The sequence below is a fragment of the Actinocrinis puniceicyclus genome (assembly GCF_018283645.1).
Taxonomy (GTDB): Bacteria; Actinomycetota; Actinomycetes; order Streptomycetales; family Catenulisporaceae; genus Actinocrinis; species Actinocrinis puniceicyclus.
This window is the reverse complement of the sequence record NZ_JAGSXH010000029.1, coordinates 1-57,671: the sequence shown is the minus strand read 5'-3', so window position 1 is coordinate 57,671 and position 57,671 is coordinate 1. Positions and strand designations below refer to the sequence as shown.

The following is a 57,671-nucleotide window of genomic DNA, read 5'->3' as shown; positions in this document are numbered from 1 at the left end:
TTCGGCACCCCGCCACACGGCGGCCTGGGCATGGGCCTCTCCCGTGTGTTGATGGTGTCGCTCGGCCTGCCCAGCATCCGCGAGGCCAGCTTCCTGTTCCGCGTGTCCCAACCGCCTCGAACCGTAGATGTGGTCCCCGACGCCTTCACAGGCGCTGAACTCGACACTCCAGTCGCATTGCTGCGGCCCGTCCGTCGCGTTGACCATGCGACTGTAACGGGAGGACCCGCCCGTGGTCGAACGCGTGCGTGCCGTTCTCGTGACTCCGGCTGACACGATGCTCCTGGTCAAGCGCATCCGGCCGGGCATCGCGCCCTACTGGGTGCTGCCGGGGGCGGCGTCGAACCAGGCGACGCAAGTTGGGAGGCGGCGCTTCTGCGCGAGATCCGCGAGGAGATCGCCGGCACGGCCGAGATCGTCAGCCTCTTGCACGTCCTCGACCGGCCAGGCGAACGCCACTTCTTCTTTCTGGTCCGTGTTGCGTGCTGGTCCTTCGAGGACCGCTGCGGCCCTGAGTTCACGGCGCCCGGTCGCGGCGAGTACGTGCTCGAACAGATCCCGCCAACCGTCGACGGACTGGAGGGCGTCGATCTCAAACCGGATGAGATCGCCGGGTTACTGTGCCACGCGCTGCGACGTGACGGCGGCCTGTTCGCCCTGCCCGATCTGCGGTCGGTCACCGCCTTGAGCGCGGGTCAGGCGGCTGGCGGGTAGGTCGCGAGCATTCGCTGCAGGTCGTGTACAAGCATCAGCCGGTAGCGCCCGGTGGCGGCCAGCGCGTCGAATACTTCTTGCGCGGCGTGCTGCTGGCGTTCCTGGTCGCGTTCCCGGTCGCGGATGGTGACCAGGAAGGGGTACTGGTCGAAGGGCATGTCGCGGTCGGGGTCGAAGTCGTGGTGAAGCTCGACGTCGATGAACGCGGTGGGGGTGTGCGAGGCATAGTCCACCGGCCCGTCGTCGATCCTTTTCAGTGGCGCGTCGCAGAGCTCGGTCAGATCGGCCAGCAGGGTCTCGGGCGGCTCGGCCGTGCGGACGAAGATCTGGTGATAGGCGCTCATCGTCGTCTCCTACGGCCAGTTGATCTCGTACTCGTCGCCGATGATACGGATCGACGACATCCGGCCGGGCGGATTATTGCGCAGGAACCGCACCAGACCCTCCTGCGCGCCACTCGCGGTCAAACCGCTGCCGCGCGCGTCCAGCACCGCGTCCCCGGCCTGTCCCTTCGCTGAGTTCAGGGCGTTCTTTACCGCGTTCGGAGCGGCACCGGGCGAGAGTGACTTGAACTCGGTGGGAGCCCCGTCGACCATGGCGTCGGCGGTGCGCACCCCGTCTACAGCAGACTCGGTTTGTGCGGTCACCCGCCGGCCCTCGCCCGCCAACAGGTCGGCGATGCACCGTTCGGCCGGGTTGAACGTCTTCGCGCCCTCGTCCACGCCCCCGGTGCCAAGCGGCCCGAGCGCGTGCTCGAACTGTTTTCGCAGCACCGCGCGTTCGGTGTTCAGTGCCGCGCCCTGCTCGATGTCCCGCGTCGCGGCCAGGGCTGTGTCCTTGGCCCCGATCTGGTCGGCGATCTGCAGCAGCTTACGTGCATGCTCGGCGTCGGCTTCGGTGACCCGCTTGACCACTCCCTCGGTACGTCGTCCCGCGTCGCGATACATCTTCTCGATCGCCCGGCCGGCGTCCTCGCTTAGCGCCTTGCCAACTCGCTCGGCAGCCTGCCGCAGCGCCGCGACGACCGGATTATTCACCGAAGTCCACCCCTGCCAGCGCCGTCCCAAACGCGCGCGCGTGACCGGCGACCTCGTCCGCATGTCCGGCCAGCCGCTGGGCATAGCCGAGCAGGTCGCCGGGCACGATCCCGAACCCGGAACCGACCGCCCCGCCCCGCTGAGGCCACGCCCTCGAACACCAGGCCGCCGACCGCCCGCTGCACGACCGACTCCAGCGGCGCGACCGCCTTACCGGTCACCTCGCCGAGAATGTGCTGCTCCAGCTGATTAACCAGAGCGTTAATGAGCTTCTTTGCGCCCTCGACGATCAGCGCCTCGGCAGCCTCCGCCGCGCCGAACGTGACCACCGCCGCGGCCTGGTCCGTCACGAACGAGGAGGCCCACCGCCATTTCGGGCGCGCCGCCGCCGAACTGCAGGTCGCCCAGCCGTCGCTGAGTCGCCGATCCGCCACCTGGAGCGGGAACTCGGCGTGCGCCTGCTCGACCGCACCCCGCAGGGTGCCGTGCACACCGCGGCGGGGGAGGTCTTCCTGCCCCGCGCCAAGGCCCTGCTGAAGTCCGCCGCCCAGGCGGCCGCGTCGGCGACGGCGGCCGACTACCGAACCTCTGCCACTTGAAGGGGCGATCCAGCGCCGAGTCAGACGGCGCACGATCTCTCCCCACGCACGCGGCCAGCCTGGCCCATTCGAGAGCCGCGTCCTCGTCTGCGGCGCTGATGATCCAGAGGCCAGCGAGAGTCTCCTTGTCCGCGCTGTACGAGCCGTCGATGATCTGTAGTCGTCGCTGGACTTGCACACCGCGGTTGCCGTCTCCACGCCATGCAGGTGGGCGCGGAACACGAACGCGCCGGAGTTCTCGCTCTGGTGTCGAACGCCTCCATGTCGGCGATCGACTGCTGAAGCTCTTCCGGCGGAGCGTTCGGGCCGGTGCCGTCGTGGCGGACGGCGAGCAGAACCTGCGTCATGACAAACCTTTCCTGTTTCTTCATCGGGAATGGGGCGAGTGCGTTGTGAAGTGTCGACCGAGCGACTCACGCTCGGTGATCAGCGTTCTTCGTGGTCGAGCCGAGAGGGGCCCGCAACGGATCGCTCCCGGGCCGATGTCGGCTTCTGCGATCCGATGCGTGCGGAGGGTCGCGGACTGCTCCCGTGTCCATCTAAAGGAGCACCCATTGTGGATTTGATGCATGGAACGGCTGTCCGGAGCTTTGGCGATCCGGCACAATCCCTTCATGGCATTATCCGGCGGAGCCATCAAGGCGTGGATTACCGGTCTGGCAGACGCCGAGCTTCGGAAGCTGATTCTTCTGCCTGGACCGCTGCCCTACTGGGCGCGGGTTGCGGGAGCTCGCCGGAACGGGCCGCTACGGATCGGGCAGCGGGAACTTCTGACCGTCCGAGTCTGGCTGAACCGCGCTACCGCCAAGGAACTCAAAGAGGTCGCCGACGCCGCGACACAGTTCGCAATGTTTCAGCTCGATCACTGCGGTGGCTACTCGGCGGAGACGTGCGCCGACCCCGATGTCGAGGAACTGGAGGCGATGATCGGGTTCCTGGAGCCGGTACTCGCCCACCTCACACTCCACACACTGCAGTCCGAGGACGGTGCAACAGCTGACCTGGTCTCAGGGAACTGGGAGCGCCTGCTCGAGGCTGCGGCCCGATCCGGGGGGCCGTGCCGCTGTGACCAGGGCGAGGCTGGCTGCCATGACGCTGCCCTCGGCGAATCCGACGCGATGGGACCGGCTGAGTCGGACGTGGGTGGCAAGGTAGACGAAAACAGTTACTTGAACGAGGGGGAGGAACAGGTGGCAGAGGGCGAATCCGTGAACCCTGACTGGGGCGCCCTCGCCGATCGGGCGCGCTCGGTGCGCGAGCGTGCGAGTTTGATCGCCGATCACCTCAGCGAGACCGCCGACCGGGTCCGCACAGGGCTCCGGCCGGGCGAGGGCGCCTTGGAGGAGGTGGCCGCCTGGTCGGCCGAGCGGACCGCGTTGGCGGATCGAATCGCAACGGCCGGCGGAGCCTGGAGCGCGGACGACGATTTCACGAGACTGGACGCCCTGATCGAGGCTCTCAGAGCCAGGGACCAAGAAGCGGCCGCCCGAGCCACGCAGCTCAATTCGCTGAAGGCTCAGCGGGAGGCGCTGCTGAAACTCGTCGAGCAGGCCAGTCAGGACGGCGGCGGGGCCTCCTACACCGAGCAGCTGAGAGGCGCGTTACGGCAACTCGACGATCAGATCGCCCTGCTGGATGGAACCGCGCTGCAGCGACCGCTGACAGCCGCGCCCGCCGAGGAGTCGGCTGCCGACCATGGACGCACCGTCGCGGGGCCGCCGGCGGTCGACGAGCCGCGGATCGAAGAACTCGAAGAGGCGCCCACCGAGGAGGTCTGTCCACCCACTCGGGCCGTTTACGAGATTGCGCCCGCTCTGTCGACTGCACTGCCCGAGGAGGAGCAGCCAGCCTCCACGGTCACCGTATCGCAGGCCGCCAACGACCCCGCCCCGGCTGTGCTCATCGAGCCCGCTGCGGACACCCGCGCACCGGACACCCTCACGGCTCAGCCGGAGGAAGAACAGGCTCGCGTGAAGCCTGCTTACCTGGCCTGGCAGAGCTCTGACGGTGCGACTGAGGCCTCGCCCGTCGAGCGGCTGATAGCCGTCGGCCGTTTCCAGGAGGCGTACTGGCTGACCCTGGCCTCGGCTGAGCCGGCGCACCGGGCCGAGTGCCTCGCGTTCGCTGACGCAGCATTTTCCTGTGACCTCGTCGAAGAGGCCACCACGGTGATGACGCGGTTCGTGCCCGACCCGGAGGTCCTGCACGGCGACCGCGCGGCGCTGGTACTGGCTATGGTCGCGTCGCTGCGGGCCGGCCTGGTCGCGGGTTGGCCGAATGACCTGCTGTTGCAGGCGGACCCGGCGGCCTCGGTGCCTGCCCCCTGGGGTCATCTGCTCAAATGCGCGGTCGATGTGCTGAGCCGCTACCAGCGCTTCGATCCGGCGATTCTCAACCCGAGCCGTGACGCGGAGCCGATTCTCAGCAAGGCCGGGCTCGTCCAGGCGGCGGATGAACTGCAGAAGAGCCTGGAACTGAAGAAGACGAGCTACGCTCGCGCCACACAGGTGCAGAAGCGGTTGATCGTCGCGGACCAGCCGCTCGGCAGGGCTCTGGCAGCCGTGCGCGCGTGGGCGAGCGGCAGGGCGGACGCTTCAGTGCTCGATGAAGCGTGGGGGATCTTCGCCAAGCGGGACGCCGCCGAACGCATCATCGAGGAGGCCGACGCGGCGATCCGGACGCCCAAGCAGGCCAAGGAGCCAATCGAGGCCAAGGCCAAGCGGTCCCTGCTTCACCGGATCGAAGAGGTCGCCACTCTTGTCTCCCAGGCGCGCGCGCTGACCGTGCCGGGCGCGGAGGAACTCGGCGATACCGCGACCGCCCTGCGCCACGCCGTTCAGCAGGTCCGGGACGAGCCCGCGCCGCTGGGGCCCGAGGGCGCGACGCTGCTCCGGCTGCGGGCTTGGCTCCAGGGCGAGGACAGCGCGCCATTTCCCCGGCGGGTGCTGGAGGTCGCCGAAGGGGACGGCCAACTGGACACCGCACCGGGCGCGGAGGCGCTGCTGGCAGCGCTCGATCTGCCGCGTTCGCCCGACGGTTCGCCGCGGCCGAACGAACCCGGCTTCGTCGAGGCCGTCGCCTCGCTGCTTGAGCCGGTCGACATCCGTTCCGTCGTCACCCGTTATGCCGCCCGCGGCGACCTCCACCTCGCCGACCGTCTGGTGGAAGCCTTGGAGCAGGCTCTGGTGCCCGCGGCTCACGCAGGCATCCGGGCGCTGTCCGCCGACTGGCGCGCCTCGCGCGACGCGGAATGGGCGCGCTGGTCCGGTCTGCATCGGGACGCCCACCGGGCGACCGCCGGCCTGCTCGCGGAACTTCGCACCCAGGGCCTCGACGACCAGACCGAGCGCGAACTGGTCGGCAGGCTGGAGCACCTCGAACAGCCCACGCCCGACGGCGCGTTCCGCGACGTGGTCGAGGAGATCCACCGGTTTGAGATCGAGCTGAATCTGAGGCTCGAGTCGTATGTGAAGCGACTGCGCGAGCGGCTGGAGTCGCTGGTGGTATCCGAGCATGACCGCAGGCGGATTACCGAGCTGCTCGAGGCCGGTGACACGGTCAGCGCCGAGGAGTGCCTCGCGCTGTTGCGGGAGGGCAGCAGCCTGCCCGACTGGACTGGCCTGGACTGGGGCGACGAGTTGGCGCGGTTCATGGCCGATCTGGAAGCGGCGCCCCTGACGAAGGCCGGACAGCACGGTTATTCGGCCCGGCCGTGGGCGGAGCGGTACGCCGACGGGCAGCCGCTGACTGAGGGCTCGCGAAGCGGACTCGACGCATGGGACGCGCTCTGCGTGCCGACCAGACGTGGGTCGGAGTGGCAGAAGCATGTCCCCACCGTCCTGCGCATCCTGGGCTTGGAGGGGCGCGCGCCCGTCCGCGACAACCACCAGCAGGTGCGCGGTGTCCTCCGTTTGACCGCCCAGCTGACGGCCAGTGAGGCCGCTCCCGGCTACGTCGCCGCCCTCGGGTCCGGAGCGACGACCTACACGGTCCTCGTGGTCGCCGACGAGCAGCGCGGACGCAGCCCACTGGAACTGCTGCCCAACGAGTCCGACGCCTGCATCATCCTTTACCTGTATCCGATGGGTTTGGCCGGGCGGCGGGCGATGGCCGCGCACGCGCAGACCTCGCCGCAGCAGGCCCTGGTCGTAGACCCGGCCGTGTTCGGTTGGATAGCGGCCCGTTCGCCCCGCTCGTTCCGCGCGACCCAGCGGGTGACGCTGCCGTGGACCGCCTTCACGCCGTACACCCCGTTCGTGGCCGGCCTGGTGCCGCCCGAGGTCTTCTACGGCCGCAACGAGGAGATGGCGACCGTCGTCGACCCGCTCGGCGCGCTGTTCCTCTATGGGGGACGCCAGCTCGGCAAATCCGCCCTGCTGCGCAAGGTCGAGGCCAGCTTCCCGGTGACACCGGACCGTAAGGCGGTCTACCTCGACCTGAAGGCACGAGGAGTAGGGGAGGCCGAACCGGCCGACCGCATTTGGTCCGTGCTCGGTTCCGAGCTCAAGCGGGTCGGCGTCCTCAACCCGCGCGTGTCCTCCAAGCTGGGCGCCGACGTCCTGTTGGAGCAGGTGCGGCAGTGGCTCGAGCAGAACCGCGAGCGCCGCGTCCTTGTCTTGGCCGATGAGGCGGACGCCTTCCTGATGGCCGACTCGAAAGCGGTCCGCGGCCCGGGCGGCGCGGTCACCTTCGCCAACGTCGCTCGCCTTAAGGGGCTGATGGACGCCACCGATCGACGGTTCAAGATCGTCTTCGCCGGTCTGCACCAGGTGCAGCGGTTCAGCCACCTTTCCAACGTGCCGCTCGCCCACGGCGCAGAGATGCGCATAGGCCCGCTCAAGCCCATCGAGGCCCAGCGGCTCGTGGTGGCGCCCATGGCCGCGTTCGGCTACCGCTTCGAGCACCCCAGCCTGGTGTGGCGGGTGCTGGCCGCGACCAACTACCAGGCGTGCCTGGTGCAGATCTTCTGTGATCGACTGATCGCGGCGTTGCGTGAGAAGCCGCTCGGTTCGGCGCAGTGGCCGATCGTGGTCACCGAGGAGGACATCCGGGCAGTCGCCGACTCGGCACAGGTCCACCGCAGCATCGCCGACCGCCTGCGCATTACGATCAATCTGGAGGACCGATACCGGGTGCTCGCGCTGGTGATCGCGCTGCGCAGCCGCGCCGACCGCTTCCAGCACGGTTACGACGCCGACGACCTGCTGACCGAGGCGAAGCGGCACTGGCCCGACGGATTCAACAAGCTCACCGCCAGTGATGTGAAGATCTACCTGGACGAGATGGTGGGCCTCGGTCTGCTGGTGGAGACCGACCGCCGCAACTACGCGGTGCGTAGCCCCAACGTGGTGCGCATGCTCGGCACCCGCGAGGATCTTGAACTGGAGCTCCGGCAGACCGAGTTCAGCCTTCCGTATGACTACAACCCGCGCTTCTCCAGGCGGTTGGTTGGCAACAACCAGTCCAACGGCGTCGCGCTATACAGCCCGCTGACCGAGCAGCAACTGTACGAGGCAACCAGCCCGGGCGTGACCGTGGTGTGCCTGACCAAGGCGCACGGTCCGGAACTGCTGCGCCTCGCCATCACGTCGTACGCCGAAGCCCGCGGTCTGACCGTGCGCGCCACCGGGTCGGACGATGTCGTTCGTGTGCTGACACAGGACACGCGCAGCAGGCAGCCCAGCGTCGTTATCGCCGAACTTCGCATGTGCGGCATCCAGTTGCTCCGGGAGTGCGTCGAGAAGCTGCACGTCCACACGTCTCACAACCCGGGCGCAGTGCACCGCGCCGCGGTCCTCGTCATTGACCCGATGACTTGGCGGGGCTTCGAGGACGAACGGGTCACGCGCGTGCTGCGGCCCGAGCGATGGAACGCCGACAGCCTGAACGCCTGGCCGGAATGCCCGTTCGACACTTTGGACAAGCGGCGCAGGCTGGCGCACGCCACGGGAGGCTGGCCGAACGTGGTGGAGCGCACGATCCATTCCGTCACCCGCGGCGGCGCCGCGCTGGAGGCCGCGCTGGAGCAGGTCGCCTCCTTCTTCCAGCAACCGGGCAACGCCGCCGACCACCTCGCCCGGGTGGAGCTCGATCAGGACGTGATCGAGCTGTTGTCCGCCTGGACCGAGTACGTCGAGCCGGGTGAGGGCTGCAGCTACGCCGACATCGCCTCCGTCACCGGCCTGGAACTGGACGAGGTGCGTCGGCTCATGGACAGGCTCGCCGACCACGGGGTTCTCGACGACAGCGAGGGCGGCTACGCCCTGGACTCGATCACCTTCCGGGCGCTCACCGTCGGGCGAAGCACCCGGGGATGACCACCAGCGTCCCGCTGACCACGCTTCCTGGGGTCCGAGGGTGGCTCCGGCGGATTCACGAGGACCTGCGAGCAGGGCGCAGTTGCTATTTGCTGCTGCCGCGAGCGCAGACCCTGGGACCGGACTGTGTCGCCGACGCGCTGCTCTCCGAGCTCTTGCACGAGGTCGGCGACTTCATTCTGCTGTCTGCCGACGCCCCGGTCCGTGACGGTGTCCCCGCCTGTGCGGTGACGGCGCGGCCGGCCGCCCCACACTGGTCTGGCCTGGCGCCTCTGCTCGACTACGACGACGGCATGTCAGGCTTTGGAGTCGTCAACGGCACTGCGGTACGCGCTCCGGCACCCGCACGCCCCGTCACGCCCGCCGAATCCCTTGCGGAACTATTGGACCGCCTTGCCGGACAGCTCACAGGACCGGCCGGGGCGCTGGTCCCACCCGGCCACGGAACCCGGGCTGCCGGTTCTTCGACAGACGGAGTGCTCGCCTGGCTCGCCGGAGGGGCAGGCGGCCGCACCGAGACGCGTCCGATCGTCATCGAGGCATGGCGGGAGAAGACTCCCTCCGCAACTGTCAGCTTCCTGCGGCAATTGGTGGCCACGGCCAAGGAAGCAGGTCTCCCGCCGCTGCGCCGGCCACGCGCCCTCATCGTCGCAGCCGCGGAGGATCTACCCGCCGACCTGCCGGACCAGCTCGCCCGCGACGAAATCGCCGTGCATTGGTGGTGGGGTGCCGTCGGCAGACTCGACACAGCCACGGTCGTCGCCGTCAACCGGCCGCCCACGACGGGGATGGTGGGCCGTCAGCAACTGCTGGAGGCAGTGGTTCAGGCGACTGTCACCGAGCTCAGCGGCCCCTTCCTGGAGGTGGCCGCCGAGTTGGCCGGTTGGGACGGAAATCCCGAGACGCTGCTTGAAGCGCTGAGGCGCGCCGTGTCCAAAACCGCCGAGGGCGACGCCGTTCTACCGGACCGGGGCGACTGCCCCGCGGGCGGGAACCGGCCAGCCCAACTCGCTCTGCTTGCTTGGAGCGGCGGACTCATCGACAGCTGGGATGGGCGCGTGCGCTGGCACCCCGCTTACGACCTGGCGGACCCGCGCACCATCAGCACCAGGGTCTGGCTCGCTCAGCACCACGCGCTGCTTCCCCGGCTGGACGAAGTCCGAGAGGACTTCACCGACGTCGTCCGCCGGCGCGCCCGGATCCCCCTCGCGCGGTTGGACGAGAAGTATGGGCCGCGCTCTTTCGGCGCTCCAACCGATCCTGCCACGGGGAGCGGCACCGGCCGAACGCTGACCGCCATGGAGCTCGGCTCTATGTGGGGAGCAAACCTCAACGGCCACATCGCCCTTAACGAGGTTGAGCGTAGGAGGCTGCGTGTCCTCTGGCAGTCGCGCAACCGCCTCGCCCACCGGATCCCGCTCGACGCGGCCCAACTTCACCAGCTCATCACCGAGCTCAACGCCTGAGGCTGGCGGGTGCTGCACCGAGTTGCCGATGATCAGGTACAGGTTCGAATACTGAGCCTCGGGGAAGTGGTGCCGAGTCCTTCAGTGAGGAAGAGAAGGTCGAACACCATCAACAACGCGCCTTCGCCCCCGTACATGCTCATGCGCCGCAGCATGTTGTTGAGCTTGACGCTCAGATGGTCGCGGATCTGCTCACGGGACGGGGGCTGCGTGGGGTCGGTCACCCAGGCGATGCAAGGCCACCGATGCGCGCACGTCAACAGCGCGTGTCTTTCCGGGGGTGCTCCAGGCGACGGAAGCGCTTGCTCTAGACGACACTGCGCGAAACACCTCAATGATGGAGCTACGTACGCGACCGGCTGACGGGCCGTGATGGGCGGGGCTCAATGCCCCGGGGGGCGAGAAGTGGGCGGCCAGGTTCTCGTTGAGGGGGACGATCCGCGGCAGCGGTACCGCGTCGGCCTGCTCCGTCTTGTGCTTGCGCAGCAATGCCGCCGCGACCGACACGATCGGGCACTGTCGCCAGTATCCCAACTCGTCGGCCGACACGAAGCAGCAGCGCCGAACGATCAAGCGCCGTGATGGCGGGCAGAACCCACGACTGAGGCACTGTGAGAGACAAGCGGGCCCAGCTGGGTTGTGGGTTCGAATCCCACGCGCACCACTCGCACATGCGCGGCGTGACGCCGCTTGGAGCATGCTCGCCTCATCCGGCGACGTTCAGGCCCCTGTCTCCTTCGGCGGATGCCAATACCCGTCGATCGCGCACGCATACTGGGCGCTGTCGGCGGCGCACAGGAACGATCACGGCCGAATCCGGGACACCCCCACGGCAAACGACGCCCGCAATCCGGGGTAATCGGTCGAGCGCCGAGCCGGTTGGCCGACGATGCGCGTCGGAGTCATGACGGCGCTGCTGCGGGCCAAGTTCGCTCAACACCACGATGCCGCCGCGATTCTTGCGGCCACTGGCGACGCCCGTATCTCCTACACCGGCCCTGACTCCCCGTTCTGGATCGACCGGGGCCCGGCCGAGGGACGCAACTGGATGGGCCGCCTGCCCGAGTTCGTCCGGTCCGAGATCGCCGCAGGCCAGCTCATCACCGACTGATCCTTCCCGGCGGGCTTGGACCGCTCGAGCCGGGCGGCTCATCGGGCAACCGCGCGCAGCGCTCCGGAGAGTGCGCGGCAGGTCTGTGGCACAGGTGGGCGCACGAGACCCGAGAAGGCGAAATCCCGGGCTGTTTTGGTCATGGCCCGAGTTCGGCATCCAGCCGCTGTGGCCAATCGGGGCCGGCAAGGCCCGAGGCCTTGAGTAGGTCATGCCGATCGGTGCGGGCGAGGGCGAGGCAGCGGTGCAGTTCCTTGATGTCTCCGGCGGCCGGCAGCACGACGGCGGCGAGAATCCGTTCGCTGCCCAGCGCTGGGTCGACTGATCCCGCGGGCAGCGCGGCGAGCAGGCGCAGGACCTCGGGCGCGGCGCCGGATCGACGGAAGTCCCTGCGTACCCGGCGGGCCAGGCGGGTCCCCGGCGAGGCCGGCCGGCCTTCGATGGTCAGGTCCACGCCCATCGCCTCAAGCCCTGCGGCGAGTTCCCCGCCGTCGCCGTAGCGGAACGCGAGGCGCTGCGCCCAAGCGGGATGGTTCACGACGAGGCGCCGCGCGTCATCCAGGCTGACATCGTCGCGACCGAGAAGTTCCCGGGTGATCACGATGGCGGACAACGGTGGGATGCGGGCCGCGGCCATCTCCTCTTGGATCGCGTTCATGTCCCGCTCGATGAGGCGGTGCCGGTATCTCTCGACATGCGGTCCGAGCCACGCGGTGTGCGCCTCGTACTCGGTGACCGGACGTCCGTCGAACATTGCGAAGGTGGGTTCGAGGGCTGCCGCCAGTCGCCGGACGTACTCGCTGTCGCTGTCGGGCTGGCCTGGGTGCTCGTCGTGGAAGTGCTGCCATTCCGTTCTTAGGGTACTGATGTGCCAGGGGCGTAGCGCACGGGCCTGGAAGTAGCCGTCATTCGCGTCCCGGAATACGTCGCGCAGCACTTCGTAGCGCACACCGGTGTTCTCGGCGAGCAGGACGGCGTCATAAAGGTCCTTGCCCTGTGGGTGCATGTCGGTGGTCAGCCACAGCAGCTTCCAGGCCAGCGAAAGCTCCGGAGTCGCGCTCAAAACCAGCGCGCCGTCTCGGCCTGAGCCGGCCGTTACGCAGACCGGCTCCGGGGCGATCGGCAGCTTCTCGTTGAACACGAAGTCGAGCTGGACCCAGCCTCCTGGCACGCCGTCAGCGTCCCAGGGCAGCAGCAGTCGGCGTCCGGGAACCCGGTCGTAGGTCCAGATCTCGTCGCTGACCGCGTCGGCCGCCGAGATCCTCACCCCGCCGCCGGTACCCGCCAGCTCGGCGTCATGCGCGATCGCTTCGAGCATCGCGTCGGTGCGCGGCTCCTCGATCCGCCAACTCTCGGGCAGTACGACGAAATCCAGATCGCCCGGTTCGCGTGCGGCCCGGCCGTACCACGTGCGCAGTAGAACGCTGCCGCGCAGGACCAGATGATCGGCCCACTGCGAGTCGGCGATCGCCTCGAGCACGTGATCGAGGGCGCGCGTGCGTGCCTGGCGCCAACGTGTCGCCGATTGCTCGTCGGCGAACTGCGGGTCACCGGCCCGGTAGGCGTTCGGGAACTGTTTGAGTGCGGGGTCGAACACCGGCCGCTGCACCAGGTCCGTGCCCGAGATCGTCCGCAGCGTGCGCGGCACGCCCAGCGCCGTGCGCTGATGGTCGGGCAACGCAGTGCCCGGTACGCGTGCGCTGCGCCAACCGAACCGGTCCCACGCCCCGTCGCTCACGCCCTGATCGCGTTCCGCTCGATCCACCCGGCGTCCAGGCTCGCGTCGCTGTCGAAGACCACGAATTCTCGCTCCACCGACACGATCTCGTAGCCACACTCGTACAGCATCGTGCACAATTCCTCCAGGCTCTTGCCCGCTGCCGCCAGCCCGAGCCCATGGCAGCGCTGGGTCACGAACCGCTCGTGCCGCCCGGGGTCGAGCACGCGCCGCGCGTTCCACGACACGTGCGCACCGTGCGGGACCACCAACCGCGTCAACGCCGCCACGTCGCACCCGGCGTCGAGCAGGAGCTTGACGTGGTGCTCGAAGTAGCATCCGGCGCCCAGACGCAGTGCGGCCTCATCGTCGCCAGGCACGCCGCGCGTGCACGGGGACGCCTCGATCTTCACCCGCGCTACCTCGAACCCCGCGGTCTCGAGGCGCCCAACCACGACCCCGGCCGCCGTGTACTGCGCGCCGAGCGTTCCGGAACCGCGCAGCGTGATCATCGGCTGCACCGGTACCCGGCCGCGTCCAAGGGTGATGAGCGTCAGCTTCAGCTCAGCGCCAGCCGCCCACCGCTCCAGATGGTCGACATCCGTGCGGTCGCCGCGCACCGTCACATGAGTCTCGAAGTCGCCCTCGAACGCCAACGGGTCCCCGGCAAGCGTTATGTGCACCCACCGATCATCTCGGATACCCGGCGCCGGGCAAACCGATTTGCGTCGGCGGCAGGGAACCGTGGGTACGCTCGGCGGCCGACGCGTCCGGCTGTCATGGCGATCATGGAGCAGCACGGTCGGATTGAAGGTGTGGCGGCACGTCCGCGCGCGGCGCGTGTTGGCCGCCGGTTCCGCTGGTTTGACGGTCGCTGAGCGGCTGTCTGTATCTTCGCCTACGGTCGAGGGCGTGATAACCACGCTCGCTGTGGAGAACTACCGCTCCCTGCGCAACCTTTGCATCCCGGTCGGGCGGCTGACCGTCGTCACCGGCGCCAACGGCAGCGGCAAGTCGAGCCTGTACCGGGCCGTGCGGCTGTTGGCCGATGTCTCGCGCAACGGGGCGGTGGCGGCGCTGGCGCGCGAGGGCGGGCTGCGCTCCACGCTGTGGGCCGGACCGGAGCAGGGCACCAAGCCGGACCGCAAGACCCAGGGCACGGTGCGCACCGCCCCGATCGGGCTGCGGCTCGGCTTCGGCGGTGACGAGTTCGGCTACGCGGTCGACCTGGGGTTGCCCATTCCGAGCGGGGACGCGGAAGCGGCCAAGTTCAACCTGGATCCGGCGATCAAGACCGAAGCGGTCTGGAGCGGTGCGGTCCTTCGCCCGGCCAGTTCGCTCGTCGAGCGGCACAATAACGCCGTCAAGATCCGCGCAGCCGACGGGAAGTGGTCCCCGAAGCCCTATCCGATCGAGCCGTTCGACAGCATGCTGAGTGAGTTCGGCGACCCGCAAGCCGCCCCGGAGTTGTTCCGAATCCGGGACCGGATCCGGTCCTGGCGTTTCTACGACCACTTCCGCACCGACGCGGACGCTGCGGCCCGGGCTCCGCAGATCGGCACGCGCACGCCGGTGCTGGCGCACGACGGCGCCGATCTGGCCGCCGCGCTCCAGACCATCGTCGCGACCGGCCGGAGGGCGCAACTGGAAGAGGCGGTCGACGGCGCGTTCCCGGGCAGCCGTCTGCAGATCGAGGTGGAGGCGGACGGCCGGTTCTCGCTCCAGTTGTGGCAGCGCGGCCTGCTACGGCCGCTCGGCGCTGCCGAATTGTCCGACGGCACACTTCGCTACCTGCTGCTCGTCGCCGCGCTACTATCCCCGCGGCCGGCTGACCTGCTGGTCTTCAACGAGCCGGAGACCAGCCTGCATCCAGACCTGCTCGGGCCGCTGGGCGCGCTCATCGCGGCGGTGTCGGAGCGCAGCCAGATCATCGTGGTCTCGCACGCCGGCGGCCTGATCGAGGCCATCGGCCGCGCGGCGGCGCAACTGCGCAGGGATGTGGAGATGGTCGAGTTGCGGAAGGTGAACGGGGAGACGGTGCTGCCCGGGCAGAGCCTGCTCGACTCACCGCTCTGGTTCTGGCCGAAACGCTGAGGCTCCGCTGAGCGCGCCATCACCACTGAGCAGGGGCCGCTTCCAGGAACCCAGCGCGCGGCCCTCAGCCAGGAGGTCGCGCACCGCTTTATCGAGGTAAACAGGTACATCCTTGGCGCGGCAGACCTCCAGCATGCGGCGGCGCACCGCGTCGTGGACGACGGCAGCGCCCCCCCTCGAAGGTAGGCGGCTTGCCGCCCGAGGAGCGCGCGACGTCGCTTCGCTTCGGCTGCGCAGCTCGAACCTGCGCCCGGCTAGACGCCGGCTAGACGGCGGCTAGACGGCGGCTAGACGGCGGCCGGGGTGATGTCGTGGACGTGGATCCGGCCCACCGGCAGTGCGTCCTTGGCGAGGTGTCCGATGTGGTCGTGGTGGGTGAACACGATGACCTGGAACCGGTCGGCCATCTCGTCGAGGATCTCCAGGCCGGCGCCGGTGCGCCCGTCGTCGAAGGTCATCAGCACGTCGTCGAGCAGCAGCGGCATGGCGCGCCCCTCGTCGGCGAAGCGCTCAAGGGAGGCGAGGCGCAATGCGAGGTAGAGCTGATCGCAGGTGCCCTCGCTCATCTCCTCGACATCGACGAGGTGGCCGGAGTCCCGGCGTGCGCGCAGGACGGGTCGACCGTCGCGGTTGACGTCGGCGACCAGTTCCGGGAAGCGGCCGTGGGTGATGCGGGCGAAGACGTGCTCGGCTCGGCGCAGGACCGGTGTCTGGTTCTCCCGCCGGTAGGCTTCGATGTTGGCCAGCAGGATCTGTTCGGCGAGCCGAAGGCGCAGATAGTCCTGGGAGCGGTGCACGATCGTGGCCAGTTCCTGCTCGACGGTGTCCGCCGCGAAGGACGCGGCGGGCGAACCGTTCATCCGGTTCAGGTCCTGCTCTACCAGCGCGAGCCTGGCGTCCTTCTCGCTGCGCTGACTCTCCAGCCGGCTGATCGTCGTGTCGAGATCCGCGATCTGCGCCGCGAGCTGGTCGGGGTCCTGCTCCGCCACCTCCTGTTCGAGTTGGCTGAGGCTGACTCCGCTGCTGCCCAGCGTACGTTCGACGCTGCCCAGGTGCTTGTCGAGCTCGCGCAGCGCGGCGCCGCGTTCGATGGCGTCGGCCAGGTCCTGCTCATCGCTGACCGCGTTCTGCGTGAGTAGCGCGGCCAGGACGGTGTCGTGTTCGACCCGGCTCTCCCGCGAGTGCTCGAGTTCCCGGTTGAGCTCCTCGATCTGCTGGATCAGGCTGTTGCGTTCGGCTTCGGCCGCGGCCTGCCGATCCAGGTAGCGCTTGAGGGACTTGGCCTCAAGGTGGCGGCGGGCGGGATCGGCCAGTGGAGGTTGTCCCGCGGCTTCCAGCGCGGTTCGCAGACGCTCGGTGAATGCGTCCACCTGTGCTCGGGCTTGCGCGGCCTGCCCATCTTCACGCGCAGCGTCCTTGTGGAGCCGGGCGATCTCGTCGATTTCGGTGAGGACCGCGGCGACCTGTGCGGGTGTACCGGACAGCTCGTGCTCGGCGAGCAGGTCCGACCATTGCCGCTCCCAGTGCGCGAGCGAGGCTTCGCAATCCGTGACTTCCTGTTTCGCGTCGATCGTCTCGCCGCGCAGGGTGTCGCTGTTCGCCGTCGCGTTCGCCCTCTTCTTGAGGGCGTCGCGCAGCGCCGCATGGTATTCGAGGGCTGATTCGAGAAGTTCGGCGAGGGACGCGCACTGGTCGGGCACCGGTGCGCCGGCGTCGCCCAGTGCCGCGCGCAGCCGGGCCATGTGGCCGGCGGCCTGTGACCGGTCGGCCTCCAGGTCGAGTCGGATCCGGTCGTGGTCGTCGCTCTGCTCTCGCAGGGTTCGTAGCGCGGTCAGCAGTTCTGTCGTGATCTCCAGCGCGGGAGCCGCCAGAGCGCTGGGCGCCCACAGGTCGCGCCAGCGCTCGTCGAGCGAGCGCAGGGTCTCGTGTGAGAGGTCGCACTGCCGCCGCGCTTCGGAAAGCTTCTGTTCGGTGCGTTCGACCGAGCTTTCCAGGCTCTTGCGCTCGGCGAGCCGATCGGCCTCTCGGCGCATCCGGTCGGCGGTGTCGTCGCTCGCGTCGACTGCTTCCTCGTACGCGGCCACCGGTGGCCGGGACTGAGCGGGCGAGTCGCCGGTGAGCCCCGGGCGCAGTTGATCCCAGAGCCGTTGGCGTAGCGAGCGAGAGCTCTCAAGGTCGGCCTCGCTCGGTGGTGGATCGTGGCGCAGGAACTTCTCCAGCGCGCGGCGCTGCTCGCCGAGTTCCGCCTCCAACTCTTCCCGTCGGGCGTTGTTGCCGCTGTTGGTCTTCTCCGCCGTGTCCACGAGCTTGCGGTGCTTGGAGATCTCCTCGTCGGCGGGCAGCGCGAGATCGGCGGTGTGCTCGGGGAGTGCGAATCGCGCGTAGCGCCTGCGGGACTTGCGCAGTTTCGCTTCGGCGGCGGCGCACTGCTTCTCCAAGGCGGTGATCTCACTGGCCAGCGTCGCGGGCACGGCCTTGATCACAGCGTTCAACGGCCCGGGATCCACGTTCGACGAGTCGATCGATTCGAGCTTCGCCAGCTCCTTGGCCAGTGCTCTCTCGCGGGCGTTGGCGTGTTTGCGCGCGGCGCGCAGCTCAGTGTCGAGGCTCACTTGCTGTGCGAGAAGCTCATCCACGCGCGTGCGCAGTACGGGCGCGATCGGCTCGATCGGAACCGCGCTGTCGTGGCCGGGTCGTGCCTTGGCCAGCCGGTTGGCAGCCTCTTGACGTAGCTCTGCGGCCGTCTGCTGCGCCTGCGCACAGCGCTTCTGTGCGCTCGCGATCGCGTTGGACTCATCGTTGAGATACGTGATCTCATCAGCCTGGTTCAGCGCGGCCTGGTCGGGCGCCAGCTGGTCGAGCTTGGCCTGGGCCTGCGCGATGCTTTCCTGCAAGCCGCGCGATGTGATCTGCGCCTCTTGGCGATCTTCCCGCAGCCTCTCGTACCGGCGGGCTGCTTCCTGGTCGGCCCGCGGCCCGGCCTGAACCAGTTCCGCGCGTTCGTTCAGAAGACGGGCCCGCTCCGCCATACCCGCGTAGGCCTGCTTGATCCGCAGCAGGCGTGCGGCCTCGACGCGCGCATAGCCGAGCTGCTCGACGATCGCGTCCCGCTCCTTGCGCTCCTCGTCGACCGCGCGCACGGCCTCGCGATACATCTCGGGACGCAGGAGATTATCGGCAAGGTCCCGACGGGCCGTGTTGTACGGGCCGTCGGCGGCCAGGGCGGCATTGAGCTCAGGGTTCTTGCCACGCTGCACGAACAGCTTCTCGTGCTCGACGCGCAACTGATCGAGAACGGCGATCAGCTGCGCGCTCGAGCGGCTCTCGAACAGCGCCTTGGCCAGGTCCCCCTTCCCGGCCAGCAAGGCGGCGCCGCCCTGGCGCAACTCATCGTGATCGATGGCGAACACCTTCACGAAGTCGTCCTTCGCGACCCCGGCCAGTACCGCGTCCAGTTCCCGCTGATCCAGTACGGCGCCGTCGGCGTCCCGCAAGGAGTCGCGGTCCTTCTTCAGGCGCACGACTTCCAGCGACCGGTCGTCCTGACCTCGCAGCAGTGCGCTGATCCGAAGGTCGCGCATGTCGTGCAGGTAGCCGTAGGCCGTCTGTCGCGCGATGCCGTACAGCAGGTCGGTGATCGCGTCGCGCATGGTCGACTTGCCGGCCTCGTTCGGGCCGATGACCAGGTGCACGCCGTGGGCGGAGAAGTCGATCGTGCGGTCGCTGAACCGGCCGTACTTGACCAGGTCGAGGCGGTCGATTCTCACCGGACACGCTCCTGCAGCATCGAGACCAGCAGATCCGAGGCTTCTTCGAGCAGCCGTTCACGCCACTGCGGATCACCGGAACCGATGTGGTTCTCCTCGCGCGCCTCACGGGGCAGCTTGCTCCACAACGGATCCTTCTCGATCAGCGCGCGCAGAGCGTCAGCGTCTGCGCCGAGTTCCCGAGCCGTGCGCATCAAGCCGTCGATCAACTCCGCACCGTCTTCGACGCCGGCCGCTGCGTCCTCGATAGGCGGCCGGGTCGAAGGCCGTACCTTCTCCACCCAGACGTCGCTCAGGTCGAAGGCGATAGTCCGCACCTCGTGGGTCAGCCGCTCGTGGTCACGCCAGACCTCGGTGTGCGCGGCAGAGCGTCCGACCACGCTGACGCGTGCGGCGAGCAGTCGTCCATCTGCTCGGTCGCGTTCCTCGGTGAGCTGTCGTCGCACAAGCTCGCACGCGTCGTCCAAGTCGTTGGCCGATGAGGCGTCGACCTGCAGATGAGCCCAGCGCACCACGTCGAGGTGGCGTTCCTCAACGCTCACGGTGCCGGACTCGACGGTGACCAGGGTGCAGCCCTTCGGACCGGCTTCCCGTGCGTGACGGCCCTGGATGTTGCCGGAGAACACGATGTGCGGCTGGTCGGAGACGACCTCGCGCTTGTGGATGTGGCCGAGCGCCCAGTATCCGTAACCCAGCGCGGCCAACTGCTCCACGCTGCACGGCGCATACGGCGCGTGTCCTTCGCGTCGGCCATCGAGCGCGGTGTGCAGCAAGCCGATGTTGAAGAGCCCTGGCAGAGCGCGCGGGTATTGCGCGGCGAGGTTGTCGGTCACCGCGCGGCTCGCGTAGCCCTGTCCGTGCACTGCGATCCCGGCCTTCTCGTCAACCGCGTACTCGGCCTGATGGGTCGTGAACTGGTGCACGTTGCGCGGCAGGGTGAGGTTCCTGCTGATCTGGCTCTCCGCGTCGTGGTTCCCGGAAACCAGGTAGACGGGGATCTGCGCCTCCGCGAGCAGCCCCAGTTGACGCTGGAAGAACAGGCCGGTGTCGTAGCCTCGCCAATCGCCGTCGTAGATGTCGCCGGCGAGCAGTACCGCGTCGACCGCCTCGGCCAGTGCGAGCTGGACCAGATTCTCCATGGCGCGACGCGTGGCGGTGCGGATCGCCGCGACCGGGGCGTCCGGATACCTCTCCAGGCCTCGCAAGGGGCTGTCGATGTGCAGATCGGCGGCGTGCAGAAGCTTCACAGCGATCAATCCCCCCAGCCGGTACGGTCGAACGGCGCCTTACGATAGTCCTGCGCCGCGCAAACCGCAGGTGAACCGTTCACTACGGTCGATTTCCCCGGGGCGCACAGCGCGAGACGGGGTTGAACTGGATCGCGGCATGCGCCCCATGGCGATGGATCAAGATCATGCCCAGGGAGCAGTTTGCCGCGCATGTCGCCGGTCCTCTTGGTCCGCGGTCCCGCGGGCGCGGGCTGCGCCCGCGGCGCCGGTCTACAGCATCATCTGTATTTGCCTGTGTACGGGTACTGTGCGTCCAGGGCGAGGTTCAGCTGCAGGACGTTGACGCCGCTCTCGCCGAGCAAGCCGAGGTCGCGCCCGCCGGTGTTCGCCTTGACCAGTGCTTCGACCTGGGCCGCCGTGATGCCGCGGGTGGCGGCGATGCGGTGCTCCTGTTGCGCGGCGTTGAGCGGGGAGATGTCGGGATCCAGACCCGAGGCCGAGGCGGTGACCGCGTCCACGGCGACCTGGCCCGGGGTGACGCTGTGGCCGGGGACCGAGTCGAAGGCCGCCATCGTCTTCTGCCGGTCGGCTACCTGCTGCTTGAGCTTGTCACTGTTCGTGCCCAGGTTGCTGCCGCCGGACTGGGCCGGGTCGCAGCCGTGGTCGTTGGTCGAACCTGCGAGGATGGCGTTGGAGGGGCGGGGCTGGAAGTACTGCGGCAGCGGGTTGCCCTTGGCGTCGACGAACTCCTGGCACAGCAACGCGGAGCCAACGCTCTGTCCCTTGGCGTCCTTGATCAGCGAGCCGTCGGCCTTGTCCTTGAACGCGGCCTGTGCGATGCCCGTGACCAGCAGCGGGTAGGCGATGCCGCAGATCACCGTGAGCACCAGCAGCGCGCGCAGTGCGGCGAGGTGTCGCAGGATCGGGGCGGGAAGTCGGTTCATGGTCAGTGTCCCATTCCGGGCAGGTACTGGATCACCAGGTCGAGCAGCTTGATCCCGGCGAACGGGATGACCAGGCCACCGAAGCCGTAGATCCACAGGTTGCGGCGCAGCAGGGCACTGGCCGACGAGGGGGTGTAGCGCACGCCCCGCAGAGCCAGCGGGATCAGCGCGATGATGATCAGGGCGTTGAAGATGATCGCCGAGGTGATCGCGGAGGCCGGGCTGTGCAGGTGCAGGATGTTGAGTTTGCCCAGCCCGGGGAAGACGCCCGCGAACATGGCCGGCACCATCGCGAAGTACTTCGCCACGTCGTTGGCGATGGAGAAGGTGGTCAGCGCGCCGCGGGTGATCAGCAGCTGCTTGCCGATCTGCACGATCTCGATCAGCTTGGTGGGGTTGGAGTCCAGGTCCACCATGTTCCCGGCCTCCTTGGCGGCCGAGGTGCCGGTGTTCATCGCCACGCCGACGTCGGCCTGCGCGAGGGCCGGGGCGTCGTTGGTGCCGTCGCCGGTCATCGCGACCAGCTTGCCGCCCTCCTGCTCCTTCTTGATCAGTGCCATCTTGTCTTCCGGGCCGGCCTCGGCCAGGAAGTCGTCGACCCCTGCTTCGTCTGCGATCGCCTTGGCGGTCAGCGGGTTGTCGCCCGTGATCATGACGGTCTTGATGCCCATCTCGCGCAGTTCGGCGAAGCGCTCCTTGATGCCGTCCTTGACGATGTCCTTGAGGTGGATCACGCCGAGGACCTGGGCCTGGCCCGACCGGACCTGGGCGACCACCAGCGGCGTGCCGCCGGAGGCGGAGATCGCGTCCACGACCTGTCCGACCTGCTCGGTCGGATGCCCGCCGTGCTCGCGCACCCATTTCATCACCGCGGTCGCGGCGCCCTTGCGGATTACGGTCCCGTCGGACAGATCGACGCCGGACATGCGTGTCCGCGCGGTGAACTCCACGAAGGTCGCGTCGTGCAGCTCGCGCCCGCGCAGCCGGTATTCCTCCTTGGCCAGCACCACGATCGAGCGGCCCTCGGGCGTCTCGTCGGCGAGTGAGGAGAGCTGCGCAGCATCGGCGAGCGCCGCGATCTCGACGCCGGGTACGGGTACGAACTCGCTCGCCCGCCGGTTGCCCAGGGTGATGGTGCCGGTCTTGTCGAGCAGCAGGGTATTGACGTCCCCGGCGGCCTCGACCGCGCGGCCGGACATGGCCAGCACGTTGCGCTGCACGAGGCGGTCCATGCCGGCGATGCCGATCGCGGAGAGCAGCGCGCCGATCGTGGTCGGGATGAGCGCGACTACGAGGGCGACCAGGATGACCAACGACTGCGGGGCGTCGGAGTAGAAGGCGAGGGGCTGGAGCGTGACCACGGCGAGCAGGAACACGATGGTGAGGGAGGCCAGCAGGATGTTGAGGGCGATCTCGTTCGGGGTCTTCTGCCGCGCCGCGCCCTCCACCAGCGCGATCATCCGGTCGATGAAGGTCTCGCCGGGCCTGGTGGTGACGCGCACCACGATCCGGTCGGACAGCACGCGGGTGCCGCCGGTGACGGCCGAGCGGTCGCCGCCGGACTCGCGGATGACGGGGGCTGATTCGCCGGTGATCGCGGATTCGTCGACCGAGGCCACGCCCTCCACCACGTCGCCGTCGCCGGGGATGATCTGCCCGGCCTCGACCACGACGTGGTCGCCGAGCTTGAGCTCGGTGGCTGCGATCTCGGTCTCGGACCCTGCGCTGCCCGGCGCCCAGGAGGTCAGCCGGCGCGCGACGGTCTGCGTCCTGGTCTTGCGCAGCGTGGCCGCCTGCGCCTTGCCACGGCCCTGCGCGACGGCCTCGGCCAGGTTCGCGAACACCACCGTCAGCCAAAGCCACCCGGTGATCGTCCAAGCAAAGATCGAGGGGTGCGCGAGCGCGGAATACGTGGTCAGCAACGAGCCGATTTCGACCACGAACATGACCGGGTTGCGCAGCTGCACCCGTGGGTCCAGCTTCTTCAGGGCGTCGGGCAGGGACGTCCACAGCATCTTCGGGTCGAGGAATCCGCCGCCGATGCGCCGCGGTGCCACCGGGTGCCGGCCGCTCTGCGGTGCGGTGGGTGTGGTGACGGCCATTAGGAGAGTCCTTCAGCGAGCGGGCCCAGCGCGAGCGCGGGGAAGTAGGTCAGTCCCACGACGATGAGCGTGACGCCGAGCAGCATGCCGACGAACAGCGGCTTGTGCGTCGCCAGCGTGCCGGCGGAAGCCGGGGTCTGCTTCTGCTTTGCCAGGGAGCCGGCCAGCGCCCCCACGAAGATCATCGGCAGGAAGCGGCCGAGCGTCATGGCGAGGCCGCCGGTCAGGTTCCAGAACTGCGTGTCGCCGTTCAGCCCGGCGAAGGCCGAACCGTTGTTGTTGCCCATCGAGCCGAAGGCGTAGAGCACCTCGGTCAGGCCGTGCGGTCCGGTGTTGTTCATGGAACTGCGCGCGCTCGGGGCGGCCATGGCGATACCGGTGAAGGTCAGCACGACCGCCGGGGTGGCCAGGATGTAGAGCGCCGCGTACTTCATCTCGGCCGGGCGGATCTTCTTGCCCAGATACTCGGGGGTGCGCCCGACCATCAATCCCGCGACGAACACCGTGACGATGGCCAGGATCAGCATGCCGTAGAGCCCTGATCCGGTGCCGCCGGGCGCGACCTCGCCGAGCAGGATGTTGAACAGCGCCATCCCGCCACCGAGCGGGGTGTACGAGTCGTGCGTGGAGTTGACCGCGCCGGTGGAGGTGAGCGTGGTGGAGGTGGCGAACAGCGAGGAGGCGGGGATGCCGAAGCGCACCTCCTTGCCCTCCATCGCGCCGCCGGCCAGGCGTGCGGCGGCGCCCCAGCCGCGCGCCTCCAGCCAGGTGTTGATCGCCGTTGAGCCCGCCCACAGCAGGGCCATGACCGAGACGATCGCGTAGCCCTGCTTTTGCGAGCCGACCATCCGCCCGAAGGTGCGCGGCAGCGAGAAGCCGATGACAAGCAGCAGGTAGATCTCGAGCCAGTCGGTCCACGCGTTCGGGTTCTCGAACGGGTGGGAGGAGTTGGCGTTGAAGATCCCGCCGCCGTTCGTCCCGAGTTCCTTGATCGCCTCCTGCGACGCGGTCGCCCCTGTGTAAAGCGTCTGATGGCCGCCGGTGACCGTGGTGACGGTGTGCGGGTCGGCCAGGGACTGCACCACGCCGGAGGCGACCAGGACGATCGCCAGCACGAAGGAGAACGGCAGCAGCAGCCGCAGGTTCAGCCGCATCAGGTCGACCCAGAAGTTGCCGACCCGGTCGCTCTGCCTGCGCACGAAGCCGCGGATCAGGGTGGCGGCGACGCAGATGCCCACGGCCGCGGAGATGAAGTTCTGCACCGCCAGCCCGGCGAACTGGGCGGTGTACCCGAGGGTGTTCTCACCCGAGTAGTTCTGCCAGTTCGTGTTCGTCACGAACGAGGACGCGGTGTTGTACGCCAGGTTCGCCCGCATCCCGGGCATGCCGAGGGCCAGCATCAGGTGGTCCTGGACGCGCAGGATCGAGTACAGCAGCAGCACGCCCACGACGGAGATCGCCAGCACCGAGCGGATGTACACCGACCAGGTCTGGTCGGCCTCGCTGTCCACCCCGATCAGCCGGTAGAGGAACTTCTCGATCCGCCAGTGCTTCGGCGAGGTCAGGATGTGCGCCAGGTAGTCGCCCAGCGGTCGATAGGAGATCGCGAGTGCGAGCACGAGCAGACCGGCCTGCAGCCAGCCGGCGATTGCGACGGACACTAGAACTTCTCCGGTTTCACGAGCGCGGCCACCAGGTAGACGGTCAGCGCGACGGCGACGACCAGGCCGATGACGTTGTCAGCGCTCAAGGCGCTCGACCCCCTTGACCACCAGGGCGAGCACCGCGAACACCGCGACGATCAACACCACGGACACCACATCGGCCACAGCGGGGCTCCTCGAATGAACGACGTTTTGCGAGCGGCTCCTGTCCAGGGCCGAAATCGATGTAAGCGCCGGTCGAGCCGGTCGAGCCGGTCGCTCACGCGTTTCAAACGGCTGCCCGCGCAAACTCCACGCCGATCTGACGCCGCCCGCCGCCCGCGACATCAAGGCGTCACCTCTGCGTGATCTCGCGGGGTCGCCTGTCTGCGTCATCCCATGTCAGAAAGTCGTCAGATCCGCGCGCCCGGGCGTTAGAGCGCCGTCAGAATCCGCCTGTGGCGAGCTGCCGCGTGCTGGAGTGAAACCGGCTGCGGGCTGAGCGAAGGAGCGGCCGGTGTCCCACCTGTTCGGACGAGTCATCGTGGGCGTGCACGGCACGCCGGGCAGCCTGCAGGCGCTGCGCTTCGCCGTCGGCCACGCCCGAGCCTTCGGCGAGACCCTGGTTCCGGTCATCGCGTGGGAACCGCCGGGCGGCGACGGCGCCGGCCGCCGCTACCCGCCGCTGCTCACGCGGGAGTGGGCCGACGCCGCCGAGCGGCGGTTGCTGGACGCGTTCGACCAGGGACTGGGCGGCCCGCCGGAGAACCTGCCCACCAGGCCCCAGGTCGTTCGCGGACGCGCCGGACAGGTCCTGGTCACGCTCGCCGACCGGGAGAGCGACGTGCTCGTCGTCGGTGAAAACCGTCGCGGCCAACTGCACCGCGCCTGGTACGGCTGCGCGCCGCAATACTGCCTGAGGCACGCCGGATGCGCCGTGATCGTGGTCCCGTCCAGCACGCTGGCGCGGGACGTCGGGCGGCTGCATCACCGCGCGCGCCTTTGGCGACCCTCGACCGGCGGCCAGGTGTCCCCGCCGGGCAGCCGCCGTGCGGGCGACACCGTGTCAGACCGCGTCCCGCGCTTTCGCGCAGACGGCACCGACCTGCTGTGGCGCGGGTTCCGCGTTCGGGCCGGCGTTCTTGCGCGCTGATCACCGATACTCGCGCAGCCGCAGATACAGCGCCGTGCCGATCAGCGCTGGCACCGCCGCACCGGCCGTATACGCCGGCCAGGTCACAACTCTGGCACCAGGTTGGGCCGGCATACCTGATCCACGGTAAGACCTCTGGCATGGAGTGGACCCGGGGCGGGCCACGGTGCCGCTGTAGCAAGACCGCATCACACTGAACTTTTGCCATGTGATCCATGCCAGTAAGGTGGGGTGGCTTGCCTAGAGCTTGACTCGTTTCCTGGGGGGATGCGGTGCGGACGCGCCGGGTCGCGGCGATCGCCGCCCTAATCACGGTTACCGCTTCACTCGCCGCCACGACCACGGCGCGCGCCGCCGCGGTAGCGACGCTGTACGTCGACAACACGTCGGCCGCGTGCTCGGACACCGGATCGGGCAGCCAATCCATGCCGTTTTGCACGATCCAGGCCGCTGCGAACGTCGTGAACCCCGGCCAAACTGTGCGGATCGGGGCGGGCACCTACGACAACGAGGTGGACATCACCAGGTCGGGGACCGCTGACGCGCCGATCACCTTCGCCGGCGTCCCGTTCAGCCCCTCGACCTACAGCTGGCCGACCAAGATCGACTTCAACGGTTCCAGCCCGATCGGCGCGCACGACATCGCCGTCACCGGCGCGAGTTACGTCAATATCGACAGCATCGAGACCGGGCGGCCATCGTCGAGCAGCGTTGCCGTCACGGACAGCTCGCACGTCTCCATAACCAACTCCTCCATCGACGGCGCCTACCCCTCGGCGCTTCCCGCCATCGAGATCGCCGGTGCGTCATCAGATGACACGTTGCGTGGCAACTACATCGTCGCGGTAGGTGCGGGCGTCCAGATCGACTCCACGGTTTCGGGCACCATCGTCGCCTCGAACAAGTTGGGCGCAACCGCGAACGAGGTAGTGGTCTCCGGGGCGAGCGGCACCGACATCGTCGGTAACACCGGAATGGGCAGTTGCGGGCCCGAGCTCGACATCCAGGGCGCCGCCGCCGCGACGGTCATCGAGAACAACATCCTGATGGGCGACTCGGGCTGCCCGGACAACTCGAGCAACGTCGGCATCTCGGTCGCCGCCACGGCGACGGCTTCGACGCACTCCGACTACAACGACCTCGGCGGAATGTCGCTGGGCAGCAGCGGTTCCTACGTGTGGGCCGGAACCACCTACGCGTCCGGTCAGGCGGCCGCCTTCCGCGCGCAGACCGGGCAGGGCGCCCACGACGACTTCGCGGCCTACGACAACAACAACGAGAACCAGCCGTTCATCGACTCAGCCGACTCCGCCGCGCCGGGAGAGACCTGGGACGACCCGCACAACCTGCCGGTGGACGACCCGCTGGTGCCGAACAAGGGCTCCGGCAGCCATACCTACTACGACAGGGGCGCCAGCGAGTATCAGGACTCGATAACGTCGGTCAAGGTAACGGCATCGCCGCAGAGCATCTCGCCGGGCGGTACCGTCACCGCGGTGTTCAGCGCGAAGGACGCTTGGTCTCAGATCTCGGGCTACACCTACTCCGTCGATTTCGGCGACGGGACCGTGATCACCGGAACTTCCGCCACGGTGAGCCACACCTATCAGTCCTCAGGGACCTACCACGTCACCGGGAGCGCATCGAAGGGATCGGCCTTCCGCGCGGACATGACCGGCAGCACGGTCGTCGTCGGCTCAGGGGCCTTCTCCACTCCGGGCCTGACGTCGACGGCCTATGGCGCCCTGAGCTTCGACATGAACGCGACGAACGTATCCGAGCCCTGGACGGTCGCTCAGTACCGCTTCGACTACGGCGACTCGACGACTGCCGAGGTGAATTCGACCGGCACGACCAGTCACACGTACTCAAGGCCGGGCACGTATGTGGTATCGGTCACGCTTTCCGACGGCGGCTCGAACTCGGCCATGGCCAAGATGAGCGTCACGACGCTTGGCACCGATTACGTCGCGTACGGACCGGTACGTGTCCTCGATACGCGCAAGGGGACAGGAACCGGCGGATCCACGTCGGCCGTCGCCGCGGGCGGAACGTTGAAGCTACGCATCGGCGGCGCGGTCGGCATGCCTGCACACGTGAGCGCGGTCGCGTTGAATCTCACGGTGACCGGGCCCAAGGCGGGCGGATACCTGACGGCGTACCCCTCCGGTATGCCTCGGCCAGCCACGTCGAGCCTGAACTTCTCGGCCGGTCAAACCGTCGCGAATCTGGCGGTCGTCCCGGTCGGGCCGGACGGCACGATCGAGCTTTACAACGGCAGCGGTGGGACGGTGGCGCTGATCGCTGACGTGAGCGGGTACTTCACCGCCGCCGCCGCGCAAGAGTACCGCGGCACGAGCCCGGACCGGATGCTTGATACCCGCGACGGCACCGGAGGCTATCCGTATTCGACCGTGCGGCAGGGAACGCCGGTGCGGCTGAAGGTCGCCGGCGTCGGCAACATTCCGGCCAACGTGACGGCGGTGGCATTGAACCTGACCGTCGCGGGGCCCTCCTTGGGCGGGTACGTGTCTGCGTATCCTGACGGTCAGTCGCAGCCCACGGTTTCGAACGTGAACTTCGGGCCCGGACAGACGGTCGCGAACGCGGCGATCGTGCCCGTAGGCCAGGACGGCTACATCGATCTGTCCATAGCCGGAGGTCCGGCACGGCTGATCGCGGACCTCTACGGCTACTTCAGCTCCACGCCCGCATCGTCGTATGTGCCGGTAACGCCGTTCCGCCGCCTGGACAGCCGCAAGATTGCCGCAGGCGCCGTGCCCTCCGGCAACGCGTACATCGTCCAGATGAACCAAGGGCTGGGGCGTCTCGACCCCAGTGCCGTACTCACCGGCCTGGTTCTCAACACGACCGTCACCGACACGAACGCCGGCGGATACCTGACTGTGTTCCCGGACAACAGCGACCTGGGCAACCAGCCGCTGATCGTGCCCAACACGTCGACGCTCAACTTCGCGCCGCACGAAACGGCCGCGAACCTCGCACTTCCGCTCGTTCCGTCCGACGACGCGGTTGACTTCTACAACGGCAGCGGCGGCAGCCTGCAACTGATCGTCGACGTGTACGGGTACTTCGTCGCCATCGGTCCGTAGGCGCCGATCCAAGGGAATCGCCCCGGCGTCCGTCGACAGTCGTCGTCGCCTGATCGGTGAGAGCGCGCGGTTTGTCCACCGGTCCTGACGGTCGGATCGCTAGCGCTGATCGTGCGGTGATTCGATCGCACCTCCGGCAACCGGTGGTGAGCACCCCACCGCCGCCGGCGCGGTGCTCACGAGTTCAGCCTGGCCGGCAGACAGGCAGACAGGCAGACAGGCAGACCGTGTCTGTCACGGGAAGGGGATGTAGGGCACGGTGAAGGAGACGGGTCCGTCCAGGGTCGACTCGTTGCCCGCCGCGTCCACGGACACGGCGTATACCTCGTGGGTCGGGCCTGACGGCAGGGTCAGGGTCACGCCGGTCGTGGTCGTGGCGGCGAGCACGGTCGCACCGTCGTAGATCCGGTATCCGGTGACCGGGTCGCTGCCGGCCGGCTGGCTCCAGGCGAGCGTGACAGTGCCGGTTTCGGGACTGGTGGGACTGCTGCTCTGGCCGGTGACCGCGAGCATCGTCGGGGCGGCGGGCCGCGCGGCCGAGCCGGGTAGCGTGGTCGCGGCCACCGGGCTGCTCGGCGCCGAGGCGGGGCACGCGCCCCCGCGGGAGACGGCCTGGACCGCGACCGAGTACTGCGCGGTGCTCGCCGAAGGCAGCCCGGTGACCACCGCCGACGCTGCCTCGACGGTCGCGACCGGGTTTCCGGAGTGGTAGACGATGAAGCCGGCGGACTGCACCGTGGACACCCAGGTCAGCGCGACCGTGGACGCCGAGCGGGGCGTGACCGCGAGCGCGACCGGCGCGGGCGTGACGGTGTCGCAGGGCGTCGTCGAGGCGACGGCCGGGGCGCTTTGCGCCGACTCCGCGCCGGCGGCGTCCAGTGCGGAGACGGTGAACCGGTGCGCGGTATCCCGCCACAGGCCGGTGACGGTCGCCGCGGTGCCCGTCGTGGTCGCGACGCGGGCGCCGCCGTCGTAGACCGCGTAGCCGGCGGCGGCCCCCGACGCGCTCCAGGACAGTGACACCGTGGTGTTGGTGGTGCCGGTCACGGTCAGGCCGCTAGGCGCGGGCGACTGCGGGGACGCGCCGGACAGGGTGGTGACGGTCAGCGGCGCGCTGGAGTGCAGGGTGCCGGTGCAGTCCCGGCGCGCGACCGCGACGCTGTGGGTCGAGGACGGCGCGAGTCCGCTGATCCGGGCACTGTCCAGGCTGGTCTGCGCCACGGCCGTCCCGTCGAGCAGCACCACGAGTGTGCCCGCCTGATCGTAGGAGGGCAGGGCGTTGGACCAGGACAACGAGAAGGCGGACCCAGTGACGTCGCTCGCGACCAAGCCGCTCGGCGCGGTGATTCCGCACGCGTACGCGCCGCCCTCGAACGCGGTGCGGGAGACGGCCGCGCTGGGAGCGGACTCCCGCCCGGCCGGGTCGACGGCGGTCACCGTGTAGGTGTGCGTGCTGTCGAACACCAGGTTTCGGATGGTCACGTATGTGGTGGTGTTGCGGGCCACCACCACGCCGCCCTCGTAGACGTTGAAGTAAGCGGGCCGGTCGTCGGCGGTCGGCTCGGTCCAGGACAGGGTGATCGAGGTGGCGTCGTTCGTGGCGTAAAGCCGCTGAGGCGTGGCCACCGTGGACGAACTCGACGCGGAGGACGACGCGGACGGCGAAGCCGAGGCCGACGGGCTCGCCGAGTCGCTGCTGACGGCGCCGGTGCAGGTGACGCCGTTCAGCGCGAAGCTGCCGGGAACGGGGTTACTGCCGCGCCACGCCCCGTTGAACCCGAAGCTCGTACTGCCGCCGGTCGCCAGCGAACCGTTGTAGGACAGGCTGCTGACCGTGACGTTCGAGCCGGACTGGGTGAAGCTCCCGTTCCACAACTGTGTGATCGTCTGACCGGCCGTGAAGGACCAGGACAGCTGCCAGCCGGTGATCGGACCGCCGAGGTTGGTGATGCTCACGCTCGCGCCGAACCCGCCCTGCCACTGGCTGGCGACGCTGTAGGAGACCTGACAGCCGGTGGCTGCTTGCGCCGAGCTCATCACGGTCAACCCGCCGCCGACGACCGCGACGGCGACCGCGCCGACCGCCCACGATCGGTGATGGTTCCGCTTCATCGAAAACCTCCGCGCCGGATGGAGACCGCTGACCCGCTGTGCTCGAAGCCCACGCCACCGGCGCCGCCGACAGCGTGTGGCGGGCGGCTGCCGGGGCCGCAGTACACGCATTCCAGACTCCCGGTCGACGCCCGCAGATCGCGCCGCCACTCGGTGCCCGGCAGGCGATGGCCGCCGCCGCGCGCACCGGCGAGCGCACGGCCGGTTCCACGGCGCGGCTGGCGGCGACGGTGGAGACACGCGAAGTGTCCAGCGGGTCACGCGCAGGGACAAGAGCCGCTCTCCCCGCGCGGCGGCGCGCCACAGCGCTCCCGCCGAGTCGGCGCGTCCGTCCTCGCCCCGTGACGTGGTCGGCCCGCTCCGTCGAGCGCCTCGACGTGCGCTGCGAACCGGACGGACAGGCGTTGTGGCTCGGCGAAAGTTTCCCACGTACACGCCCGAGCGACCCCGGTGACGCTCACAGCAATCTGATGCGCGCACCAGCTGCCCACTCAGTGTGACCGCCTCAGGAAAGTCGCACGCCAGGATCGCGTCGGCCTAGTGTCCCGCGCCGGAAATCCGTCGCATGACTCTGCTCGACCTGGCTGCGCGCGTCCGGTCATCCGCGCCCGGCTGGCAAGGCGCCGGAACACCCTCGCGGTGCTCAATCAACGCAGTGGGTCGTCTGTGGGCGTTTCGGCAACGCGGCAAGGCGGGATGAGGGGGCCGAGCGCCGGGTGAGCAAGAATCCGGGTTCCGTGAGCACTCGACCTTCGCTGTCATGTGGCGATGACGGCGTCGCGTCCCACCGCTAAAACCCTTGGACTACATTGCCGCCGTGACGGGACACTAAGCGCTCTGATGGCGGCCTACCGCTTCATCCTGCGACAACGGTGAGGGGGCGGCGTGATGGGCGTTTCGCCCCAGGACGAGGACGAGGAGAAACCGGACAAGGGTTCGGTGATGCTCGCGGCGCGCTATTACCGGCGCGAGGTGACCCGGCTGTGGCGGCTGGCGCTGCCGGCTGTGCTGGGGCCGGCTTTGGGCAACATCGGTATCCTTTACATCGCGCCGCTGCTCGTCGCGCGGCTTGTCACACGAATCAGCGACAACGCTCACCTCGTTCTCGGTTCGGCGTTTCCCTATGTGCTCGGTTTCGCCGGCGTCATGCTGCTCTCCGAGGTGCTCTGGCGCATCGGCATCCACTTCCTCAACCGCGTCGACGCCCTGGGCATCGAGCACCTGTATGTGGTGGGCCTGGACGAGCTGTTCGCCAAGGACTGCGCGTTCTTCCACGACAACTTCGCCGGCTCGCTGACCAAGCGGGTCCTGAGCTTCGCCTCCCGGTTCGAGCAGACCGCCGACACCCTGGTGTTCGACGTCGCGGGCAACTTCGTCCCGCTGGCCTTCGGCTCGGTCGTGCTGTGGCACTACGACCCGTGGCTCGTGGTCGCGCTCCTGGGGATGATCGCGGTCACGGCCCTGGCGGTAGTCCCGATCATTCGCCGCCGCCAGGCGTTGGTCGATCAGCGCGAAGCGGCCATCGCCCGCGTCGCGGGCCATGTCGCCGACAGCCTGACGAACATGGACACGGTGCGGGCCTTCGCCGCCGAACGCAGGGAGGCCGCCGAACACCGCTCACGGGTCGCGCAGGCCAGGCGGCTCTCGCTGCGCTCCTGGGACTACAGCAACCTGCGCGTCGACACGCTGATCGCGCCGATGTCGGTGCTGACCAACGGCCTCGGCCTGCTGCTGGCGGTCACGCTCGCCACACATGGTGCGGGGGTGGCGGCGATCGTGATCGTCTTCTCCTACTATGCGAACGCGACGCGGATCATGTTCGATTTCAACCGGATCTACCGCAACCTGGAAAGCGCGATGACCGAGGCCGCGCAGTTCACCGCCCTGCTGCGCACGCCGGCGAGCGTACTCGACCCGGTGGCGCCGGCACCGCTTCGCTCCCGGCCCGCCGAGATCCGCTTCGAGCGGGTGACCTTCGGCTACAGCAGCGGCGAGCCGCTTTTCGACGAGCTTGACCTGGTCGTGCCCGCCGGCGCCAGAATCGGGCTGGTGGGCAGGTCCGGCGGTGGCAAGAGCACGCTGACCAGGCTGCTGCTGCGGATGACCGACATCGATGGAGGCAGGATCCTGATCGGCGGCCAGGACATCCGCGACCTGCGCCAAGCCGACCTGCGCAGTCTGATCGCCTACGTGCCCCAGGACCCGGCGATGTTCCACCGCTCGCTGCGCGAGAACATCGCGTTCGCCCGACCCGGCGCCACCGAGGCCGAGATCCACCGCGCGGCCCAGGCCGCGCACGTCGCAGAGTTCGTCGACGCGCTGCCCGACGGTTACGACACGATGGTGGGCGAACGCGGGGTGAAACTCTCCGGCGGACAACGCCAGCGCGTCGCCCTGGCCCGGGCCATCCTGCGCGACGCCCCGATCCTGCTGCTCGACGAGGCGACCAGCGCCCTGGACTCCGAAAGCGAGATCCTCGTCCAGGAGGCACTCTGGCGGCTGATGCAAGGACGTACCGCGCTGGTGGTGGCGCACCGCCTCAGCACGGTCGCCGGCATGGACCGACTCGTCGTGCTCGACCGCGGCCGGATCATCGAGCAGGGCACCCACCACGAACTGCTCGCCTGCGAGGGCGCCTATGCGAAGCTCTGGCAACACCAGTCAGGCGGTTTCCTCACCGACACTTCCGCGCAGGCAGGCGCCACCGCCTGATCGTGCCGACAGCCCATGGCGAACGGACATCCTGCCGGCGCTGCCAGTCGTCCTTCTTCGTCCCCTGCTGGACAGGCGCTGCTTCAACGCCGGTCAGCGTTTCACCGGGTCGATGGCGATCTCGACGAGGTGGCCGTCGTGCGACATGTGTACTGAGGCCTTCCAGCGGTCGGCCACGGACAGCTGCACCGTCCAGGTGACGTCGTCGCCCTTGACCGACTCCAACTGCGGCTCGGCCCAGTCGGGCCGGCTGCTCAGGACCCTGCGCACCAGCGCCACGGCGCGGGCGACCGGGTCGAAATCAGGGTCCGGATTCTCAGTGCCGCCGAGGACGGGCGCCGGGGTGAGCGCGCCGGCCGGTTCGCTCGCGGCGCTGCCGGCCGCGCGGCGGGCACGGATCGTGCGCTCGAGCCAGCGGCCCGCGGCGGGGAAGGGTGCCCACACCGCTGGGCTGATCACGCCGTTGACCACGGCGGCGACCACCGATTCGACGAGGAAGACCTCATCGACGCCCATGCCGAGGACCGGAGCGCGCATCTGCTTGCGCGCGTGGTAACGCAGATCGCCGAGTTCGTCCCGGTCGGGTAGATCGACGTCGTCCGCATCGACGATCACGAGGAATCGGCTGCCCGGTAGCACTTCGACCACACGCACCGCGAGTTCGGATCGCGATTCCATCATTTCCCCCTTCGCGTCCGGTCGACCTGAGCATACTGAAACGCGATGCGACTCGGAGGGGGAGTCTTGAACTCGCAGCCAGTAGCGCCGCAGGTCTCGACGCCGGCCCGCCCGCGCCTGTTCGGGACGCGGCTCGTGCGCCCGGTGTGGATGTTCCGCCTGGTCAACATGACCCGCCATTTCGGCTTCGACGCCCTGGTGTTGGTCCCCGTGCTCGCAGCCGGGTGGTGGTGGGCCACCGGACCGGGCGGGATCATCCTGACCGCATACGCGAACGAGTCCAGCGACAGCCTGCAGCAGTGGATCATCAGGCAGCACATATCCGAGTACTATCCGACCGCCGTCGCGTTGTTTCCGTGCATCGTCCTGCTGCGTACGGCACGCCGCGCGCAGAGTACGCGCACCCGTGCCGAACTGAGCCAGAAGCCGGCGGCGGTCGCCGGGACTCTCAGCGTCGCGTACAGCGCCGTGGTCACCGGGCTCGCGCTCATCGTGCTGATCTTCGCGCCGGGGCCGGCGTTCGGCAGGTTCGCGCCGAGCATCGCGGCGGCAGTCTGGGTCTGGCTCCTGCGCTACCTGTTGTTCTCGGTGACCGACGAGCGCGTGCAAACCGGCGCGGGCTACCGGCCTCCGCTACGGGCGGCCCTGCGGCGCGGTGTGCGGCGGCATGTACGGCGCTGCGTCACCGTTCCGGTCGGCGCGGTAGAGAACACGGCCCGCGCGCGGCAGACCTTCGCGGAGGCGGAGCAGTACTTCCGCCGACGTGGCGACGAGGCGATGCTCGCCTGGGCCGGGGCGACCGCCGTCGACTATGAGCTGAAGATCAACGCCCTCGATCACGCCGAGCGGCTGGTGAACCGGCACGCGGCCGACCCCGGGCTCGCAGGCCGGCCCGAAGTCCTCGCCGCCGAGGCGCTGTTCCGCCGCGCGGTAGGCGAGTACGACCTGGCTGTCGCGCAACTGGCGGCCGCCGCTGCGGCCAAGGATGCTGGGAGGCGCGCTCCACGGCTGGTTGGCGTGCTGATCGACGACTGTCGCGCCCTCGATCGCCTGGCAGGCGGCGAGGCGCAGCCGGGTGATGTGCCGCTGCCGCGCGGAACCTGGCGCCTGGCCTGGACCCGGCGGCATTCCGCGGCGCTGGGGCAGTCGCTCAACTCGATCAGGGACCTGGCATGGCGCGACGAGCGCGCCGCACTGGTCGAGGCGTTGTGCCTGCGCGATGTGGTCGTCGCGATGCAGTCCCCTTACGGCTTCGCCGATCTGTCCCCGGCCGAGGCCCGGCAGCTCGACGTCGTGAAGGCGCAGACCGAGGAGCTGATCGCCGACCGGCTCGCCGGCCTCGGTGCCTTCGCCGACGCCGCAGCCGCCTACCTCTCGACCGGGCAGCGCCTCACCGACACCGGCTGGCGGTCGCGCAGGGCGCTGATTCAAGCGAAGGCGGCGGTCTGCGCGCTGCGCGCCGGAACCCTCACCGCGCAGCGGGAGTCGCTCACCCTGTCCGTACTCCAGCTCTCGCTGCGCGGCATGGAGTACGCCCGCGGGCGTCTCACCGGCGGCGCGAGCCGCTTCTCGCTGATCGAGGCCAATGCGGCCTTTTACACTGAGGTCTTCGAGGTGCTCGCCACCTGCGTGCGCTTCCAGCGCGATCGCGCCGCGGAGCTGGCGCTGTGGCTGATGGAGGAGACCCACCGCAACGCGCTCGCCGACGCGCTGCGTGCCGCGTCGGCCGGCACCGAGGACGATGAGCTGCAGGCACTGGTCCGCAGTCACCGGGATGCGGAGGCCGAACGCCGTGTGTCATTGGAGGATGGGGGGCTCAGCACCGGTGACCTTCAGGATGACCCGGAGCGCGTGGCCGCCGCGGCCGCGTTGACCGCGCAGCTCGAGGACCGGTATTCCCGCGCCTTCGCCAAGACCCTGATTCCCGAGCTGGTCGACCTCGGTTCGGTGCTCGATCGGCTCGGTGGCCGGGTCGCTGTCTACTACCACTGCGCGGCCGGCGATGGCGGCTGGGACATCACGACGGTCACCGTGACCCGGGAACGGATCAGCCTGCACCGAGCGAGGATCGCAGACCTCGCCCACGACGAGCGCCAGGTGGCTGCCATCCGCAAGCCCGGTGGTGTTCTCGCCGCCCTCGACAGCGGTGAAGCCGAGCAGATCGCCGAGGTGCACCGGTACAGCGACGTGTCCGACCCGGTCTGGCGTGAGCTGGCCGCGGCGCTGCTGCCGCCCGATCTCGACGCGTTGCTGCGTGGGCGCCCGAGTGATGATCCGGTCGTGTTGTTGGTCGTGCCGGACGGTCCGATCTCGCTGATCCCGTTCGCCGGGCTGCCGCTGAGTGACGGCAGCCTGTTGGTGGACCACGCCGCCGCGGTGGTGATGCCGAACCTCAATCTGCTGCCCGCGCCCGACGCCGCGCCGGCGCCGGTGCGTGCTCGGCCCAGGCTCGCGCTGCTCAACTGCGGCCCCACGCGATACGAGGGCGAATTCCGCAGTGCGCTGCGCGAACTGGCGACGGCCTGGCCGGACGGTGTCGAAACAGTGGTGACCAGTGATGGCGAGCAGATGCGCGCGCAGCTGACGTGCGGGCGCGAGTACGACCTGGCCGCGATCTCCAATCACGGCGTGACGGCACGGCGCGCCGCCACGCGCGGCATTCTGCTCAACGGTGGCGGGATCATCACCGTGCAGGCCGCGTACGGCATCGCATGGCCGCGCGACGTGGTGCTGCACGCCTGCTGGGCCGCGCACGTGACCGTCAGCACGCGCGACGAGCCGATCGGTCTGCCGACCGCTTGTCTGATCGGCGGGGCGCAGAGCGTGCTCGGCGGGCAGGCTCCGGTGGACAACGCGGTCGTCGACCCCGGGGCGCGGGTCTTCGCCCGTGCCTCAGCCGCGGCGCTCGGCGGAACGCACCTCGCGCTCGCGGTGCGCGACGCGATCCTGGCGAGGCGGGCCGAGCTGGGCCATGATTCCGCAGCGCCCTGCGAATGGGCCAATCTGACGGTGTGGACGACTCGTCCGCCCGATACCGATACCGATACCGATACCGGTCCCGCTCCTGTCGCCTCCGATGGCCGGAAGGGCGCAGCGCGGCCCGAGCTGTGGACTACACAGAAGGTCGCGTCCGCCGAAACCGAGGCGTTCGTCAACCTGCGGCGGGTCAAGGTCGAGGAGCTGCTCGGCGTCTTGGAGCGCAAGCCGGTCGAACTGCGCTGCAGCCTGCCGTGGACCGCGGCGGTGACCTTCGCCGTTTCGGCAGCGCTGCAGGACGCGCCGCGAGCCGTCCTGTGCTCGCTCGACCTTGCCGGCACGGTGCACACGTCGGCCGGTGGAACGTTCGCCCCCATCCGCGTGATGGGCGACCGCGATCACGCGGGAACCGGTCTTCTCCTGCGGGATGCCGAAGAGTCGGAAGGCATCGCGGAGCTGATGTTGCGCGACGGGCGCTCGCTGCGCACGACGCGCTTGACAGCCGAGGCGTTCAGGTCGGCGGAGAAGATCGCCGCCGGCCTTGGCGAACGTGAGGTCCGTGTCGAGCACCTCGCCTACGGGCTGCTCGGCGATTCGAAGACCGCGCTGAGCCGCGCGCTGCGTGAGACTGGCCGGCCGGCGGCGTTCCACGACTACTGCGAGAAGGTGTTCGGTCGCCGGCTGCGCACGCCCGACAAGCTGGATCCGGTTCCGTCGAGGGTCCTGGCCGCGGTGCCGGCTGTGGCGTCGGCCAAGCGCACGAACACTGTGGCCAGGATGCCGAGTTGCGCAGAAGCGTTGGAGAACGCGACCCGGTCGGGTCTCGCGATGACGCGCAGCCGCGCGCTCGGGACCTTCGACCTGCTCGTGGGCATTGATCGAGACGTGTTCTTCGATCTGCCCGGCCAGTGCGCGGGCTCGCCCCCAGCATCAGACCCCGAGTACTCGCGCGGCGCGGTGGCCAGGACGATCGGCCGGATGCCCGGGGTGGCGGTGACGCGGGACCTCGATCGGGCCTTCGAGTCCGCCCAGCGGCTCGCCGCGCAGCGCGGCTCGACGGTCATCGAACCGGCCGACCTGGTCGCCGGCATCCGCGGGGAGAAGGAGAGCATCGGCGCGCGGCTGCTCGCCGCACAGAACGACTCGACGCGACAAACCGGCTCGCCCATTGCGCTCGGCCGGCTCGCACCCGTGCGCAAACGATTCTCCTCCGACTCGGCACTGGTGCTCATCGGCGCAGGCGCGCTGCTGCTCGCGGGCCTGGGACTGCGGAAACTCGCCCGGTTCTCCGCGGGCATCACGCTCCTGCTGATGCTGGCCGTCGTGATCGGCCTGCACGACGACGGGGACGCTCCCCCGAACGACCAGACGCTGCTGCACGACGCGTCCGCCGTCCTGACCACCGTGCATCTCGGCGGCGGGCGCACGCTGCCGGGCACGCTGCTCGGCTCCATGGGCACCTTTTACGTGACGCCACGGATCCAGGGCACCGGGAACATCGTCCACCAGGTGCTGTCCAAGAACGGACCGCCGAGTTCGCTGAACGACTGGTACCTGTACGCGGTGATGCCGCCGCAGAACCCGACCCCGGAGATGTCGGTGACCCTCGAGTACGGAACCTCGGTCTATCCGGCGAGCCTCCTGTGCCCGGCCTCGACCACGGCGTTCTGCTTCGCCGCCGCGCGCATCCCGCACGGACCGAGGCCTGCGGGCCTGCCCTGGCAGTCGGAGATCGCGACGCAGGGCTCGGACAAGAGCGCCGTGGTGCGCCTGCAGGCGATCGCCTTTTCGCAGCACCCTGACGGGGTTCTGATGGACCAGGTGAGCCTCAGCTCCGCCCAGCCGCCGATGGCCACGCCGGACTGGGGCGTCGTGCTCGACGCGCTCGACGCGCACCCCGACACGCTGCTACGCCCGATGACGCCGGTCGTGCCGGTCGGCAACAGTCACCAACTGCCCCTCTTCGGCCTCGCCCGGGCCGCCGGCGCCGGCCGCCCGGCCCGGGTCCTGCCTACGGGCCTGCTCGACATCTACGCCACCTACCTCACGATGGGCTACGCCGGGGCCCCGTCCGGCAGCACCACGCTCGCGGGCATCGCCGTGCACGACACGACCCCGTCCGGCATCGGCGCGCCCACCGTCGAGGTCTCCGAGGTCAAACTCGGCGAGCCGGCCGACCTCGGCGGGCTCGCCGAGGGCGACCTGATCGTCTCGATCGGCGCGAGCAAGCCGGCTTCGGCCGAGGACGCCGTCAAGGCGATCCAGTCGCACCGGCCCGGCGAAGTCGTCCTGTTCACCGTGCTGCGCGACGGCAAGCGCCTCACACTGCACATCCGCCTCGGCTACGAGTAGCCGCCGAGCCTGGCGTGACGTTCAAAACACGCGGCGGTCGGCGGATCCTCGTCGTCGACTATCCGCAGGTGCCCGGAGCGATGACCGAGGCCGGTCGATCGACCCGGCGCAGGACCCCGGCCTGCCGGAGGCGACGGCTGAACTCCGGCAGAGTCTTCGGCTCCCGCCGGGCCGAGGCGAGTAGCGGCTCGGCCCGACCGGTGAGCCCTTGCAGGGTCCGTGCTGTGCGCGGGGTCCGCTACGGTCTGTTCAGCGCGGCCAAGGCGTCTTCCACGGCGCGGTGGAAGGTCGGGTAGGCGTAGATCATGTGCCGCAGTTGCGCGGTCGGCACCTGCGCGTGAACGGCGACCGCGAGTCCGTAGAGCACCTCGCCGCCGGCGGGTCCTGCCGAGGTCGCGCCGACCAGGACGCCGCGCTCGGCGTCCTCGACGAGTTTGATGAATCCCGCGTTGCCGGCCTTGTGGATCCAGCCGCGTGCCGAGGAAGGAATCTGCGATACGCCGGTGCGCACCGTCAGCCCGCGGGCCCGGGCGGCCTGCTCGCTCAGGCCGACCGCGCCGATCTCCGGGTCGGTGAAGGTGACGCGCGGCAGCGCCCGGTAGTCCGCGTCCGGCCCCGGCTGGCCGAGGATGTCGCGGATGGCGATCTGCGCCTGGTACATGGCCACGTGCGTGAACGCGCCGACCCCGGTGACGTCGCCCACCGCCCACAGCCCCTCGGCCGCGCGCATCTGCCCGTCCACCGTCAGTGCCCTGGTTTTCGGGTCGAGGCCGGCGTGCTCGACGCCGAGCCCGGAGACATCGACGCGGCGGCCGGTGGCCACCAGCAGTTGCTGCGCCGTCAGCTCCCGGCCGTCCTCGAGCCGCACGGCGAACGTACCCGCGCGGTGTTCGACCCCTGCGGCGCGTGCGCCCGTCAGGATCGTGAGTCCCTCGGCCGCGAGCGTTTCGGCGAGTAGTTCCCCGGCCTCGGGCTCCTCCATCGGCACGAGGTGGTCCAGGGCCTCGATGACGGTGACGGCGGTACCGAAGCGCGCGAAGACCTGCGCCAGTTCGAGGCCGATCGCCCCGCCGCCGAGCACGATCAGCGAGGCCGGCGGCTCCTTGGCCGCGACCGCGTCGCGGTTCGTCCAGAACGGGGTCTGCGCGAGTCCCGGGATCGGCGGGATCGCCGGCCTGGTGCCGGTGGCGATCACCACGCCACGGCGAGCGGTGTATTCGGCCTCTGCGACGCGGACCGTGCCGGGACCGGAAAGCACCGCGCGCCCGCGCACGAAACGCCCGCCTGTGCCGGTGAACCGGTCCACGGCCACCTGGTCGTTCCAGTCGTCGGTGGCCTCGTCGCGCACCCGGGTCGCCACCGGCCCCCAGTCGGGCGTCACCTGCGTGCTTCCGGCCATGCCGGGCACGCGCCGGGCCTCGGCGAGCAGGTTCGCCGCGCGGATCATCATCTTGCTCGGCACGCAGCCCCAGTACGGGCATTCCCCGCCGACCAGCTCCGCCTCGACGCCGACCACATCGAGCCCCGACTCGGCCAGGCGGCCCGCGACGTGCTCGCCGCCAGGCCCCATGCCGATCACCACGACGTCCGTCTGCTCGACCATCGAATCAACCTCCTGATATGACTATCGGCCGGATTGCGCCGCGTCCCTGACCCGCTCGACGCGTACACCCTTCCAGAAGGCGCCGTACCCGCGACTCTGCCGCGCCGCGCGGGACGGGTCCGCGTGGCACGCTCGCGCAGGTGCGCCATACGCCTCCGATCGCGGCAGCGCGTAGATGTCGCATCGCATCGGAAACCCGGGTGCTACCCCGGAGCATTCCGCCACCGCCCGATGCGCATCGCGCACGGCGGGCGCAGTTGCGGGCTTTTCGTCCCGGGGGAAGGACTTTGCCGCCCGGCGGGTTCCCCACGCGTCCTATCCCGGCGTGGAAGGCTGGATATCCGTGGATCGTTACGACCTGGTGGTGCTCGGCGGCGGCAGTGCCGGACTGACCGGCGCGCGCCTAGCCGCCCGGTTCGGCGCGCGGGTGCTGCTGGCCGAGCGCGGGCGCCTGGGCGGGGACTGCCTGTGGACCGGATGCGTGCCGAGCAAGGCCCTGCTGCACGCCGCCGCGCAGGTTCAGGCCGCGCGTGAGGCCGGGGACCTCGGCCTGGTTTCCGCGAGCGGGCCGGTGGACCTGGCGAAGGCGATGGCCCGGGTGAAAGCGGCCATCAGGCAGATCGAGCCGCACGACTCCGCGGAGGCACTCGCCACGGACGCAGTGGAGGTCGCCCGCGGCGAGGCTCACTTCACCGGCCCGCGCACCCTCCGGGTGGGCGCGCGGGAGGTGGGCTTCCGGTACGCGCTGATCGCCACCGGCGGTTCCCCCGCGCTCCCGCCGATTCCCGGACTCGCCGAAGCCCGGCCGCTGACCAGCGATACCGTGTGGGACCTGACTGAACTGCCCGGGCGGCTGGTGGTGCTCGGCGGCGGGCCGATCGGGTGCGAGCTGGGCCAGGCCTTCGCGCGGCTCGGTGCGAAGGTCACCATCGTCGAGGCGATGGACCGCCTGTTGCCGCGTGCGGAGCCGCGCGCGGCCGCGGTGCTGGCGGAGCGTCTGGCCACCGAGGGAGTCGAGGTACTCATCGGCGTAAAGGCCGAACGCGTCGATCACGACGCGCTGTATACGAACGTCGGGGTACTTTCGTACGACCGCCTGCTGGTGACCACCGGGCGCCGCGCGAACATCGAGGGCCTGGGCCTGAATGCGGCGGGGGTCCGGACCGACGAGCGTGGCGGGCTGCAGGTGGACGCGCGGCTGCGCACCAGCAACCGGCGGATCTACGCCGCCGGGGATGTCAGCGGCAGTTCCGCGTTCACCCACCTGGCAGGGGTCCAGGCGGCCACGGCGGTCAGCGCCATGCTGCTGGGCGTGCGTCGGCGGATCGACGAGCACGCAGTGCCGTCGGTGACGTTCACAGACCCGGAGGTCGCCCAGGTCGGCGTGACCGAACAGGAGGCACACGCACGGCACGGGCCCGTGCGGGTGCGCGATCTCGAGCACGAGCGCGTGGACCGTGCGGTCGCCGACGGGCGCACCGAGGGGTTCACCCGGCTCGTACTCGGGCGGCGTGGTCGGATCGTGGGGGCCACGGTGGTGGCTCCGCGCGCCGGGGAGACGATCGCGCATCTGGCCGCTGCGGTGCGCCACGGCTGGAGCGCCTCACAGTATGCTGCGACGATCCATCCCTACCCGACGTATGCGGACGGGCCGTGGAACGCCGCTCTCGCCGAGGCCGCGGACCGGCTCGCCGCCCCGGGCACCGGCCGCGTCGTCAGGTTCCTGCTCGGTGCGAGGCGGCGGTGGAACAGATGACCAGCATGACGCGTACGACGCGGTGGCGTTCCGGGCACTGACTGCGGCCGGTCCTCGAGGCTGCTGCGCCCGCGCTGCTGCGCCCGCGCTGGTGGGCCTGGGCCGGTGGGCCTGGGCCGGCGGCCTGGTCTGCGACGGCCGCAGGTCAGCGCTTCTTCGGCTCCTGCTCCGGCTCCCCCTCGATGGTGACCCCGTTCCAGAACGCGACGTGGTTCTTGATCCGGCGCGCGAGCGGCGAGGGATGCGGGTAGTACCAGGCGGCGTCCGGGTTGACGTTCCCGTCCACGGTGACGGTGTAGTAGTTGGCCAGGCCCTTCCACGGGCACAGGGTCCTGGTGCGGGACTTGGTGAAGTAGTCGAGGTTGACCGATTCGGGTGGGAAGTAGTGGTTGCCCTCCACTGTCTTCGTCCGCTCGGTTTCGGCCAGGACCCGCCCGTTCCAGATCGCGCGCATCACGGTTGCTCGTCCTCCTAAGGTCGTGTGTCCCCGGCGGGGCACGGCGGGGTGCGGTGCGGGCTGGAGCGCAGCGACTGCTTGATCAGGCGCAGGGCCTCGGCGTATCCGCTGCACGCGAAGCACACCGCCAGATGGGCGGCCACCCGCGCGCGGCGCATCCCGGTCAGCTCGCCGTCGACGTACGCCCCGACCAGGGCGTGCAGCCGCAGATGCTCGGCCCGCTGCCGGCATCCCTGCGCCATCCGATGCACGTTCACGACGAGGAAACCCGCTGACCCCGCTGTGGGATTCCGCCGGTCTCTCGTGGAATACGCGGTTCGGCGCGGCGGGTTTCCGCTGTCGTGGACCAATCCGCGGCTGCGGCCGACGAGCGGGCGCAGGCAGCGTTCGCACGGTACGTGCTGCCCGAGATCGAGGTGCTCTACCGGGTCGCGCTCTCGATCACCGCGCAGCCCGCGGACGCCGAGGACCTGGTACAGGACACACTGCTACGCGCCTACCGGGCCGTCGAGCGGTTCGACGGTACGCACGCGCGCGCCTGGCTGCTCACGATCCTGCGCAACACCGAGATCAATCGGCACCGTCGGCGGCGCCCCGACCTGCTCGACGACCCGGACGCGCAACTCGAGCGGCACGAGGGGCGGGGCCCGTTTTCCGCCCCAGCCCCGGGGCCGGAAGAACTGGTCGTGGAGCAGGTGTTCGACAAGGTGGTGGACGAGGCGCTCGCGGCGCTGCCGGTCAAGCACCGGCAGGTGGTGCAGCTGGTCGACATCGACGGGCTTACCTATGCGGAGGCGGCCACGTTGCTTGAAGTGCCGGAGGGAACCGTGATGAGCAGACTGCACAGGGCCCGCAAGCGGATACGTGACCGGCTGGCCGCGGCGGGGCTGGCGCCGACCAGGAGCGGACGGTGAGCGCGATGAGCGACCGAGCCCGGCGGATGCGGGAGATGCGCGAGTGCATGCACGTCGGCCCCAAACTCCAGGCGTATCTCGACGGCGAGGTCGACGACGCGACTGTCGAGCGGGTGGCCGCGCACCTGGAGTACTGCCGCAAGTGCGGCCTGGAGCTGGCCGCCTACCGCGCGATCAAACACGCGCTCGGTCAGCGGCAGCAGCCCGCCGACGACGCGCTCGCGCGGCTGCGCTCTTTCGGCGAGCAACTCGCAGCCACCGGCCCGGAACCACCCGCAGACGCCTAGTTCCAGCGTGCCCTCTTCCACCGCACACTCGCATGCGTGCCCGTGACCCGGAACTGATCCGGGTCACGGGCACGCACCGTACGGTCAGGACCCGCTGCGGGTCTGCCGGACGGCGAGTAGAACGCCTGCGATCATGCCGAAGATCAGGTGCTCGACGAGGAAGGTGCCGTAGCCGACCATCGAGGCCATGTGCGTGATCTGGTCTCCGGAGGAGAGGACCGAGGCGACGATCGGCAGCAGCACCCAGGAGCTGAGCGCGAACGCCACCGCGCCCCAGACCGTCCCGGCCGCCACCAGCATCGGGGCCGAGATGCGGCGCATGGAGACGAGCAGCGCGAGGATCGCGCCGTACATCGCCCCGACCATCATGTGGACGAGCGCGCCGAGCAGCGCCGGGCCGAGGCTGAAGTAGAACGCCCCGCCCATCATCGCGTGCTGCATCGAGGCCATCAGCGCGTTCGTGGATATCAACGTGGAGGCGATGTGGTAGAGCGGGGTGAAGAAGCCGTGGTGCCGGTAGGTCGCCGAGGCGATCATCGCGTACATCGCCATCATCAGCGATCCGATCACGCCGGCGATCGCGCCCGTGACCACGGTGCCGGCCACGTGCGCCGAGTCTGCACGCGTAAGTATGTGCGGGTGTGAAGCGGCCGTACTCAAGATTTTCCTCCAAGGGGGCGAAGACACCGGCGGCTCCCGCGCGCCGTGTGCGCGCCTGCCGGTCAGGAAGGGAACCCGGTGACCGCCTCGGAGAAGTCCACTTCTCCGCACGACTTCCGCGAGACTCCACTGCCGGGTGCGCCCCGGACCGGGTTACCCGGCCCGGATCAGCAGGCGGCGGATCGGGATGGGAACGCCGGCCCGAACCAGTCTCAGGGCACTGATCAGCCGCAGGGCTCGCCGCCGGGCGCGCGGGGTGAGGCCGGGCAGGTAGAGGGAGTCGAGCAGCAGCCCGGCCTGCTCGCCGGTGCGCAGCGGGTAGGTGAAGGTGCGCTGGTCGTCGTCGAGCAGCGCGAATCCGTGGCGGGCGAGCAGTTCTCGCGGGTCGCGCAGGGCGGCGGTGTTCGGGCTCTGCCACGCCGGGTCGCCGGTCAGGAGGCGGGCCGTGACGAGTGCGATCGCGCGCGGGATCCGGCCGGGCGTGCCGGGGACGGTGGCCAGCAGCAGCCCGCCGGGGCACAACACGCGGTGGATCTCGTCGAGGATCACATCGAGCGGCTGGAGGATCATCAGAGCCATGGAGCAGGTGACCGCGTCGATGCTGGAGTCGGCGATCGGCATCAGGGCTGCGTCCGCCCGCACGAGCCTGTCGACGCCCGCGGCGCGCCCCGCGGCGAGTTCGGCCGGGGACCGGTCCACGCCCGCGTAGTCGACCGCCGGGCCGAGGGCAGCGCGCATGGGTGCGCTGCCGCACGCGAGGTCCAGCACTCTCCCATGCTCCGGCGCGGCGTGGGCGAGCCACTGGTACGCGGTCATCCCGTTGACCCGGGCGCGTTCGAGTACGGCCTCGGTGATGCCGGGGTGGCGTTGATGGAAGGCGCGTAGGTAGGCCTGGCTGATCACCGCGCGCGCAGCCACGGGAACCTGCGCTTGGTCTGGGCGGGCAACTGCCCGGGGGCGTGCTCGGAGACCGCGGCGCGCACGCGAGCGGCGGACGGATTGACCATGGCGTGCCCGGCGACCACGACGGTGGGCACGGTCTCGTTGCCGCCGGCGACCGAGCGCACGAATGCGGCGGCCTGCGGGTCCTGCCAGATGTCGATCTCCCGGTAGCGCAGATGGGAGGCGTTCAGGCCGCGACGCAGCCTGCTGCAATAGGGGCAGCCTGGGCGTGTGTAGAGGGTGACGGCGGGTTCGGTCTCGCTCATCGCGGGGACATCCCCTTCCTGTAGGGCGGGTTCGCGGGGGTCAGATGGCGCAGTGGACGGGGCGGGGCAGGCTGGCGTCGGCCAGGCGCGCGGTCAGGAACCGCTCGGTGATCAGGCGTTTGCCCTCGGCGAGCGAAGCGCCCGCGGGGGCCAGGTGCATGTCCGGGCTGGTGGCCAGGTCGGCGCCGGCGGGGTGCCAGTGCAGGCCGTCCGCGCTCACGGTCAGCTCGGGGATGCTCGCGTCGGCCTGGATCTCCCGGCCTTCCCGGGAGAAACCACGGCGCAGCAGGGGCCTGACGGCGAAGTGGGCAGGGGGCAGGCCGAGCCCGGCGAGCAGGTCGGCCACCTGGCCGATCTCGCCGGTGTTCTCCGGGGTCTCGGTCAGTGCGACGCGCGGGGGCAGGCCGAGCTCGATCAGCTGCCTGATTCCCGCGAGGGTGCGGGCGTGCGAGCCCCGGCCGCGGTGCGCGTCGTGTGTCTCCGGACGTGCGCCGTCGAGCGAGGTCTGAATCATGAGTTTGCGATCGGCGAGGTCCGCGAGCCCGGCGAGGCGCCGGGTTCCGGTGAGCATCGCGTTGGTGAGCACCACGGTGGGCAGGGCACGGCTGGCCGCATCGAGCAGTTCCATGATCTGTGGGTGCAGGAACGGCTCGCCCCCGGTCAGATACAGTTCGGCGAAGCCCTCGCGCACCGCCTCATCGACCAGGCTTGTGAACGCCTCCGGGCCGATGGTGCGGGGCTCGGCCCGCGCGGAGGAGGCCACCGCGCAGTAGTCGCAGCGCAGGTTGCAGTGGAAGTTGGTGTAGATCCACAGCCGGGCGGGGAAATACGGCGAGCCGAACAGCCCGATGACCGGGCGCTCGTCCTCGGCCACTGTCTCAGGGTCGCCCCAACTGCCGCCGGAGGGGGTGAACGAGGTTGGCAAGGCGCTGCGATAGAGGTGGTAGCGGCCGCGGGAGCGCTCACGCGGGGGCAGGGACTCGAGGCAGGTGGTCCACCAGCCGGTCTCGATGGTCTCCACGAACGCCTCGGGCAGCCCGGCGTCGCGCATGGACTCCGCCTGGGCGCGCCAGTCGTAGGCGAGCGGGACAAGTTCGGCCCGCGGGTGCCCGTCGTCGAGGTCGAGCATCGCGTAACGGACCTCGCGTCGCCCGTCGTTGGCGGGCTTGCCGAGCACCCCGACGTTCACCGTGAGCGCGTCGCCGATCCGCCGGATCCACGGAAGGCCGCTGTGCGTGCACAGGATCACCTCGGCGCCGCTGGACTCGGCGCGCCGTCGGTGTTCGTGCTCGGGCAGGGATTCCCACCAGAAGTCGTTGAGCGCCAGCGGGGAGCCGTGCACCAGGTGCACGTCGCGGCCACGCAACGTCAGCCGCCGCTCGGTGGGCAAGGCGCCCATCCAGGCGGCGAACTGCCGGCTCGTGTGCGTGAGGGTGTGGTCGTAGATCAGCTGCGCGTAAGCGTTGTCGCGCGGATCGCGGTAGCCGCAGCCGCAGTCCGCATCGGCGCGGGCGATGGCCACGTCGTAGTTCCCTGCGATGCATTCGATACCCGCGTCCTTGATGATCGGCCACAGGGCGTCGACCTCGGCGCCGAACCCGCCCAGGTCCCCGAGGCAGAACAGGCGCTCGGCGCCACGCGCCGTCGCGTCGGCGACGAATGCGCGCAGGGCGTAGGGGTTGCCGTAGGGGCCTCCGGAAACCGCGATCCGCATGAGGGCGACTCCAAGTGCTGATGTCAGGCCCCGGCGGCTGCCGGGGCGGGTACGGGGACGAGCGATTCGAGCGGGCGGCCCGCCGCCTCCTGGCCGCCGCGCAGCGCGTACAGGCCGATGGCGCCGACCCCGATCAGCCAGAATCCGATGACCAGCAGGTAGGAGGCGGTGGCGCCGAGCCGGGTGGCCAGGTCGGGCAACAGCAGCGTGCCGACGATCGCGCCGATCCGCCCGACGCTCACAGACACCCCGATCCCGGCACCTCGCAGGTGCGTGGGGAACAGTTCGGTGAACGTCGGATACGCCGAGGTCCACGCCGCGGTCGCGGCGCCGTTGGAGACCACGAACGCCGCGGTCACCCAGGCGGCCGAGCCGGTGGCCGTCGCCCAGGCCAGCAGCCCGACCCCGGCCGCCGCGGCCAGGTACGCGCCCGCGACCGTGCCGCGCCGCCCGGCCCGGTCCAGCAGCAGGCTCGCGATCAACCCGCCGGCCAGCGCGCCGAGGTTGCCGAGGATGTAGAAGAACGGAATCTGCGCCGTACGGATGTGCACCTTCGTCAGAACGACCACCGAGAGCAGCGCGAAGATGCCGTAGTAGCCGAACGCCTCGGCCAGATCGAGCGCCGCCCCCAGCGCCAGGCGCCCGGGATGCCGGCGCACCAGTTCGCGTAGCGCCGTGGTCACCGGCAACTGCGGTGGTGGTGGTGCCGGTGCCGGGCCAAGCACGCCGGTCACCGCACTCTGTCTCACCTCGTGGGCGGGCTCAGCGGATTCGAGGTCTGCGACGATGCGTTCGGCCTCCTCGACGCGGCCGTGGGAGGCGAGCCAGCGCGGGGATTCCGGGATGCGGCGGCGATAGTACAGTACGACCAGCGCCAGCAGACCGCCGAGGACGAACAGGTACCGCCAGGAGGTCGCGCTCGCCAGCGCGAACGTGTCGAGCAGCAGGTAGGCCAGCAGCGCGGCGAGGATCGCGCCGAGCGGCCAGAAGTTCATCACCGCCACCGCTGCCTTACCGCGCACCCGGGCCGGCATGAACTCCGCGATGGCCGCGTTCACGATCGCGTACTCCGCGCCCACACCGAGCGCGGCGAGGAATCTGAGGGCGTACACGGCGGCGAGGTCCGGACTCAGGCCGGTGAGAACCGTGAATCCGGCGTACCACAGCAGGGTGAGCACGAACATGCGCCGCCGCCCGAACCGGTCCGTGAGCGCTCCGCCGGCCAGCGCGCCCAGAAGTATCCCGCCGAGCCACACCGCGAGCACCGCGTCCCGCTCGAACACACTGGCATGGAAGTGGTCGCCGAGCGGGCCGATGGCGTTGGAGAACAGCTGCACCTCGAAGGAGTCGAACATCCACCCGGCGCCCAACGCCAGCAGGATCACGGTGTGCCGGCGGCCGAAGCGCAGCCGGTCGAGCCGCGCGCCGAGGGCGGACGGCGGCGGTGTGCGCGGAGTCTCAGTCAACGGATACACCTTCTCGGGCGCCGGGGGAGCCGGGCATGGGGGCGGTGCGGGACCGGGTGCGCGCCCGCGGGCGTAGTCGGGGCGGGCCGGCGCGATAGAGCGCGGCGAGCCGCGCGGGATCGACTCCAGCGAGATACAGGACCTTGATGACCTGCATGAAGGCGATCATCCGCCAGGTGCCGTGTGCCTCGAAGCGCCGGGCCGAGGCCGTGGACGTGGCGGTCAGCACGGCGAGCCGTCCGGCACGGTGTATCCGGCGGGAGAAGGCGAAGTCCTCCATCAGCGGGTAGTCGGGAAATCCGCCGAGTGCGGCGTACACGTCGCGGCGTACGAACATCGCCTGGTCGCCGAAGATCTGCCCGAGGCGGCGGGCGCGATGGTTCGAGGACCATGCCAGGAAACGCAGCGCCCTGGTATCGCGGTCGAAGCGCAGCGACAGGCCGCCGCCGGCCACCGCCGGTTCGAGCAGCGCCGCCCGGATCTGTCCGAGCGCCCGGGGATCGACGATCGTGTCGGCGTGGATGAACCACAGCACCTCGCCGCGGGCGACGGCCGCGCCGGCCCGCAGTTGGCGCCCGCGGCCCCGCTCGCAGTCGATCACGTGGGCGTGCGGCCGGGCGAGGTCGGCGGTGCCGTCGGTGCTGCCGCCGTCGGCCACGATCAGTTCCGCGTCGGGGAAGTCCCGCCGCAGCCGCGCAAGGGACGCGGCGATCCGCGGCGCCTCGTTCAGCGTCGGCACGATGATCGAGACCGCTGGTCGGGTCTCGATCACGGCCCGGCCGCCTGGGTGCGCGAGGGGACCAGGGCGTGGGCGATCTCGGGCGGTAACGCGGGATCGCGGATCAGTGCGGTCGCGTCCTCGGGGGTGTCGAGATCGCGCAGCGTCGGCAATTGCGTGACGCAGCCCGGCAGTCGGCGCAGCCGCGCCATCGTCGTCGCCGCTACATGCTCGCCGCCCCAGAGCGCCGGGTCGATGGCGAAGACGTCCGGTGCGGGCCAGCGCACGCCCAGCAGGTAGTAGCCGCCGTCGAGGGCCGGACCGATCACGGATGCGGGCGCCGTTTCCAGCGCGGCGAAGGCCTGATCGAGCAGGCCGGCGGTCAAGGCCGGGGCGTCGGTGCCGATCACGACCAGCGGTCCGCCGTCCGGCAGCGCGTCCGCGGCCGCGGTCGTCATCCGCTCACCCAGGTGCCCGTCGCGCTGCGGGACCGCCTTGAGGGCGCCGAGGCCGTCGATCAGCCGGCTGATCTCGCTGTGCGCATCCGGCGGATCGAAGGCCAGCACGACGCGGCGGCCGGTGGCCAGGGCCGTGGCGAGCGTGTGGCGCGACAGCGCCGCCTGGAGCCGGGCGCAGCCCTCCGGTCCGAGCAGCGGATGCAGCCGGGTCTTGGCCAGGCCGGGCAGAGGGGCCTTGGCCATCACCAGAATCGTCGCGTCCCCGGTCATGACGCGAACCGGTAGACGATCCCGGCAGGCGCGAGCGCGTCCGCCTTCGCCTTGTGCGCGAGGTGGTTCGACAATCGCGCGTGCCCGCGCCCGTAGCGTGTGGTGATCGTGCGGGGAACCGTGCCGGTCAGGCCCGGCCATTCGTAGCCGTCCGATCCGCTGATCACACCTACCCGCATCAGCGCCTCCACCTCGTCATCGTGGGTCATCGGATCCTTTTCTAGTTTCGCCGAGCGCGTACCTCGACGATCGGCAGCAGCCGGCGCAGCGCGGCGTTCTCGCCAGGATCGAGCACGCTGTGCTGCACGCACGCGGGCACGAGCGTGCCGTCCTGCGGATGGGCCATCGCGTAGTGGCAGGCCGAGAGCCGCTCCTGGGTCTCCTTGATGCGCGGGTCCTCGCTTCTCTCGCCGCGTTCCATCAGCCGCCAGGCCTCGGCCACATCCTCGGCGTCCATGAACCGATGCATTACGTAGCTGGTCGGACGCAGCCGCGGATGGCGCAGCAGTCGCCCGACTCCCGCGCGGCGCACCGTGCGCCCGAGCCATCCGGCCGCGACGGCGAGGACCGTCGGATGCTGCGCCACCACCCGGGAAAGCTGCGCGAGCAGCAGGGGCGTCGGCGTGCCGGAGAAGTTGACCTCGCCGAGGTGCCGGTAGAAGGCGTCACGCACCGCCAAGTCACGGGCGTCGTCGCCGTCGAGCACCGGGATGTAGCGCTCGCCGACGTAGAACCCGTAGGCGACCCGGTTGCAGCGCACATCCCCGTGCTCGATGATCCGGTAGTCCAGCCGCGTCCCGACGCCGCGCTCGATCTCGCCCCACACCGCGTCACCGTCCACGTCCCGGTACGCCTCGTGCCAGCGCCGCTCGTCGCCGATGAACGCCGCGGGCTGGAACGAGAACATCCCGTAGCCCATGCCGCGCGTCGCCCGGATCACCTCGGCGACCTGGTCGAGGTTCGCGGGGGTGACCGTCATGTTGTGCGCCGCGAACGTGCGCACCCCGCACTCGCGGCGCAGTCGGCGCAGCTTCGCGGTGAACGCGGCCCGATACGGGTTGAGTGAGGCCTCGTCCGGCGGGCGTTCGATGCCGCGGCGACCGAACATGAACATGTCGAAGTGCGCGGCGAACGACAGGCGGCGCAACCGGCGGTGCCCGTCCGGGCCCAGCGCGAGCCGGCGCAGGTAGTCGTAGTCCACGTCGCCGTGGGTGAAGCTCATCGGCTCCCGCCCGTGCCGACGCATGATCTCGAGCGCCGCCGCGTGATCGTCCGGGTCGAGCAGGGTGACCTCGCCGCCGATCAACTGCGCGTGCGCGCGCGGGCCGCGCAACCGGCGCAGCAGCCGCATCTGCGCCTCGACGTTCTCCCGGGTGTGCGCCCCGTCCACCCGCACCCGGTTCGCATCCCGCGAGTGATAGCACGGGGTGCAGGCGAGATTGCACTTGGGGAACACCCCGTGCGTGCCCTCGCAACCCACCGCGTGCCGCCCGAGGACCTGCCCGGGCGTCTTGACGTGCTCGGGCAGGCCCGCCCAACGCGCGCGCAGCGCGGCGGCGAACTGCGCGTCGCCCGGCCTGCTCACCTGCTCGAGTCGACGCAGCGCCGAGACAAGACCGCGCACCATCACCGCTCCCTACGCCACTCACCTCACCGCGGCCCGGACCTCGAGCCGGACAGGGAACCCGGCGAGCTTCGGGATCATTCCACCTTCACCCGCCGTCGTCGCGGAACCACCGCATTCCGCAGATCCCCCGCCGGACGCTGCGCGCGGGGAGTTGGGGAAAGCTCGTGCGCATCAATGGAATGGCCGTATCGGGAAGCGGGTTCCCTCGCCGTCATATCGTCACGACTCTGCGAAAGGCATGTGATGGCACTGACGACCGTCTCAACCAGGAGCCGAAGAGGCACCGGTGTGCGCCTGGCCGCTGTTCTCGCAGCCGGCTCCCTCACCACCGCCGTCTTCCCCCCGACCGCCCACGCCGCGGCATCGGGCACCTGGAGCGACACCGGCTCCCTCGCCACAGCCCGTGAGTTCCACACCGCCTCCCTGCTCGGCAATGGCGAGGTGCTGGTCGCCGGCGGATACAACAGCTCAGCGGTCCTGACGAGCGCGGAGCTGTACAACCCGGCCACCGGCACCTGGAGCAGGACGGGCAGCCTGTCCACACCCCGGTACGCGGCCACCTCCACGACCCTCGCCGACGGCCGGGTCCTGGTGGCCGGCGGCCGCAACGGCTACGCCGGTGGCGAGCAGACCTCGACCGAGCTCTACAACCCGGCGACCGGGAAGTGGTCGCCGGGAGCGTCGATGGCCTACCCCCGGGCCGAGGACCTGGCCGTGCGACTGGGTGACGGCCGGGTCCTGGTCGCCGGGCAGCGCAACGTCGCCGTCCAGGGCGATGCCACACCCACCGCGGAGGTGTACGACCCCAAGCAGAATCGGTGGACCACCACGGGACCGACCGGGGTCTCCAGCGGATGCTGCAACCCGCGGGGCGTCCTGCTGCCCGACGGCCGGGTGCTGACCACGCTGGGAACCTCCAGCCTGTGGACTGCGGGCGGCGGCGGCCCGACGATCTTCAACCCCGCCACGCAATCCTGGTCCCGGCTGCCCGCCGCCCCGGTGTTCCTGGGCGACGGCCCGCAGATATCGCTGCTGCCCTCCGGGAACGTGCTCTTCGCGGGAGGGTGGGAGAGCGACGGCTGGAGCAGCACCTGGCCGACCAACGTCGTCGAAGAACTCAACCCCGTGACCGGAACCTGGACCGTTCGACAGTCCACGAACTTCACCAGCTTCTACACCGGGCAGAGCCTGACCACCCTGGCCGACGGACGAGCCCTGGCCTCCGGCGGCGCGAGCGCCACCGACAACGACGAGGTGTACGACCCGACCACCGCCACCTGGAGCATCGTGGGGGGACAGAACCGCGCCGACGCGACGGTGACCCTCCTGGCCGACGGACGGGTCCTGACCGCCGGGGGGATCGCCTACGGCAGCGACTCCGGCGTCCTTGGCACGGCGCAGATCTTCCAGCCGTAGGGCCCACTCGGCGGCTGCCGTGGCAGCCACCGTGACAGCCGCCGTGACAGCCGCCGTGACACGGCGCCGGACCGATGATCAAGGATCGGTCAGCGGCCGAGCCACGGCGGTGCGGTTTCGGCCGAGTGGCCAAACCAGGGGCGCCGAACGGTGACTTGCCCTGCCCGGGAGCGGTGGGTGCACCTCAAGGTCCTCGACGATAAGCGCGAGCGGGCGTTCGGAACCACGCACCGGCCCCGCGGCCTGGGCCTGACCCTGGGCGCGTCGGCGGTCATGTCCGCCGGACTCGTCACCTTGCCGCGATGGACATGACTTTCCGGTGCCTGGTCAATAACCCAGCTCGTGCAGCCGCTCGTCATCGATCCCGAAGTGATGTCCGACCTCGTGCACCACGGTCTTCGTCACCTCGACGACGACGTCCTCCCGCGTGCGGCAGATGCGCAGGATGGAGAGCCGGAAGATGGTGATCCGGTCCGGCTGCACCCATGCGTACCACTCGCCGCGTGCGGTCAGCGGCACGCCCTCGTACAGCCCGAGCAGTGCCGGTTGCCCGGGCGGGCTCTCGTCCTCGATGAACACGGCGACGTTGCGCATCGCCCGCTTGAGGTCGCGCGGGATGCCGCGCAGTGCCTCCTCGACCAGTTCCTCGAACTCGTCGGCGGAAACGTCCACCATAGTGGCCTCCGATTCGGCTGCCCCCACCCGCAATCATCACGTCGTGTTCTCGGCCACGGTATTCCGCGCCGCCGTGCCACGACACGCACACGACGCCGGCCGGCCCGCACTGCAACCACTTTCCGCTACAAGCGGGAGAGAGCCCTCCGGGCGGCCCGCGTGAGCGACCGGCCCGCGCAACGGCGTCGGCCCGGGTGACCGACGGAACATCGGTCACCCGGGCCGACCTGTGCCCTGGTGTATCAGCTGCTTCAGCGCATCAGCGCGCTTTCGGGTAGTGCGCCTTACTTCAGCTCGCGGTGCAGGTGAGCGTCGGATTGGCGTTGGCACCTGAGTAGCTGGCCTGGAATCCGAACTGGGTGTTCGCTCCCGGGGCGATGGCGCCGTTGTAGCTCATGTTCGTGGCGGTCTCGCCTTGGCCGCTCTGCTGGTTGGCCGCGTTCCACATGTTGGTGACCTGCTGGTTGCCGCCCCACGTCCAGGTGACCTTCCAGGACTTGGTGGTCGTGCTTCCGGTGTTGGTCACCGTGACGTTGGCGGTGAAGCCGTTGCCCCAGTCACTGGTGTTCTGGAACGTGGCCGTGCAGCCGCCGCCACCGGTGTTGCCCGCCGACGTCGTGGTGGAGACGGCGGAGGAAGGCGTCGACACGTTGCCCGCGGCGTCGTATGCCGCCACGGTGTACGAGTACTGCGTTGACGCGGTCAGGCCGGTGTCGGTGTACGAGGTGCCGGTCGCGGTGCCGACCTGCGTGCCGTTGCGGTAGATGCGGTAACCGGTCACGCCCACGTTGTCCGTGGACGGCGACCAGGACAGCGAGACGCTGCTGCTGGTCACGCCGCTGGCGACCACGTTGGTCGGCGTGGACGGCGGCGTCGTGTCACCGGCTCCCGCCGACGTCGTGGTGGAGACGGCGGAGGAAGGCGTCGACACGTTGCCCGCGGCGTCGTATGCCGCCACGGTGTACGAGTACTGCGTTGACGCGGTCAGGCCGGTGTCGGTGTACGAGGTGCTGGTCGCGGTGCCGACCTGCGTGCCGTTGCGGTAGATGCGGTAACCGGTCACGCCCACGTTGTCCGTGGACGGCGACCAGGACAGCGAGACGCTGCTGCTGGTCACGCCGCTGGCGACCACGTTGGTCGGCGTGGACGGCGGCGTCGTGTCACCGGCTCCCGCCGACGTCGTGGTGGAGACGGCGGAGGAAGGCGTCGACACGTTGCCCGCGGCGTCGTATGCCGCCACGGTGTACGAGTACTGCGTTGACGCGGTCAGGCCGGTGTCGGTGTACGAGGTGCTGGTCGCGGTGCCGACCTGCGTGCCGTTGCGGTAGATGCGGTAACCGGTCACGCCCACGTTGTCCGTGGACGGCGACCAGGACAGCGAGACGCTGCTGCTGGTCACGCCGCTGGCGACCACGTTGGTCGGCGTGGACGGCGGCGTCGTGTCACCGCCGCCGCCGGCGGTCGCGTTGAACGAGTAGCTGTTGGTGGCCAGGCCCTGGCCGCCCTGCCAGATCTCGAAGCCGACCTCGGAGTCGATCAGGTAGTTCGACGCGTTCAGCGAGCCGCGGGAGACCGCATCGTTGATCAGGGCCTTGATGTCAAGGTTATTGAACGAGGTGCCGCCCGGGTTCAGCACGTAGGAGATGATCTTCCACGAGGTCTGGTTGCCGGTCCACACGTTCCAGTTGTAACCCGCCACGTTCGCGGTGGCGGTCTGGCTGCCGAACGGCTGCACGCCGCCGCGGCTGTTGAGCCAGATCATCATCTCCGTGCCGTCCGGCTGGCCGGTGGTGGTCGGCGTGGAGTTGAACCAGATGTCGTACGCCACGTCGTAAGCGCCCGACGCCGGCTGCGTCGTGGACCACGAACTGGTGGCGCTGCCGAGTTTGCTCACCTGGATCGGCAGACCGCTGTTGGGCGTGCACAGACCCCAGTGGCAGCCCTTGTAGATGGACGGGTATGTCGCGGGCGCGCCGGAACCGGTCAGGTTGAAGTTCGCGGTGCTCACGTTCCACGCGGTGCCACCGGTGTAGGTGATGCACTGCGTCGCCGTCGAGTTCCACTCGTTGGCCTGGATCATGTAGTCGCCGGCCGGAATCGTGCCGGTGGGGTCACAGGTGCTCGTGCCGCTGCTGGACGCCTGAGTCGTCGCGGTCACCGCGGTCGAAGCCGTCGAGAGGTTCCCCGCGGCGTCGTGCGCCTTGATCGTGTACGAGTACTGCGTCGACGCGGTCAGCCCGGAGTCGGTGAAGCTGGTCGTGGTGGACGTACCGGCCAGCGTGGTGCCGCGGTAGATGTCGTAGCCGGTCACGCCGACGTTGTCGGTCGAGGCGGTCCAGGACAGCGCGACGCTGCTCGTGGTGGTTCCCGTGACGGTGACGCCGGACGGCGCGGACGGCGGGGTGGTGTCGCCGCTGCTGCCGCCGATCGGCGGGTAGGCGTTGGCGACCAGCTGCTGGAACTGCGCGGCGAACCACTGGCCGGCGGGGACGTTGTAGCCGGGGATGGCGTCGGTCGGGTAGGTGCCGCCGTTGCCGTCGCTCTGGGTGCCGTTCGGGTCGCAGTGCGGGTCGCCGTGCGTGTGCGTGGCGGTCGGGTAGTCGCCG

Annotated in this window: 41 protein-coding genes and 3 pseudogenes (1 of these 44 running past the window's edge); 16 read left to right on the top strand and 28 right to left on the bottom strand. The window is 69.8% G+C overall.

The features are described 5' to 3' along the window. The 3 genes and pseudogenes from KGA66_RS29985 to KGA66_RS11025 all read left to right on the top strand — a co-directional run. Window positions 1–127: pseudogene (locus KGA66_RS29985) on the top strand (amino acid--tRNA ligase-related protein); its annotated part reaches 320 nt to the left of the window's first position; the annotation flags it as partial. Between the two features lie 191 nt (window positions 128–318). Next, window positions 319–414, top strand: a pseudogene (locus tag KGA66_RS32060) (NUDIX domain-containing protein); the annotation flags it as partial. Window positions 415–426: 12 nt separating this feature from the next. Next, window positions 427–714, top strand: coding sequence for an NUDIX hydrolase (locus KGA66_RS11025; RefSeq protein WP_246507465.1), 288 nt, complete (start codon window positions 427–429; stop codon window positions 712–714). Here KGA66_RS11025 and KGA66_RS11020 read toward each other — a convergent pair. After that, a complete protein-coding gene (locus KGA66_RS11020) occupies window positions 696–1,058 on the bottom strand; it encodes a hypothetical protein (protein WP_211467406.1) in 363 nt (120 codons plus the stop codon). The two genes, KGA66_RS11025 and KGA66_RS11020, sit on opposite strands and share 19 nt — an antisense overlap. 9 nt (window positions 1,059–1,067) lie before the next feature. Beyond that, the gene (locus tag KGA66_RS30940; protein ID WP_211467404.1) at window positions 1,068–1,751 is read right to left on the bottom strand and encodes a CdiA C-terminal domain-containing protein; all 684 of its coding nucleotides are present in this window, start codon (window positions 1,749–1,751) and stop codon (window positions 1,068–1,070) included. Between the two features lie 288 nt (window positions 1,752–2,039). Here KGA66_RS30940 and KGA66_RS29975 point away from each other — a divergent pair. Then, window positions 2,040–2,326: pseudogene (locus tag KGA66_RS29975) on the top strand (LysR family transcriptional regulator); the annotation flags it as partial. 770 nt (window positions 2,327–3,096) lie between these two features. Here the strand turns inward: KGA66_RS29975 and KGA66_RS11005 are convergent. Beyond that, complete coding sequence (locus KGA66_RS11005) at window positions 3,097–3,306, bottom strand: hypothetical protein (RefSeq protein WP_211467400.1); 210 nt, start codon at window positions 3,304–3,306, stop codon at window positions 3,097–3,099. A 234-nt stretch (window positions 3,307–3,540) separates the two neighbouring features. On the opposite strand from KGA66_RS11005, the gene KGA66_RS11000 reads away from it, so the two are divergent. Then, on the top strand, window positions 3,541–8,667 hold the full coding sequence (locus tag KGA66_RS11000; protein ID WP_211467398.1) for a hypothetical protein: 5,127 nt from the start codon (window positions 3,541–3,543) through the stop codon (window positions 8,665–8,667). A gap of 476 nt (window positions 8,668–9,143) precedes the next feature. Then, window positions 9,144–10,133 carry a hypothetical protein gene (locus tag KGA66_RS10995; protein ID WP_211467397.1) on the top strand — a complete coding sequence of 330 codons (990 nt, stop codon included), beginning with the start codon at window positions 9,144–9,146 and terminating at the stop codon, window positions 10,131–10,133. Between the two features lie 32 nt (window positions 10,134–10,165). On the opposite strand, the gene KGA66_RS10990 is transcribed toward KGA66_RS10995, so the two are convergent. After that, entirely contained in the window at window positions 10,166–10,357 is a 192-nt protein-coding gene (locus KGA66_RS10990) for a hypothetical protein (protein ID WP_211467395.1), read from the bottom strand. 680 nt (window positions 10,358–11,037) lie between these two features. Here KGA66_RS10990 and KGA66_RS10985 point away from each other — a divergent pair. Further along, window positions 11,038–11,244: an NADAR family protein gene (locus KGA66_RS10985; protein ID WP_211467393.1), complete on the top strand. Its 207-nt coding sequence runs from the start codon at window positions 11,038–11,040 to the stop codon at window positions 11,242–11,244. A gap of 139 nt (window positions 11,245–11,383) precedes the next feature. Here the strand turns inward: KGA66_RS10985 and KGA66_RS10980 are convergent, their stop codons facing one another. Next, window positions 11,384–12,982 carry a nucleotidyl transferase AbiEii/AbiGii toxin family protein gene (locus KGA66_RS10980; protein ID WP_211467391.1) on the bottom strand — a complete coding sequence of 533 codons (1,599 nt, stop codon included), beginning with the start codon at window positions 12,980–12,982 and terminating at the stop codon, window positions 11,384–11,386. After that, window positions 12,979–13,644 carry a hypothetical protein gene (locus tag KGA66_RS31540; protein ID WP_211467389.1) on the bottom strand — a complete coding sequence of 222 codons (666 nt, stop codon included), beginning with the start codon at window positions 13,642–13,644 and terminating at the stop codon, window positions 12,979–12,981. Before KGA66_RS31540 ends, KGA66_RS10980 begins: the two co-directional genes overlap by 4 nt. Before the next feature lie 229 nt (window positions 13,645–13,873). Between KGA66_RS31540 and KGA66_RS10970 the strand changes: the two genes are divergently transcribed. Then, on the top strand, window positions 13,874–15,055 hold the full coding sequence (locus KGA66_RS10970; RefSeq protein WP_211467387.1) for an AAA family ATPase: 1,182 nt from the start codon (window positions 13,874–13,876) through the stop codon (window positions 15,053–15,055). Window positions 15,056–15,342: 287 nt separating this feature from the next. Here the strand turns inward: KGA66_RS10970 and KGA66_RS10965 are convergent, their stop codons facing one another. The 6 genes from KGA66_RS10965 to kdpF all read right to left on the bottom strand — a co-directional run bounded on the left by KGA66_RS10965 (window position 15,343) and on the right by kdpF (window position 24,847). After that, the gene (locus tag KGA66_RS10965) at window positions 15,343–18,822 is read right to left on the bottom strand and encodes an ATP-binding protein (RefSeq protein ID WP_211467384.1); all 3,480 of its coding nucleotides are present in this window, start codon (window positions 18,820–18,822) and stop codon (window positions 15,343–15,345) included. Continuing rightward, window positions 18,819–20,069: a metallophosphoesterase family protein gene (locus KGA66_RS10960; protein ID WP_312886854.1), complete on the bottom strand. Its 1,251-nt coding sequence runs from the start codon at window positions 20,067–20,069 to the stop codon at window positions 18,819–18,821. Before KGA66_RS10960 ends, KGA66_RS10965 begins: the two co-directional genes overlap by 4 nt. A gap of 260 nt (window positions 20,070–20,329) precedes the next feature. Then, window positions 20,330–20,995 carry a K(+)-transporting ATPase subunit C gene (gene kdpC / locus KGA66_RS10955; protein WP_211467382.1) on the bottom strand — a complete coding sequence of 222 codons (666 nt, stop codon included), beginning with the start codon at window positions 20,993–20,995 and terminating at the stop codon, window positions 20,330–20,332. Between the two features lie 2 nt (window positions 20,996–20,997). Further along, window positions 20,998–23,097 carry a potassium-transporting ATPase subunit KdpB gene (kdpB, locus tag KGA66_RS10950; RefSeq protein ID WP_211467379.1) on the bottom strand — a complete coding sequence of 700 codons (2,100 nt, stop codon included), beginning with the start codon at window positions 23,095–23,097 and terminating at the stop codon, window positions 20,998–21,000. Further along, entirely contained in the window at window positions 23,097–24,758 is a 1,662-nt protein-coding gene (kdpA, locus tag KGA66_RS10945) for a potassium-transporting ATPase subunit KdpA (protein ID WP_211467377.1), read from the bottom strand. Before kdpA ends, kdpB begins: the two co-directional genes overlap by 1 nt. Next, a complete protein-coding gene (gene kdpF / locus KGA66_RS10940) occupies window positions 24,758–24,847 on the bottom strand; it encodes a K(+)-transporting ATPase subunit F (RefSeq protein WP_211467375.1) in 90 nt (29 codons plus the stop codon). The genes kdpA and kdpF overlap by 1 nt, the downstream gene beginning before the upstream one ends. A 410-nt stretch (window positions 24,848–25,257) precedes the next feature. Between kdpF and KGA66_RS10935 the strand changes: the two genes are divergently transcribed. Together KGA66_RS10935 and KGA66_RS10930 are read left to right on the top strand one after the other, a co-directional pair. Continuing rightward, a complete protein-coding gene (locus KGA66_RS10935; RefSeq protein WP_211467374.1) occupies window positions 25,258–25,893 on the top strand; it encodes a universal stress protein in 636 nt (211 codons plus the stop codon). Window positions 25,894–26,165: 272 nt separating this feature from the next. Then, complete coding sequence (locus KGA66_RS10930) at window positions 26,166–29,006, top strand: PKD domain-containing protein (RefSeq protein ID WP_211467373.1); 2,841 nt, start codon at window positions 26,166–26,168, stop codon at window positions 29,004–29,006. Between the two features lie 234 nt (window positions 29,007–29,240). On the opposite strand, the gene KGA66_RS10925 is transcribed toward KGA66_RS10930, so the two are convergent. After that, window positions 29,241–31,118: a cellulose binding domain-containing protein gene (locus KGA66_RS10925; protein WP_211467372.1), complete on the bottom strand. Its 1,878-nt coding sequence runs from the start codon at window positions 31,116–31,118 to the stop codon at window positions 29,241–29,243. Between the two features lie 888 nt (window positions 31,119–32,006). Between KGA66_RS10925 and KGA66_RS10920 the strand changes: the two genes are divergently transcribed. Beyond that, complete coding sequence (locus KGA66_RS10920) at window positions 32,007–33,830, top strand: ABC transporter ATP-binding protein (protein WP_211467371.1); 1,824 nt, start codon at window positions 32,007–32,009, stop codon at window positions 33,828–33,830. A gap of 93 nt (window positions 33,831–33,923) precedes the next feature. Here KGA66_RS10920 and KGA66_RS10915 read toward each other — a convergent pair whose 3' ends face one another. Continuing rightward, on the bottom strand, window positions 33,924–34,508 hold the full coding sequence (locus KGA66_RS10915; protein WP_211467369.1) for a hypothetical protein: 585 nt from the start codon (window positions 34,506–34,508) through the stop codon (window positions 33,924–33,926). A 66-nt stretch (window positions 34,509–34,574) separates the two neighbouring features. On the opposite strand from KGA66_RS10915, the gene KGA66_RS10910 reads away from it, so the two are divergent. Next, complete coding sequence (locus tag KGA66_RS10910) at window positions 34,575–39,836, top strand: CHAT domain-containing protein (RefSeq protein WP_211467368.1); 5,262 nt, start codon at window positions 34,575–34,577, stop codon at window positions 39,834–39,836. 238 nt (window positions 39,837–40,074) lie between these two features. Here KGA66_RS10910 and KGA66_RS10905 read toward each other — a convergent pair whose 3' ends face one another. After that, window positions 40,075–41,439: a dihydrolipoyl dehydrogenase family protein gene (locus KGA66_RS10905; protein ID WP_211467367.1), complete on the bottom strand. Its 1,365-nt coding sequence runs from the start codon at window positions 41,437–41,439 to the stop codon at window positions 40,075–40,077. A gap of 343 nt (window positions 41,440–41,782) precedes the next feature. Between KGA66_RS10905 and KGA66_RS10900 the strand changes: the two genes are divergently transcribed. Then, entirely contained in the window at window positions 41,783–43,195 is a 1,413-nt protein-coding gene (locus tag KGA66_RS10900; RefSeq protein ID WP_211467362.1) for a dihydrolipoyl dehydrogenase family protein, read from the top strand. A gap of 145 nt (window positions 43,196–43,340) precedes the next feature. On the opposite strand, the gene KGA66_RS10895 is transcribed toward KGA66_RS10900, so the two are convergent. Both KGA66_RS10895 and KGA66_RS30935 read right to left on the bottom strand, forming a co-directional pair. Then, complete coding sequence (locus KGA66_RS10895; protein ID WP_369015849.1) at window positions 43,341–43,652, bottom strand: DUF427 domain-containing protein; 312 nt, start codon at window positions 43,650–43,652, stop codon at window positions 43,341–43,343. Window positions 43,653–43,666: 14 nt separating this feature from the next. Beyond that, window positions 43,667–43,909, bottom strand: a complete 243-nt coding sequence (locus KGA66_RS30935) for an anti-sigma factor family protein (protein ID WP_211467359.1) — start codon at window positions 43,907–43,909, stop codon at window positions 43,667–43,669. An 84-nt stretch (window positions 43,910–43,993) separates the two neighbouring features. Here KGA66_RS30935 and KGA66_RS10885 point away from each other — a divergent pair, with 84 nt between their 5' ends. Together KGA66_RS10885 and KGA66_RS10880 are read left to right on the top strand one after the other, a co-directional pair. After that, a complete protein-coding gene (locus KGA66_RS10885; RefSeq protein WP_211467357.1) occupies window positions 43,994–44,566 on the top strand; it encodes an RNA polymerase sigma factor in 573 nt (190 codons plus the stop codon). Window positions 44,567–44,571: 5 nt separating this feature from the next. Then, entirely contained in the window at window positions 44,572–44,853 is a 282-nt protein-coding gene (locus KGA66_RS10880) for an anti-sigma factor family protein (RefSeq protein WP_211467356.1), read from the top strand. A gap of 84 nt (window positions 44,854–44,937) precedes the next feature. Here KGA66_RS10880 and KGA66_RS10875 read toward each other — a convergent pair whose 3' ends face one another. The 9 genes from KGA66_RS10875 to KGA66_RS10835 form a co-directional block, all read right to left on the bottom strand. Beyond that, window positions 44,938–45,459, bottom strand: coding sequence for a hypothetical protein (locus tag KGA66_RS10875; protein ID WP_211467354.1), 522 nt, complete (start codon window positions 45,457–45,459; stop codon window positions 44,938–44,940). A 207-nt stretch (window positions 45,460–45,666) separates the two neighbouring features. Then, window positions 45,667–46,431 (bottom strand): class I SAM-dependent methyltransferase, encoded by a 765-nt coding sequence (locus tag KGA66_RS10870; RefSeq protein ID WP_211467352.1) that lies wholly within the window; start codon window positions 46,429–46,431, stop codon window positions 45,667–45,669. After that, entirely contained in the window at window positions 46,413–46,721 is a 309-nt protein-coding gene (locus KGA66_RS10865) for a mycoredoxin (protein WP_211467351.1), read from the bottom strand. Before KGA66_RS10865 ends, KGA66_RS10870 begins: the two co-directional genes overlap by 19 nt. A 40-nt stretch (window positions 46,722–46,761) precedes the next feature. After that, a complete protein-coding gene (locus KGA66_RS10860) occupies window positions 46,762–48,435 on the bottom strand; it encodes a radical SAM protein (protein ID WP_211467350.1) in 1,674 nt (557 codons plus the stop codon). Between the two features lie 23 nt (window positions 48,436–48,458). Then, window positions 48,459–49,901: an MFS transporter gene (locus KGA66_RS10855; protein WP_211467349.1), complete on the bottom strand. Its 1,443-nt coding sequence runs from the start codon at window positions 49,899–49,901 to the stop codon at window positions 48,459–48,461. Continuing rightward, window positions 49,894–50,673, bottom strand: coding sequence for a TIGR04283 family arsenosugar biosynthesis glycosyltransferase (locus KGA66_RS10850; RefSeq protein WP_211467348.1), 780 nt, complete (start codon window positions 50,671–50,673; stop codon window positions 49,894–49,896). Before KGA66_RS10850 ends, KGA66_RS10855 begins: the two co-directional genes overlap by 8 nt. Then, complete coding sequence (locus KGA66_RS10845) at window positions 50,670–51,320, bottom strand: TIGR04282 family arsenosugar biosynthesis glycosyltransferase (RefSeq protein WP_211467347.1); 651 nt, start codon at window positions 51,318–51,320, stop codon at window positions 50,670–50,672. The genes KGA66_RS10850 and KGA66_RS10845 overlap by 4 nt, the downstream gene beginning before the upstream one ends. A 23-nt stretch (window positions 51,321–51,343) precedes the next feature. Beyond that, the gene (locus KGA66_RS10840; RefSeq protein WP_211467346.1) at window positions 51,344–51,556 is read right to left on the bottom strand and encodes a hypothetical protein; all 213 of its coding nucleotides are present in this window, start codon (window positions 51,554–51,556) and stop codon (window positions 51,344–51,346) included. Between the two features lie 11 nt (window positions 51,557–51,567). Beyond that, on the bottom strand, window positions 51,568–52,974 hold the full coding sequence (locus KGA66_RS10835) for a hypothetical protein (protein ID WP_211467345.1): 1,407 nt from the start codon (window positions 52,972–52,974) through the stop codon (window positions 51,568–51,570). A 288-nt stretch (window positions 52,975–53,262) separates the two neighbouring features. Here KGA66_RS10835 and KGA66_RS10830 point away from each other — a divergent pair, with 288 nt between their 5' ends. Next, on the top strand, window positions 53,263–54,390 hold the full coding sequence (locus tag KGA66_RS10830; protein ID WP_211467344.1) for a Kelch repeat-containing protein: 1,128 nt from the start codon (window positions 53,263–53,265) through the stop codon (window positions 54,388–54,390). 327 nt (window positions 54,391–54,717) lie between these two features. On the opposite strand, the gene KGA66_RS10825 is transcribed toward KGA66_RS10830, so the two are convergent. Together KGA66_RS10825 and KGA66_RS30930 are read right to left on the bottom strand one after the other, a co-directional pair. Further along, a complete protein-coding gene (locus KGA66_RS10825) occupies window positions 54,718–55,065 on the bottom strand; it encodes a metallopeptidase family protein (RefSeq protein ID WP_211467343.1) in 348 nt (115 codons plus the stop codon). 289 nt (window positions 55,066–55,354) lie between these two features. Continuing rightward, window positions 55,355–57,671: fibronectin type III domain-containing protein (locus KGA66_RS30930; RefSeq protein WP_211467342.1), on the bottom strand; the 2,317-nt coding region annotated here is incomplete at its 5' end.

Coding starts and splice junctions, on each gene's coding strand:
- KGA66_RS10825 (WP_211467343.1), bottom strand. CDS start 55,065: ATGGTGGACGTTTCCGCCGACGAGTTCGAGGAACTGGTCGAGGAGGCA.
- KGA66_RS10880 (WP_211467356.1), top strand. CDS start 44,572: ATGAGCGACCGAGCCCGGCGGATGCGGGAGATGCGCGAGTGCATGCAC.
- KGA66_RS10920 (WP_211467371.1), top strand. CDS start 32,007: ATGGGCGTTTCGCCCCAGGACGAGGACGAGGAGAAACCGGACAAGGGT.
- KGA66_RS11020 (WP_211467406.1), bottom strand. CDS start 1,058: ATGAGCGCCTATCACCAGATCTTCGTCCGCACGGCCGAGCCGCCCGAG.
- KGA66_RS10840 (WP_211467346.1), bottom strand. CDS start 51,556: ATGACCCACGATGACGAGGTGGAGGCGCTGATGCGGGTAGGTGTGATC.
- KGA66_RS10915 (WP_211467369.1), bottom strand. CDS start 34,508: ATGGAATCGCGATCCGAACTCGCGGTGCGTGTGGTCGAAGTGCTACCG.
- kdpB (WP_211467379.1), bottom strand. CDS start 23,097: ATGGCCGTCACCACACCCACCGCACCGCAGAGCGGCCGGCACCCGGTG.
- KGA66_RS10865 (WP_211467351.1), bottom strand. CDS start 46,721: ATGAGCGAGACCGAACCCGCCGTCACCCTCTACACACGCCCAGGCTGC.
- KGA66_RS10925 (WP_211467372.1), bottom strand. CDS start 31,118: ATGAAGCGGAACCATCACCGATCGTGGGCGGTCGGCGCGGTCGCCGTC.
- KGA66_RS10860 (WP_211467350.1), bottom strand. CDS start 48,435: ATGCGGATCGCGGTTTCCGGAGGCCCCTACGGCAACCCCTACGCCCTG.
- KGA66_RS10845 (WP_211467347.1), bottom strand. CDS start 51,320: ATGGCCAAGGCCCCTCTGCCCGGCCTGGCCAAGACCCGGCTGCATCCG.
- KGA66_RS10985 (WP_211467393.1), top strand. CDS start 11,038: ATGACGGCGCTGCTGCGGGCCAAGTTCGCTCAACACCACGATGCCGCC.
- kdpC (WP_211467382.1), bottom strand. CDS start 20,995: ATGAACCGACTTCCCGCCCCGATCCTGCGACACCTCGCCGCACTGCGC.
- KGA66_RS10905 (WP_211467367.1), bottom strand. CDS start 41,439: ATGGTCGAGCAGACGGACGTCGTGGTGATCGGCATGGGGCCTGGCGGC.
- KGA66_RS10835 (WP_211467345.1), bottom strand. CDS start 52,974: ATGGTGCGCGGTCTTGTCTCGGCGCTGCGTCGACTCGAGCAGGTGAGC.